Genomic DNA, 57,671 nt, shown 5'->3' with positions numbered 1-57,671 from the left:
GTAGCGGCTTCAATTATTGGAATCGCACTTATTTTACTTATCAACCGCGCAATCCGCTTGAATTTGAAAAAGGTCGTTACGACTGCAAATTCCATAGCAGAAGGAAATTTAAATATTCCTGACTTGGATTATAAGGGGAAAGACGAGATCGGGCAGCTCAGCACGTCCATCTCACATATGAAAAACCAGCTTTCTCGATTGGTCAAAGAAATCCAAGAAGTTTCGGAAAGAGTGACGGGACAAAGTGAAGAATTGACGCAGTCCTCGAATGAAGTGTTGACTGGCACAGAGCAGATTGCGGCTACGATGCAGCAGCTTTCTGCAGGGGCTGACCAGCAGGCAAGCTCTGCCGGTGAATTGACAGAAAGAATGAAAACTTACAGCAGCACAGTCTCGAAAACAAATGATTTAGGGGAAAATGTAACGGCTTCCTCTATGGTGGTTTTAGAGAAAACCAATGAAGGAAGCAGCTTGATGAATGAATCCATAGGTGCCATGAACAAGATTTTTGAAACGGTGGAGGATGTTTCGAAAAAAATGAGCGGCCTTGAAGCACAATCAAGGGAAATATCCACGCTGGTAGAAGTGATTCAAGGAATCGCTGACCAAACCAATCTATTGGCGCTCAACGCGGCCATTGAAGCAGCAAGGGCAGGAGAGCATGGACGAGGCTTCGCAGTGGTAGCTGATGAGGTTAGGAAGCTTGCGGAAGAAGTGACCAACTCTCTTTCAGGCATCGTGTCCAATGTAGAAGGAATCCAGCAGCAATCCTCTCTCATTTCGACCTCGCTTGTGGATAGCTTTGAACAGGTGAAAAAAGGAACGGAAAGCGTTAAAATCACTGGGGAAACATTTGACATGCTGAAGGAATCCATCAATGCCATGGTCGGCCAGATGAATGAAATCGGCGCCAACATGGCACAGATTTCAAGCGAATCCGGTGAAATGAATACGGCTATCGAAAGCATTGCAGCGGTAACAGAGGAATCAGCAGCAGGAATCGAGCAGACAACCGCAACGGTTCAGCAGTCCAACAGCATCATGGAAGAAGTAGCAAAAAGCTCCACTGACTTGGCAAAACTCGCTGACAGTTTGAATAGCCTAGTGAGACAATTCAAAATCTAATGGCGTCATTTCGAATCATGTTATGACTTGAAAAAAAGCAGATCCTGTCACTCGATAGGATCTGCTTTTTTTTCTAATTGGGACTTTTTTTAAAGCTTGTTGATTTAATCATTACGCACTGTCCTCGCATATTGCTTCAATTCACTAATGATCTCTTGCTGCAATGGTTCGTCAGCGAGAAAATGAACTCCATAATAATATGCACCTGCATGGGGTTCTTCCCACACCATTTCCGAAATGATTGTATATTCATGGTCATTTATTGAAAAACGGATGCTGAGCTTGACCTTTTGACTTTGTGACACTGGAATATGAAGAGCAGTTGAGAGTTTCATGCCGCTGGGGCTTAAATCTATCAATTTAGCTCCCCCTTCGGATGAAGAAACGGGACGACCATTGATTTCTATGATCGTAAAATGAGCATCGAGCGGCTTAGGAAACACATAACGGAAGGCTTCTTCCCTTTGGTATCTCATGCCATCCATCCCCTTTAATAATGATTATCGTATTCAAATTATATAACATTGCAGCTAATCAAAAAATAGAATTTTAAAGTGTGTAAAGACCTATGTTAAGGATGGTTTTTTATAAAATATATTGTATATTAATAGGTTTAAAGATACAATATACCTAAGAGAATCATCGCGTGCTGCATAATCATCCACTTTAAAATAAGGGAAAGGGTGATAAAAATGGATTCGCTGCGATTTTTAAATGACAAAGAGCTGGTAGAAGCCTACAAGAAAGCATGCAAATTTTCCTTATCCCATGAATTTATTGAGATTTTGAGAGAAGAACTGCTCGAAAGAAACAGGGGTCCCAGGGATGTACAAAATGAACTGGAGGCTAGTGAAAAATCAATAACGTAGTCCATTTAAGCCCCTTAATTGAATCTTGTAAATTATCGTTCTATTAAAAATAAACTAAATTCTATTATTTTCCTTATTCTATGCTATTCTATCTTAGGCGAATAGGCAGTAAGTAATAGAACGACAGATGAAAAAGGGTTTCAGTGAACCCAGCACCAATTTCCTTCCCATTTATTTGCCGGATCTGAGGGAAAGGTGATGAATGTTGAAGACCATTTTATTGGCGGAGGAATCTAATTTTTTTCGTAATTTTGTGAAGTCTAAATTGGCGAATACGCCATATCGAGTAGCAGCAGAAGCTGTCAATGGCCATACTGCGGTTTTAGAATACCAGCAATGTCAACCAGATATTGTCTTGCTTGACAACACGATGGAATTTTTTAATGGCCTCTATGCATTGAGGCAGATCCTGCACATGAATCCTGAAGCCAAGATCATCATGTGTTCAGCCATCGGAAAGAAGCAATTGATGGATCAAGCAAAAGAATTTGGCGCGAAATACTTTATTGGAAAGCCCCATTTTGAAGGGCTCATTCCATTGTTGAATAGATTGACAGACTAACAGATGCCAGCAGAATCCCAAATTCTGCTGGCATTTTTTTGTGCAGATGGGACAAATGGGGACAGGTCCCGTGTCCCACACTCCGCATTACTTTCATAAAATCCACCGTCGTGTTACTTCACACTATCCCCAATTGGGACGAGGGACCTGTCCCCAAGTCCCAGTTTTTATAAATATTCACAGATGTTTTATATTTATTCAAATTATTCGAAATTTGTTGTATTATGTCCGGTTTTGTACATGAATGTCATGAAAGGGAGTCTGAAATGTCCCTTTTTGTGCATGAAAGGTCCTGAGTCCATTAGACACTTAATGGGACTAAAGTTATAGTGGGAATAACAAAGCATAAGAAGGAAAAAGGAGGGGAAAGCAGATGCAATCAAGTGTGGAAAAAATCATTCATAGTGGGAGTGTGGAACACTATTTTCAGCCAATCTGGCGTATTGCTCATTGGAAGGTCTACGGGTATGAGGGATTATTGAGATTTGGCAGCGGAAACCGGATCAATCCGGAAGAGCTATTTGATGAAGCGCGTTCAGAAGGTCTTCTTTATGAATTTGATACTTTGTCATTTGTAAAAGCAATTGAACAATTTCCATTCATGGACTTCGATCAGCAGCTGCTATTTCTCAATGTTTATCCTTCTACAATCCTACATCCGGATTTTATCGAATTATTGATCAGGCTTATTGAAAAGCATCCGGAATTGCCGGGGCGGGTAGTGCTGGAAATGAACGAAACGATTGAAGAAGAATACGCTTGGAACGACCCGGATCTCCCTCAAAAGCTGGATGTCATCAAGAAATTCGGTTTCCTTATTGCTCTTGACGATGTCGGAAAAGGAGCGGCCACATTTCAAAAGATGATTGATTTTAAACCCACATTTGTCAAACTGGACCGTTATTTTTCAGAAGGCCTTGCTTATTCAAAAGAAAAGCAGGAAACGATTTCTATGCTGTCGCAATACCTGGACCCGCAGATGACATTCATCCTCGAGGGCGTTGAACAGGATGTGGACTTAGCTCAAGCCAAAATGCTGAATGTCCCTATAGTGCAAGGCTATCTCCTTGGTGAACCGCAAAAGCTGGAAACAGGATTAAAGGAAAAGATCTTCATAATATAAACATTAAAATTCGAATTTTGACCGAATACAAAGGTTAAATCCTCGATAAAGGCAAACTCATTGAAAAGTGAGGACGCAAAGCCACGGGCCTAACGTTGGAAAGACAATGGCAGCCGGGCCGCCGAAAGGATGGAACGCACTATAAGTCACAGGAATTTAAATCCCTGTTAATGGCTGTCCCATTCTTTTTTGTACACTTTCTTCCAAGCAGATCAGCACTTTTACCAGAGGCTGATTCCTTGGATGAAGGAGTTTCACAAATGACTGGGGCAGCTTTTTATTTTCAAAAAATAGACAGTAGCGGTGAATAGAAAATCAGAAGCTCTTCCTAAAGAGGAATAATGTCTGTATTCATTCTTCCGTAATCAAAGTAAAGGAGTAGATTCCAGATGAGTCAATCAATTGTATCCAGAGGAAAATGTGTCAACGATGCGGTCGAAATGGGGTTGACGATTTTAGGCGCTGCCCGTGAAGAGGTGTCGATTGAAATCCTTGAAATGGAAACGAAGAAATTTCTCCGTGCAAAGCCGGCTGTCGTCAGAATAACGAAACAAAAGTCCTCCACTAAACCAAAAAAAGAACACAATTGGGAATCAATGATCGATGAACAATTGGATGATACATCCACTTCATTAGAAGAAGTCATTGAAGAACTCTTCAAGGAAGAGAAGGGTCTAAAAGGCATGGTGGAGATTAAAAATGGCCAAATCATCGGACAGCCATCCCCAACACAATTCCCGACCATCAGTACAGGAAAATACATTAAACTTTATAAAAATGGCTTTCTATCTGAAGGAACGACCATCGTAGAGGAAGGCGACCACTTTGAAATCAAGGTGGATAGTGAGGAGACCGAAACGAAATGGCGCATCGAAATGGATTCTGCGCATCTCGCCGTTACCCTCCATGTCGAGCCGGGAGTGAAAATCATCCGCTCTGTAAAAGACTGCCCGCCAGCCCAACATGTATTTTTAGAAGCACAGGAAGTACGAAGCAGCCAAAATACACTGACCTATGAAGCCATTATCAATAAGCTCGAATCCTTAAATGTCATACACGGCTTCCATCATCAGGAAATGATGAAAGCGATAGAAACAGATAAGCCTGGAAGCTTTGTCGTTGCCAAGGGAATTGAATCGATTGAAGGGCAGAATGGCTATCTGGAAGTGATTTCTGCTTTTGAAGATAAAGAGAATGGTCCGAAAAAACGAGCCAATGGGACGGTTGATTTCAGGGAAATCCGCTCGGTTCCAAGCGTCTCACAAGGACAGGTAATCGCCCTTGTACATCCGCCAATCCCCGGCATTCCAGGCAAAACCGTGACCAATAAACCGCTGCCTGCCAAACAGACATTTCCACTTGTCATCCAGACGGGAAAAGGCGTCATGCTCGTTGAAACCGATGGGGTCGGAAAATTGGTGGCTTCTGAATCCGGCCGCCCATATTTAGAAAAATCAGGACAGCTCGTTAAAATCTCTATCATGCAAAAGATGGTCTATTCAGGAGACGTCACGATTGAATCAGGGAATATCCGATTCAACGGAGATGTTGATATCCTTGGGAATGTGGAAAATTCCATGCTTGTTGAAGCTGATGGGGTGATTCAGATCAGTGAAAATGTGAACATGGCTACCATCATTTCAAAAAGTTCCGTCCTTATCAGCCGTAATGTGATTGGAAGCACAATCAGTGCAGGGAAAGACAATATGTACATTTCCGAATTGGTCTATATTTTAGACGCTGTGGAACAAAATGTAGGTAAATTGATCCAATCCATCGATCAGCTCAGAAAAGTTCCAGCCTGGAAGCTTAGCGACTATGAAAAAAATGGACTTCTGCCGCTACTCAAACTCTTGATGGAAAAGAAATTCAGTACACTGAAAGGATTGATCCAGCAATTCCTCGAAATAGCAGAAAAAGGCGACCAATGGATTTCAACGGACTGGAAGGACATGTCGGAAGACTTAAGGATGTGTTTCCTTTCTTCCATCCCGAATAAATGGCACTCGTTTGATGCGCTCCATACACTCCTGCATGACCTTGGCGTCTTGCATGACCAATATAAAATAGCAGATGAGACTGGGAGCGCAGTAGAGCTGCTGTATTCCCTTAACAGCAATATTTTTTCAAGCGGCGATGTGATGGTATTCGGACAGGGCTGCTATAATTCAAAAGTTCATGCGGGAGGCACCGTGAGAATCAACGGCGTTCTGAGAGGCGGAGACGTCTTTGCACGAGAAGGGGTTTTCGTTAAAGAAGCCGGATCTGTTTCCGGAGTCGGGACAAGAATAGTGGTCCCGCAAGGAAAGACCATTTCTATGAATCTGGCAAGGGAAGGGACCGTGATCCAAATCGGAAAGGTCTGTCACAAGTTCAGCCAAGATGTGACGCATTTTTCCGCTTATGTGGATGAAAACGGACGGATTGGCTTTCATTCGACTGGAAGGGAGAGTAAACTGCATGTTCAAATATGAACTGGTCAAAGAGAATGAGGAAATGGGAACGGTCTACTTTAAAGGGGATTTAGATATAGAGGTCGCAGAATTCATTGAGCAGGAATTAATTCCGGAGCTGGGGGAATTCCAAACGATTCATTTAGACTTGGCGGATGTCTCATTTGTCGATTCTACGGGGATCGGCCTCTTGATCCATTTGATAGATTCGCTGAAGAATCAGTATCTTTTGAAGGAAGTATTGATTCAAAACGTACAGGAAGCTGTACAAGACGTCTTTGAAATCATAGGATTCCGGGAAATCATTGGGGAATCGGCTTTCGTCTAACCCTTTTTTTACCAAAAGATATTTTTCTGGAATACTAGTAAAATATATGTAAACGCTTAACGGGAAGAGGGATTGAAATGAACGAGCTGATCAAACATTTCACATCTAAAAAAAGTTCGGAAGAGACAATGGAAGAAAAATATAAAAAACTCCTGCTTCTCTATAAATCCCTTAGCCACATGATTTATAAAGAAGATCCAAAGGATGTTCTGGACTCATTATTCCAAGCTATATCCGATTACCTGGACCTCGATATTTATTTTAACTATATATTCGATGAAGCGACTGGGAAATTGCACCTCATGAATTCATATGGCATCGATGAAAATTCAGTAAAAGAAGCGGAGTGCCTGGAACTGGGGGAATTTGTTTGTGGTACGGTGGCTGAGGAGCAGGAACGCTGCATCGTTCAACATGTGGATGAATCGCTTGATGAAAAAGTTCAATTCATAAAGGGGCTGGGTTTGAAATCCTATGTCTGCCACCCATTGATGGCATATGGAAAATTGATTGGGACCCTTTCATTTGGGTCTTTTCGCCGTTCTACTTTTTCCCCTGAAGAGATTGAGTTCATCTACACCATCTGTAATGGGGTAGCGATCACATTGGATCGGACCTTTTTGATAAGGGATTTGAAGAAAAGCAAGGAAGAGGCAGAGAAAGCAAATCGGATTAAGACAGAATTCCTTTCTATGATGAGCCATGAATTCAGGACCCCGCTGAACTCCATTTTAGGATTCGCGCAGATTCTTGAGGATGATTTGGAGGCCCCATTGAGCAGCATGCAGGAAAAAAGGGTGAAAAGGATCCTGACATCCGGGAGGCAGCTGTTGAAGCTCATCAATGAAATGCTTGATATCGCCAGATACGATGCTCCGCCTGCAAAACGCTTCATGGAGCCTGTCATGATTGTAGCCATGATCCGGAAATGTGTAGACAGGATTAAGCCCGATGCTGAAGCGAAGGGTATTTCCATCACACATGATTTAACAGATGTAATGGAAGAGTCCGTCTGGGGAGTGTCTATCCGCCTTGAACAAGTAGTCGGCAATCTCTTAGTGAATGCAGTCAAATACAACAAATGGGGCGGAAATATTCATATTAAATGCAGACGCCATACGGAAACGGTCGTATTAATAATAAAGGATACAGGAATTGGGATTCCGGCAGATGAATTGGAACATATTTTCACCCCCTTCTACCGGATTCATAATGAAGAGACGAATATCGAAGGAACCGGAATCGGACTGGCCATTGTGAAGAAGCTGATCAATGAAATGGATGGCGAAGCGGGGGTGGAAAGTGTATTGGGAGAAGGGAGCACTTTCTGGATCACTATGAAGCTTGTCCACGATAGAAAGGTAGATGAAAGGTCCGATGAGTATAATCAAAGTCCTGCTGGCAGATGACCATGCTGACGGAATCGAAATCATGGAGCACTTCATGGGAAAGCTGGTTGATTTTTATATTTTAGGTTCCTGCGCCAATGGGGAAGAACTGGTCCATACTGCCCTCGAACTAAATCCTGATTTAATCATTGCAGATATTAATATGCCAATTAAAAATGGAATGGAAGCAATGAAGGAATGCGCTGAGTTCAATCCAGGGCTGAAATTTATTTTTGTAACAGGCTATGATGAGTTTGCGGTCGGAGCATTTCACATGGAAGCCGTTGACTACATCGTCAAACCGCTGGAAAAAAATCGTTTCTATCAAGCACTCGATAAAGCAAAGGAAATCATATTAGCGGAAAGGCAAGTCACTCAAGGAATGGTGGAAAAGCTCGATAGGCTGCCAATCAAAGCCCAGCAAAAGACATATTATATTCCGTTTGCGGATATATACTTTATTGAAAAAAGCGGTGTCAAATGCTTGGTCTATACAAAAGAAAGAGTCTATGAAACATCTGAAATCCTCGGAAATCTTCAGGAAAAGCTAAATAATTCTTTCTTTTTGGCCCATCGCTCATATGTGGTCAATCTAAAGAAAATCTCGCATATTACCCCACAGAAAGAGACATTTGTTGCCTATTTTCATGATTTTGATATGCAAGCGAGCATCTCGAAGCTTAAGATAAACGAATTGAAAGAGTTAATGGAAATTCAAAATTAGGTTTTGAAACAAATTTTTATAGCAAAAAGGAGGGAGTGGCGGATGGAACTATTGAAGGTAGTCATTGCCGATGATGACAAGTCTTCCCGCACGCTTCTCACCCATTTCATTCAACCGATGCCTCATCTTGAATTGGTTGGTGAAGCGGAAAGCAGTGATGAACTAATACTGAAAGTCGTACAGTTGAAGCCGGATATCCTTCTGGCCGATATTGATATGCCTGGTGTAAATGGATTGGAGGCGGTGAAGACGTGCAAGACCATTTTTCCGCATCTTCAAGTGATTTTCACGACTGGCTACGAGGAGTTTGCCGTTGAAGCTTTTCGCATTTCGGCGGTTGACTACGTCGTGAAGCCGATTGAACAAAATCGATTGAACGAAGCGATTGAAAAAGCTGGGAAGAACATCCATCGTCTTCAAACTCATCCAGCCGATATTGAGGAGAAGAAGGCAGACATGCTGTCCGTTAAACAGCAGAATGAGTATTTCTTTTTGAAAATGGACGACATTCTTTTTCTCGAAAAAGAAGGAAGGAAGACGATTATCCATACCCGGAAAGAGCGGATTGAGACGACGGAGCCCCTGCATGAAATGGAGGAGCATCTGCCATCCTATTTCAGCAAGACTCACCGATCCTATATTGTGAACCTCAGCCAAGTGTTCATGATTGAAGCGTCCGGGGAAACATTTTTGGCCCATTTTAAAGATTCGGAGAAAAAAGCCTATATCTCCAAACTGAAAATCCATGAAATACAAGGGATATTAAATCATTAGTGGAATCTCAGTGAATCATGGCCGTTTCAAAAAGAGGAATTTAATAGGACACCAAAGAATTATACAGAAGATTAATTTCCTCAAAAGGAGAATCAGAAATGGCGGACCGATACATAGATCTTGTTTTGCAGTTCCAAAGCAGATTGAAACGTGAATTGACTATTCAAGAAATCGAATTCATCAAATGGATGGTAGCGCAGGAATTCAGGGGTTCTGCCAAGGTAGATGCCTGCTCTATTTAGCGGGCATTTCCATTTTTAAAGGAGTTTTTTAACATGACAACCAAGGAAGTGATCATTTTATTTCTAGCGCTGCTGGTTATTGTTCTATCTTATGCGGTTGCCAGGGTCGGCCAAAAAAGGCGCGATGAATCTTCGGAATTACTTCATTATGAAGAAAAGATGCAGGAAGTTCAGCTTGATCTGCAGGAAACGGTCAGGCAGCAGCAGGGAATGATCCTGAAATTCAAGAAACAGGGGAATGAGTTTGTCCATACCCTCTGCGATGGCGAGCTGTTGAATCGGATGGCTTTCAAATCGTCGGATATCGTCGGGAAGACCTTGCACGAGATTTTGCCCAAGGATGAAGCAGATTTTAAATTCTCCAGCTACGATCGGGCTTGGAATGGCGAAAATACAGAATATGAAGGAAACATTAACGGAATTGAATATGTAGCCGCTTTGAGGCCAGTGATCCGCGATGGAAAGGTCATTGAAGTCATTGGATCCTGTATCGACATTACCGACCGCAAACGTGTTGAAAAGAAGCTGAAGGCAAAAGAGCAGCTGTACCGCACCGTTTTAAGTACGATGTCAGAAGCAATCATCATCATTGACCAAAATGGCTCAATCAGCAGCATGAATCAAAATGCGAGAGATATGCTTTTGGTCAAAGAAGAAAGTTCGATAACAAAGCTCTCGCAACTGAAAATCAAAGTGAAAAAAGAATCAGGGAAGCGGATTTCTATACAGACCCTTCAAACCATGTTAATCAAGCGGCAGCACATGGATTTTGATGGGCTTATTTTAGGAATCAAGCTTGAAGGGGCTAAATTTAAATGGATCTCCATTAATGCAAAGCCTCTGAAACTGGAAGAAGAAAAAACAGCCGCCCTCATTTCCTTTACCGATATCACTTTTCAAAAAGACCAGGAATTGAAGCTTAGAGAAGCATTTGTCACCCAGAGAACCATGATCGACAATTTGAATGTAGGGATATTCATGACTGATGAGCATAGACGCCTTACCCTCTACAATACTCGATTTGCTGAGATGTTCGGGCTAAGGAATTTAAGCGAAAAAGTCGGTAGGCATGGCAGGGAAATTCATTCGCTGTTCTATCAGGACACTGGATATTTAGAAGAAAAGGTCACTAGGATTTTGGATGAAAAGGAACCTGATTCAGCGGAAATCCGGTTATTGAATGCACGCAATTATATAAGAAGGTATGTCCCGATTAAAATTGAAAATGAATTCAGGGGGAACTTGTGGACACTGGAGGACATTACAGAACGTTATGAAATGGAAGGTGCACTTAGGAAAGCAAAGGAGACCGCTGAAAAAGCGAACCTGGCCAAATCTGATTTCTTATCGAAAATGAGCCATGAACTTCGCACCCCTTTGAATGGCATCCTGGGTTTTGCGCAGCTCCTTGAACTAGATGGATCATTGAAAGAGCAGCAGAAATCTTTTGTCAGTGAGATCTTGAGCGGGGGAAGGCACCTGCTGGAATTAATGACGGAAATCCTTGATTTTTCTCGGATTGAAATGGGGGCGATGAAAATGTCTCCTGATTCGGTTAATGTTTCCGTCATCCTGAATGAAGCCATCCGGATGTTCCTTCCACTTGCAGAGTCAAAAGGTATTGATGTATTGCTGAGGCTTGATGAATGCAGCCCAATCAGTGTCATGGCAGATCCAACCCGTTTGAAGCAAGTCTTCATCAATCTAATGGATAACGCTTTGAAATACAATAAAGCAGGCGGGTCTGTAACAGTAACCTGCAAGGTCAAAGAAGAAAATGTGGAGATTCATTTCATCGATTCAGGGATCGGACTGTCCGAATCTGAAATAGAAAAGATCTTCAAACCATTCTATCGAGTAGAAGGAACACTTGTAGAAGGTGTGGGAATTGGCCTTTCGCTCGTGAAGCAGCTTATTAAGATGATGGATGCCAGCATATCGGTTTCCAGTGAAGAGGGCAAGGGAAGCGACTTCTGCGTCAGTTTGAAAGTGGATTCTAAAGAGGCGAACAAGGAGAAGCGTGCGTTAACCCTCCCAGAGGAAGTAATCCGCCATTCTGAAAAGAAAAAAATCCTTTATATCGAAGATCAGGCTTCTAATATTCATTTAGTGGAGGAAATCGTGAAAGTCTATCCATGGATGGAACTCCACACCGCGATGACTGGAGAAGAAGGGATTTCAAAATCCTGGTCCGGTGATATGGACTTGATCTTATTGGACATACACCTGCCCGACTGTACGGGCTTCGACATCATCAAAATCTTAAAATCAAACGATAAAACAAAAGAGATCCCGGTGATAGCCCTAAGCGCCAACGCCTTAAACGCAGACATTGAACGAGCAGCGCAAAGCGGGTTCCACACATACATCGTAAAGCCAATACAGATTCAGCCATTCCTCAAAACCATAACCGAAGTGCTCGGCAAAGACATGGGGACAGGTTCCTTGTCCCGTTCCACTAACTGACCGGCATGGGACGGGGGGACAGGTTTACTGTCCCAAACTTCCGGAAACAAAAAGGAGGGACAAAGAACCTGTCCCTCCGTCCCAAATTATGGTTCTAAGATCCCCATAATCATGTATTTCCAATTTCCTTCGAACTGCGCGTCATCATCCCATTTGATTCGCCCTGGCTTCATTAGAGTGACGAATAGTCCTTCTTTATGCACCTGATCTGGAAGCTCCGCAATGTGGCTTCCTTTTTTTACGCCGTTTTTCACTTCAATATAGCCATCATCTTTGATTCCTGTTTTCACTTTTCGCTTCTCGACGATGCCTTTATTATTCAGCACCCATAAATATTTCACGTCATCGAAATGCACCACACTTTTCACAGGAACCGCATTTGCATTTTCTGCTTCTTTCGTCACGATTTCTGCCTTCACATGGTAGCCTTGCAGCAAATCCTTTTCAGCAGCATCATCAGCTGCAATGACGAAAGGATATCTAGAATCATGGTCAGTTGAAGGGGTAAGTTCCGGCAGCTCCGCCACATCAGCGACGGTCCCGTTCAGCTTTCCAGTAAAGTGCTTGGAAGTGATATGCGCTTTATCGCCATTTTTCACGTCGCTCCGCTGCTCCTCTGTTAATTTGCCTTTCACAACAGAGTTCTTGGAGACAATGGTTACCCCGGGATTATCCAATTCGTGTGAAACATTCGAAACGATCCCGCTGTAAGGGCTGACGACCGTCAAACTCCCTTCCCCGTTCTGCAGCGTCCTCAACTGCTCATCATACATGTCTAGTTGCTGCTGGACTTTTTCCCGTTCCTGCTCTTTCTCAGAAATCGTCTTAGCCAGGTCGTAGTAGGCTTGTAATTTAGCGCCGCCTTGAGAGTCCTGCGCTGAATCGGAATCAGCCCCAAAACTGGAACTTTCAAACGAAGAATCAGAAGGGACTCTGCTCTTCAGCGACTCCAGCTCTGTAATCAATTGATCCATGCTTGCCGCTTCACTGCGCAGCCTATCCTGTTCAGAAGTGATGAGACTGCGTCGTTCTTCTAAATCCAACCCGTCATATTCAAATAGAGGCGTACCAGTTTCAACAGGCTGCCCTTTTTTAACTAAAAACTGTTTAAAACTTTTATTTTTATCGATATAAACTTGATTGGTTTCTGTTGCATCGAGAACGCCTTCGGTGGCAATGGAATTCTCGAGGTCCTTTGCCTTCACTTCAGTCCATTGAGTGAGAAAATTAGTCCTGTCAACCAAGCTGTTCTTTTTATAAATAAGAAAAAGATTCAATCCAATAAAACATACAATGGCCAATATAAGCCATCCGCTCTTTTTAGACATGAGGTTACCGCCTTTTTAGAAAAATGGTTTTAATTCAGGGCTGTTTTCGTAAACATTGTTGTTAAAATCTTAAAGCCGATTTTAACGTGAAGATACCAGTTTTGCGCGTTGAAATGGAGTATCCAGGCTCTTTTCGAGCTAAATTTTCTACATAGATTGCATAAATTATCCTGTTTTAATGCTTAAAGAATCAAATATTGAGAAAAGAGCCTAATTCAAAGAAGGCCAAAGTCGCCGTGATGGCCCAAAAAATCAAATGAATGGAAACGGTCACTAATAATGCAGCGCCGCGCTGCATGGCTGCAAGTTTCCTTAACCCTATAAATTGTATGTACATGCTCCAGACTTTAAAGAGTGTGGCGCAGCCTGAAAAATAAATGATCCAAGCAGGTGCATGTGCGCTCTGGGCAATCGCTCCAAGCGAAACAGGAGAGGAATACCAGTCCAGTCCAAGCAAAGACACACACAGGATATGTATAATCTTCTCAATTAAAATCGGGAGAAATGCAAATGCCTGTACAATAAGTAAATGCTTGAACGGGGCCTCGGTCCATATGTCAAACCAAAGAGACATGATGTACAGATAGATCGCAGCAAACAAAAGCCCCGATACAAGCCTGCCGATCCAAAACAGGAACTTTTCCCATTCAAATTGTGAGTTTGATAGATTATTAATCTCAGCAGAGATTTCATGAGTGCCAAGCCCAAACCAACCGCTTACCGCGAAAATCAGCAAGCTGGAAAGAAACAAGAGCATCACTCTATTATTTAGTCCGTAAACCGTCTCGGCCTGCCCCAGCTGATGAAGCATAGCTCTCGGGTCCCTTAGTCCCCTGAATAATCGAACTTGATAGATCAAAAGATGTCCCTCCAACAAATAAATGTAATGTTTTCATTGTAACGCAAAAAATGTCGTAAATTCCATTAATTTCAACTTTAGTCCCAAGTACCTAATGAAAGTTTACCCCAAGTGACTGTCAACCGAATCCTGTGGATAAGCTGACGGGGTGGAGAGCAAAGTCACGCCCCAGTTTTTTTCGAGAACCACATACTTTTGTTTGATTTTTCAGAATTTTATTGATTTATTTAATTGGAGGTTGTACTATTTTAAGTGAACCAGATATAGTCCAGTTCTTATATCCACCGCAAATACATATAGTTTATTACAGTCAACCAATAAAGTAATAACCTTACACCAAGGTCCAAATTGCAACCGTTATCATAGATGGACCCGCCAACAACTAGTGGTAAACCCATAAAATTAATAGAATTCCAGATATAAACCAACAATTAGAGAGGGTGCGGATGATGAAGATTGGAGTAAGCTCTTACAGTTTATACAAGGCAATGCGAGACGATGGCATGACAATTTTAGAGGCAATGGAATGGATCAAGGAAAATGGAGCGGAACATGTGGAAATCGTGCCTTTGGGATTTGACCTCGTCAAGACTCCATCCCTTATTGAGGACATCCGGAATAAAGCAGAGGAGCTTGACCTTGAAATCTCCAATTACGCCATCGGGGCTAATTTCATCCAGGAATCCATTGAAAAAGTGAATGAAGAAATCAAGCGGGTCAAGCAGCATGTGGATATTGCCAACCAGCTTGGAGCTAGGTTGATGCGCCATGACGCCGCTTCAAGACCGATGGAGGAAACGGGCATCGAGCAGTTTTATGGCGATCTTCCCATCCTTGTCGATGCATGCAGGGAAATAGCCGACTACGCTTCCCAGTATGGAATCACCACAAGCGTTGAAAACCATGGATATTACCTTCAATCCAGCGAAAGGGTCGAGATTCTCGTTAAACTGGTAAACCGGCCAAATTTTAAAACAACGCTTGATGTCGGTAATTTCCTTTGTGTCGACGAAGTGCCAGAAGCTGCAGTGAAAAACAACCTCCCGATATCCTCCATGGTTCATCTTAAAGACTTTTATTACCGGCCGGCTGCAGAAGATCCCGGCGAAGGCTTCTTTAGCACCCGAAATGGCAACTTCTTGAAAGGAGCCATTCTTGGCCAGGGGGACATCAATATTCGAAACGTCTTTCGGCTCATTAAAAACAGTGCTTATAAAGGTTTTTTATCCCTTGAATTTGAAGGGATGGAAGATTGCAAGATTGCGACAAAAATAGGCTTGCAGAATATCAAAAGAATCTGGGAGGAGGTATAAGCTTCAATGAGTCCAATACCATTGAAAATTGGAATCATCGGCGGCGGAGCCATTTCGGAACTTCATCTAAATTCTTACCAAAACAACTCCGCCGCAGAACTGTATGCCATCTGCGACCTCAATGAATCACGGGCAAAACAGAAAGCCGCACAATACAACATCCCCCATCTTTGTACAGACTACAATGTCATGCTTCAGCTCCCAGACTTGGAAGCAGTCGTTATCTGTACCTGGAATAACACCCATGCAGACATCATCATGGCCGCACTTGATGCCGGCAAACACGTATTTGTAGAAAAACCTCTTTGTACAACCATCTCTGACGCACTCGCCATCCAAAGAAAGACCATAGAAACAGGGAAAACACTTCAAGTAGGATTCATCAGAAGATTCGACCCCAATGTTCAAATGCTAAAAACTTTCATCGATCATGGCGACCTTGGCCGCATTTACTACGCTAAGGCGTCTGCACTCAGAAGGCTTGGGAATCCTGGCGGCTGGTTTGCAGACCGTGAAAAATCAGGGGGCGGGCCGCTGATTGATGTAGGAATCCATGTACTCGATCTTTCCTGGTACTTAATGGGTTGTCCACGTCCCATAGCCGTCAGTGCCAATACATATAATAAACTCGGAAATCGATCCAACATCAAAAACCTGGCATTTTATAAAACGGCTGATTACAATCCTAATTTCAATAACGTTGAAGACCTTGCCAATGCGATGATCCGCTTCGAAAACGGAGCGTCCCTATATTTGGATACCAGCTACACACTCCATGCGAAAAGAAATGAAACAAGCGTCGTTCTCTACGGCGAGAGAGGAGGAACCGAAGTACTTCCGGAAACATGGCTGATCATCGAAAAGTACAATACCATCCTTAATGCCCGCCCGCAGACTGATCAGGACGGACTCAATGTGGATGCTGCGTTTCAGGAGCAGACCGATCATTTTGTTGAATGCTGCCTTGAAAATAAGGCTCCAAGAACGACTGTTGAACATGGTGTGGAAATCATGCGCATGATTGATGCAATCTATGAAAGCAGCAGGACCCGGAAAGAAATCAAACTTTCTAAAGGAAGGGGAATGGAATCATGATTCAAAAAAATTTAAAGAAATGTTTTCGCATCTCCGCCACAGGAATCCTAATCGTTTCTCTAGCATCCATGAATTCTCCCTATTCGATAAAAGCCAAGGAAAAACCGGCACAAAACGACTATTTTATTGAAAATGCCGGGTTTGAATCAACTCCCAAAGAGAATGGGGCAATTCTTGGATGGACACAAACATACGGCGATACCGGGTTTTCTATCGATCGTTCTGTTGTAAAAGAAGGAACGCAAAGTTTGAAGATGGCAGACTCTCTTTCTACGAAATCTGCCGGGATAAGAAGCAGCATGGCAAGGGTGACAGGCGGGCAAGTCTATCACTTTGACGCTTCAATCTATTTGCAATCAGGCTCACTCAATATGTATCTGCTTTATTTTGATGAGAATGGAAAAGAAGTAGCCAAATTCAGCAGCGGATACAGTGTTAAATCGGTGGCAGCCAATACATGGCTTTCGGGATCTGTGAGTGGAAAGGCGCCGAAAAACGCGGTTTCGGCAAGACTGGAATTATATTCGGGAGTCGCTTCAGTGACCAATGCATTTGTAGATCAAGTGTCTTTTTCATGGGAAGAGCAGCTGGATCTTACAGTCAGTGACCCAGTCAATTTGGGGGAAGCGGTAAAAGCATCGCTTACTTCATCTGCAGCCATCAGTACTAGAAGTGATGGGCATTCGGAACTTTATTTTGCCACAAATGGCGTCCCAGCGACTTTTTATGCCATTGATGGCGATACGGGTGAACGACTCTTTTCACAGCCTATCCCAGGGGCGGATACCGTATGGGCCATAACAGAAGGCAGTGACGGAAACATTTATTTTGCTGGAACGAACGATGGCATCCTATACAGATATTTACCGGCAGAAAAAAGAATTGAAACTTTGGGTAAAAATCCATCCGATACATGGATTTGGGACCTTGCTGTCAGTAAAGATGGGAAAGTATATGGAGCCACCTATCCGCATGCGAAGGTGTTTGAATACGACATCCAAACAGGGGAATTCAAAGATTTAGGAACATTCAAGGATGGCCAGAAATATGCAAGGGGACTCGGGATTTCAGGCGACTACCTTTACGTTGGGATCGGCTCTACTGCCTATGTATACCGGCTGAACTTAAAAACGGGAGAAAAGGAAGAAGTCCACATTCCGATATCAGGCGGGAACAACACCGTGGCCAATATTGAAGGATACGACGGGAAACTATTCATTCGAGTAGGCGGCTCAACGGTGTACGTATTGGATGAGGAAACGCTGGAACTGGTCAACACAATTAAATACACAGGTGAAATTTCGCCGCCGTCTCCAGACAACGGGGAAGACATGTACTACATCCTGGGTGCCAAGCTCCATCGCTATAATTTAAAAACCAATACGACGGAGGAAGTCAGCGGCATATCTTCTACAGATCATACAACCCGTAAATTCGGATGGGTGGAAAAAGACGGCCATTCAGTGCTGGCGCTTGTGAGCGGTTTTTCAGAATATATGCAGTACGATCCAATGAAAAATGAGGTTGAGTACATCTACCCGGATGTGGAACCGCAAGGGGTGCCGATTCAGTCATTGGCAAAGGCGCCAGACGGAAAGATTTATTTAGGCGGATATCATCGGGGAATGAGTGTCTTTGATCCTCGAGAATCGAAGATCATCCATAATTTGAGCTGGATGCCGCAGCCTGAAGGCATCGGTTTCTTCGACGGAAAAGTATTCTTCGGAACCTATGGAGGGGCGAAAATCTATCAATATGATCCGGCAAAGGCAATGGATTTTGGAAATACTCCTGATAAGAATCCAGGGCTGATCCATGATATTGAAGACTTCCAGGACCGGCCGTTTACTCTCGAATCGAGTGGAAATGATTTATTCATCGGAACCATTCCAGGCTACGGAGAGCTTGGAGGCTCCTTAAGCATCTATCATAAGCAAACCGGTCAATGGGAAGACCATCGAAACGTTGTGGAAAATCAAAGCATCATCGGTTTGGCCTATAAAGATGGATATGTTTATGGCGGCACTTCTGTATGGGGCGGTGGAGGAAGCAATCCCGCTGATGAAAATGCGAAAATCTTCGTATGGGATGTGAAAAACAGCAAGAAAGTGGCTGAATTCACGCCGGATATCCCTGGATTGGATGCTGATCCAAAAATGATCGGCGAATTGTCCGCCGGCCCGGATGGACTTATATGGGGAGCAATCGACGGAACGATTTTCGCCATGGATCCAAAAACATATGAAGTGAAGAAAAGCAAAGTGGTCTATCCGAGTACTTATGCTGCAAGCAAATGGAGGCCGATCTACCTCCGCTGGGGCAAAGATGGTCTGCTTTATACGACACTCGGCAGGAACATAACTGTCGTAAACCCTGGCACATTATCCACCATGCTCATTAAACAGAATGCCGATTTGATGGATATCGAAAACGATGGAAGCCTTTATTATGCTTCAGGTGCAGACTTAATGAAATTAGAAGTGCATCCTGGCGAAACAAGCTTCAACTCTGTGAGAGAAGAAGCGGAAGAATACAGAAGCCGCAATATGCTGGATCAGCCGCTTTATAAACAGCTTTTGGAGGACTTAAAGCAAGCAGATCATCAGCTGGAAAAAGGCAATGGGCCGAATGCAATTGAGTTCCTGGAAAAAGCGAAGGAACAGATTAATAAAGACAGCTTAAGTAAATTTATTTCCTTGGATGCCAAGAACGTGTTGACAGCAAGCCTTGATTCTTTGATAAGGCAGCCTAAATGATTATATCCACGAGGAGGCAGGAACTCAGCCTCCTCTATCTTACTAAAGGGGCGATGAAATTGAAGCTACAGACGATTGAACAATTAGAAGAATGGATGACAAAGCCATCCCAAGCGCTTGTTGAGGATATGAAAAAAATAGAGGGAGATATCCTTATTCTTGGGGTAGGCGGAAAAATGGGACCGACTCTCGCTAAAATGGCCAAACGTGCCATCAATCAAGCGGGAGTGGAGAAAAAAGTGATAGGGGTATCCCGATTCTCAAATGGATCCCTCCGTGAAGAACTTGAATCATCAGGTGTTGAAACGATTGCGGCAGATTTATTGAACGAGGAAGACCTTCAAAATCTCCCCAATGCCAAAAATATCATTTATATGGCCGGAACGAAATTCGGCACGAAGGATAATGAACATTTTACTTGGGCTATGAATGCTTATCTGCCTGGCCGGGTAGCTGAAAAATTCAAAAAATCCAATATAGTATCCTTTTCCACCGGGAATGTCTATCCATTGACCTCTGTCAACAAAGGCGAATGTTCAGAAGATCATCCTGTGCAGCCAGTCGGCGAGTACGCTCAGTCCTGTTTAGGAAGGGAACGGATTTTCACTTATTTTTCACATAAACATCAGACGCCTGTTTTATTGTTCCGCTTGAACTATGCCATTGATATGAGATACGGAGTGCTATTGGAAATCGCTAAACAAGTCAATGCCGGCACACCAATAGACCTGTCTATGGGACAGGTGAACGTGATATGGCAAGGCGACGCTAATGAATATGCCATCCGTTCCCTGCTGCACTGCAGTTCTCCGCCGAAGACGTTGAACATAACAGGTCCTGAAAAAGTATCGGTTCGCTGGATCGCACAGCAATTTGGTGAAAGATTGAATAAGCCTGTCCAATTTATCAATGAAGAGAAGGACACCGCTCTTTTGAACAATGCCTCCAAAGCACACCAGCTTTTTGGGTACCCCCGTGTGACTCTTGCTTCCATGATTGACTGGACAGCCGATTGGATTTCCGAGGGAGGCGCTATGTACAATAAGCCGACCCATTTCCAAGAGAGGGAAGGAGTCTTTTAAAACATGCTGAGTGAAAATGTAAAAAAACTGCTGTTCAGCGGAACGGTGATACCTGCCCACCCGTTGGCATTGAACGAAAATAGGGAGCTGGATGAAGCCAGGCAGCGCGCTTTGACCCAATACTATATGGATGCCGGTGCAGGTGGAGTGGCGGTAGGCGTCCACACTACTCAATTTGAAATAAGGGACCCAAAGTTTCATTTATATGAAAAAGTGCTGAATCTGGCCATTGAAGAAATAGAAAAAAGAAATTTGCAGCGTCCATTCATTAAAGTCGCCGGTATTGCAGGACCGACGCAGCAGGCTGTAAAAGAGACGCACTTTGCCAAAAATGCAGGATATGACCTCGGGTTGTTGAGCATGGGAGGATTGAATGATTATTCAGAAGCCGAATTGTTAAATAGAACGAAACGAATTGCCGAAATCATACCTGTCTTCGGATTTTATTTGCAGCCTTCAGTTGGAGGGCGGGTATTGTCCTTTGAATTTTGGAAGACATTTGCGGAAATTGATAATGTGTTTGCTATTAAAATGGCGCCTTTCAACCGCTACCAGACCTTAGATGTCGTCCGTGCCGTATGCGAGTCGACTCGCTCTGATCAAATCGCTTTGTATACAGGGAACGATGATAATATCATCAACGATTTATTGACTGTCTATCGTTTTCAGTCCAATGGAAAAACCATTGAAAAGGCTATTGTTGGCGGTCTTTTGGGCCACTGGGCTGTCTGGACCAAAACAGCAGTGGAATATTTTGAACGGATAAAAGCAGTAAGGGGACAGGAAGCAATTCCAGCTCATTTTCTGACTCTTGCACAAGAAGTGACAGATGCCAATGCCGCATTTTTTGATTCCGCCAACCGCTTCAAAGGCTGCATTGCCGGCATCAATAAGGTATTAGCAATGCAGGGTCTTCTTCAAGGAGAGTGGTGCCTGCTTCCGGAAGAGCGACTGAGTGACGGCCAGTTGGAGGAAATACAGCGGGTCTACCGGGACTACCCTCATTTGCAGGATGATTCCTTTGTGTCTCAAAACCTATCAAATTGGCTTAATAAGAATGAAAAACAATCGATATAGGCTGTTTTCGTAAACATTATTATTAAAATCTTAATGCTGATTTTAACGTGAAAATACCTGTTTTGCGCGGTGAAATAGAGTATTCAGGCTCCTTTTTCAGCTGAATTTCCTGCATTGATTGCACAAGTTATCCTATTTTAATGGCTAAAGCAACAAACTTTGAGAAAACAGCCTCGATATAAGAAAGTGCGGGAGGGAAATGAATGAAAATTGGAATCATTGGCAGCGATTCCTCCCATGTAATTGCTTTTACTAGGGAAATATTGAACTGCGGATCCAATATAGGACATAAAATCGCGGCGGTCTATCCTTATTATTCACCACAGATCGCCAGCAGCATGAAGCAGCATCACATCATAATGGAGCGATTCCTTAAAGAGTTTCCTATTCCGATAGCTGATTCATTGGAAGAATTGAATGATCGCTGTGATGCTTACCTCCTGTTATCCATGTTTTCTCCTGATCGGAAAAAGATATGGGAACAACTGAAGGGATTTGGCAAACCGGTTTTTATTGATAAGCCGCTATCCCTTTCAACCGAAGAGGCGCATCAGTATTTTATGGATAGCAAAGAAGGAAGAACCCCTTTGATGAGCAGTTCAGCTCTAAGGTACGCAAACTTTATCCAGCGATTCCAAAATGAGTATTCGCCTGATGAAATTGTCGAATTAGAGTTGGAGGGGCCGCTCGATTTCGCACCGCATTATCCGGGCTATTTTTGGTATGGAATCCATCTTGTAGAGATGATGCAAGGCATTATGAAGACATTGCCGGTGAGCATATCTGTAAAAAAGAGTGGGCAGGGAGAGCTTGTAGAATGTATCATGGTAGACGGGAAAAAAGCTGTGATAAAAGGGATTCAAGAGGGCAAATCTGTTTATCGGATTACTGCCAAAACGAAAAATGAGGCTTTTCCTGTGATATGGGAAAGCGACCCGCAGGAATCCATGTACAGTGGGCTTATACAAGAGATCCTATCTTTCTTTAAAACGGGCAGAAATCCCATTCCGATTGAAGAAACCTTGTCGATCATCCATGTAATTGAAAGAATAAATCGCTGCAGAGACAATAGCCAGCGGGCCTTGTAAGTTATAAAAATTGGCTTTCTTAACGTTCAAATGTCAGCTGATTTCTAGAAGTTGAATGGACGCAAGACGCATTCTCCCACGGAAAGCAAAGTCTTGAAAGGAAATCCACAGCGGTGTTTAAGAGGGCTTAAACCTATAAAACGACATTTTCCGGGAAATAATTGTCTAAACGTGGCGATTTAAATTTTCATAATTTTTAATCAATTGTATTGACATGATGAAAGCGCTTCCGTAATATTATTTACAAGTACCAGATATGAACCAGTTGAGGGGGAGAAAGATGAAAGCAAAAAAGATCGTCAGTTTTTTATTGATGTTGGTGTTGATGTTTGCTATGGCAGCATGCAGCAATGACGAAAAAGCATCATCAGATGGGAAGGACAAGAAGTTCTCCGGTGAATTGACTGTATGGATCCATCCATACGTATCAAAGGATCTTAAGGATAAGCAGACAAAAGTATTCGAGCAGATGGCAGCTTCTTTTAACAAAGAGTACCCGGATGTAAAAGTGAAGTTCCAAGAGATCCCATGGGCAAATCGTGAGCAGAAGATCTTGACGGCGCTTGCTGCAAACCAAGGGCCAGATGTATTCTACCTCATCCCGGATATGATGGGTCAATTTGCCGATAAAGGAGTGCTTGCCCCAATCACTGATCTTCTGGGCAAAGATTTCGATAAAGAGGATTTCCCGCAAAGCTCCCTGGACGCAGTTTCTTATAAAGGTGAACTATACGGATTGCCGATTCTTCACGAAGTTCGTGCAAATGTCTATAACACTAAAATCATGGAAGAAATCGGTGCAAGCAAAGACGATGTCCCTACTACTTGGGAAGAGTTTGATGCATTAGCTGAAAAAGCAGTGGCAAAAGGCTACTATGCAAGAGGATTTGAAGGCGGAAACACATTGAACGCCACCCTCTACCCAGTCCTATGGCAAGCAGGGGGAGATGTTTTGGATAAGGATGGAAACGTTATCCTGAACAACGATGCAGGGGTAAAAGCTTTTGAAACAATCAATGATTGGTACAAAAAAGGCTGGATCCCGAAAGACTCTGTCAATACATTGGATCACTTCGCTAACTTCCTTGAAGGAAAGTCATTGTCTTCCGGTGCAACAGGCCTGACGCTAAGCACTTTGAAGCAAAAAGGATTTAAAGACTACGTCCTAGGACCTCCGTTGAAAGGAGAAGTACAATCAACATTTGGTACAACTGGCATGTTCGTTGTCGCTTCCAACAGCGATAAAAAAGAAGCGGCTGCTAAACTCGTAGAATATATGACAAATACAGAAAACTCAAAAGCATTCAATGAGTTGACTCAATATATTCCACCGCGTAAATCAGCAGCAGGAATCTATGATAACAATCCAGAAATGAAACAAATGGTAGATTGGCTCAAATATACAAAACCAGGCGTCATTTCTCCTGTAGCCCGCGATATTCTGCCTAAGATCCAAGCAGAAATGCAGGCAATGATGGAAGGAAAGAAAACGCCTAAAGAAGCGGCTGACGCTGCTGCAGAAGCAGTAAAGGCTGAATTGGCAAAACAATAGAATGTGAGCGGGGGGAGGAATATTACATTTCTCCTCCCTCTATTGCTAAATCCTATGAAACGGGCAATCTCATAGCAGGACGGCGTGGCGTGCAAAACATTAAATACAGATACGGATAACAGCAAAAAAGAACCCTTAGAGAAGGAGGGGGAATCTTGGAAAGCGCAGGATTGAATACGGCAACTGAAGCACAAGTGGTCTATAAAATTTCCAGAAAAGAAAAGATGAAGCGCCATTGGAACAAATATGCGCTGGTGTATATATTCCTTGTTCCGATCTTAATACACTTTTCCATTTTTCAGTTATTCCCGATTTTGTTCAGTTTCTACCTGACATTTACGAATTGGCCGGTGATTGGCGAGCCGGAGTTCATCGGGCTGAAAAACTGGCTGGGCCTGCTGCATGATCCACTTGCATGGAAGGCCATAGGGAATACGATTATGTTTTCAATCTATTATATTGTCCCTACGATGGCAGTCGGTTTGATTTTGGCTTTGCTGATCAATAGCGGAAAGAAAGGCACAGGCTTTTTTAAAGCAGTCTTCTTCCTGCCTGTTGTCACTTCATTCGTCGTCGTTTCAGGCATATGGGCATGGATCTTCAAAGGGACGGATGATGGGTTCGTTAATATGCTGCTGCATGCAATTGGCATAGAACCGCAGCTTTTCCTGTCAGATTCAGACCAGGCGCTTATTGTGCTTGCTGGACTTTCCATATTCAAAGTTTGTGGAAGTACGATGATTTACTATTACGCTGGCCTGCAATCAATGCCGCATGAATTGTACGAAGCGGCAAAGATCGATGGGGCGGGACCGTGGAAGACGTTTTGGAAAATCACTTTTCCACTCTTGCTTCCAATCCATTTTTACGTAGCAATCGTGACGACCATTGGATCATTCCAAATCTTCGACTCGGCATTCCTTTTGACATCTGGGGGCCCGAGCAATTCAACGATTACGATTGTTTATTACTTATACCAGGAAGGTTTTACATCGCTCCGATTGGGCTATGCAAGTGTCCTGGCCTATGTTCTATTCTTCATCATCTTCGTTATTTCATTGATTCAGAAAAAATATATGGGGAAAGAAGTGAGCTACAAATGAGGAGGGAGAGGCCATGTTAAAAATGATGAATCGTTCACAACTGCTTTATATCCCTCTCATTCTATTAGGACTGGTGTTCATCATCCCGTTCGGCATTATGATCATCGGATCTTTGTTAAATATGACGCTGCCGATCGGCAACCCCTTTACATGGGTGGTCCATGAGAAATTTTCTTTTGCGAATTTTGGCTATATCTTCAAAAATGCGCCTTATTTGAAGTGGATCATTAATTCATTGATCATCACGATCATACCGGTTTTCAGCAACATGTTCTTTTCAGCTATCCTCGGCTATATTTTTGCCCGGAAACAATTCTTCGGACGCGAAGTGATCTTTTGGATAATGATGGCGGTCATCATGATACCAAGTCAGCTGTTGATCATCCCGCGCTATATCATGTTCAGTGATTTAGGATGGATCAATACGTACTTGCCATTGATTGTTCCGGAAATCTGGGGAATCATGGGCGTCTTCTTTGTGAGGCAGTACATGATGACCATGCCGAAGGATTTAGAGGAGGCAGCATACATCGACGGCGCCGGGGACTTTACCGTATTTTTCAAGGTCTATTTGCCACTGGCAAAGCCGGTTATCGCAACGGTAGGAACATTTGCCTTCATCGGGAATTGGAATGACCTCCTTACTCCATTGATTTTTACAACAAGTGATGAGATGTATCCAGTTACAGTGGGGCTTGCTTCATTGCTTACAAAAGAAGGCAACTTTGGCGTAGAGATGGCCGGTTCGGTGCTTTCTTTCATTCCCACATTTTTAATATTCATTTTCTTCCAAAGGTATTTTGTCAAAGGAATCACTTTGACTGGCATAAAATAAGAAGCTTCGTCAGAAAGGATCTGCAAACATGAGTGGAAAGATTAATAGAGAAGAATTCAAAGCAAAACTAAATCATTTAGTCTCCAGCATGAGGAAGAAAATCATTGAGGGGGATATCAATGTAGGAGACTATCTTCCTTCTGAATTAATATTGGCCGAACAGTACGGGCTTAGTAAGAACTCCGTTAGAAAAGGACTGGAGGAGCTTGTCAGCGAGGGGCTGATTGTCAAGAAGTCACGCATCGGCAATCAAGTGGCGTCGACCCGGCCTTTTGACCAGGTGATCTTAAGGGTTGGGTACTACCCGTCACTAATCAAAGATGCTCAATTGAAAGAATTGATTAAACGTTTTGAAGCAGAAAACCCAGCAATAAAAGTGCAAACGATTGCTTTGCCATACGAGCATTATAGACATACCGTACAGGACTTTTTCCAAAACGATATGATTGACGTCGTCACGATAAACTATAAGGATTTCTGTGATTTTAACCATTATCAATCCAGTGTATTTGAAGAAATCGCAGAGGATCCTAACATCTATTCCTTTTTGCAAAAGCCTTTCTCCGCTGCTGGAAAGAAAAAAACGCAGTATGTTAAGCCGTTTGTCTTTTCACCGATTGTCCTCTGCTACAATAAGGAACATTTTGATCAAAAAGGAATGGCTTATCCGGATAGCGGTTGGAAATGGGATGATGCGCTGGAAGCTGCCTCACAGCTAATGAAGGAAAACCAGGAAGATGGAAGGTGCGGGTTGTACTTTCATCCCCTTTCCTTAAATAGATGGCCGATTCTCCTTCTTCAGAACAGGGTGGAATTCACAAGAAACTCAAATGGAGAACCTGTTTTTCCAGGCAAGGAATTTCTCGAAAGTGTAAATTTGCTCCGGGCATTATTTGACGAACAGCAAATCATGCACACATTTTTGTCCGATAGCGATCGGGATGCTGAAAAACTGTTTTTGGAGCAAAAAGCATCGATGATCATGGCGTCCTATTTCAGCTTGAATGAAATCAAAAATCACAAGATCCAATATGACATAGCGCCGCTCCCATATTTAAAAGATCCGAGCACGCTTCTATTGATTATTGGCTTGGCAATCAATAAATTTTCCTCCAAAAAAGAGGCTGCAGCCAAATTTGTCGATTATCTCTCAGGGGAAGATGCGCAGGAAATCATTCGGACGAACACGTTGAGCATCCCGGCTATGAAGAAAGCTGCAGAGCGCCAGGATGAAACAGAAGTCTATAAACCGCTGCGATATCAACTTTTCAGAGAAATCATCCCAACGTATAAGCTGTATACCGATATAGGATTGACTGCAAAAGAATTTGGTGAGGTACGGAACGAATTAAGAATTTACTTGTCTGATTTAATGGATGATAAAATTTTTCAGCAGAGGCTGCAGGCAAAGCTGACAATCCAATCGTCCATTCCAAAATAATGTACGGGGGTGATGTAGTGAAAAGTGTTGTTGCGAGAAATCGAGCAGTTGAAGTGGTAGAAGAAATGAAGCCGGAAGTGAAGCCATCCTATGTCTTAGTCAAAACTTCCTTTTCTGTCATAAGCCCTGGAACGGAAATTTCCATCATCAATAAAAGCAAGGATCATCAAATCAACTTAGGATACAGTGCCTCCGGGATCGTAGAGAGCTGCGGGGATGGAGTCGAAGGGATCAAAGAAGGAGATCTTGTTGCCTGCTACGGGGCACCGTATGTGAAACATGCAGAATACTTGCTTGTCCCAAAGACCTTATGCTGCAAAGTTCCGCCGAATGTCACTGCAAAAGAAGCTGCTTTCGGAGGCATCGGAGCCATTGCCATCCATGCGCTTAGAGTAGGAAAACTCGAATTTGGAGAAAGCGCCGTAATAGCAGGACTTGGAATACTCGGGCAAATGATTGCACTCATTGCAAATGCGGCAGCATATCGTGTATTTGCTTTTGATTTATCAGCTGCCAGAACAGAAATGTTAACGAATGAACCATACATCCACTGCCATTCAGATATCGAACAAATGGAAAAGGACTTGTTTGAGAACACCAATTTCCGCGGGGCAGATTCCGTTTTCCTATGCGCAGGCGGTCATAAATCACCACTCACATCCCAAAGCCTGAAGTGGGTGCGTGACAAAGGAAAAGTGGTCATTGTAGGAGACATTGAACCGGATTTTCCGCGTCAGGATATGTTTGCTAAGGAAGCGGAAATCCTGATCTCCCGCGCAGGTGGACCAGGAAGGTATGACCCCGTATACGAATGTCGGGCCATTGACTACCCTTATGGATTTGTCAGGTGGACGGAAGGGAGAAATATCGGTGAATTCTTGAGGCTTGTCAATGAACACAAAATCGATCTTTCTCCTTATGTAAATGAAGTCATTAGCAGTGAGGATGTCGGGGAGGCATTTGAACAGCTGAGGAACAAAGAAACTTCTGTACTGACAAAAGTGATTCGGTATGCCTGAAGATTATTTTTAAGGTGCTGCAGCGAGAAGAAGAGAAAGATGGAGGTTCCCCTTGAAGTTTTGGGTAAACCTCCATCAGCAGGTGTGGAACGGGAAAAACGTTCAATGCAAGAGAATCTTACCTGATGGGCAAGGGAGGAGCTACATATGTTAAAGGTCGGTGTAATCGGAGTCGGAAGCATCTCTCAATATCATATTCAGCCTTACAAAGATCATCCGGAAGTCGAACTCGTTGCTTTTTGTGACCTGAATGAGCAAAGGCTGAAGAAAAAGGGCGAGGAATATGGTGTCAGCCAGCTTTATACTGATTATAAAGAATTGCTGAAGAACAAAGATATTGATGCAGTGAGCATTTGTACGTGGAATGAAACGCATGCTGAAATCGGGATCAGCGCATTGGAAGCCGGCAAGCATGTCCTGGTGGAGAAGCCGCTCTGCACAAATGTAGAGGAGGCTCATGCTTTTGAAAAGGCAGCGCGTGAGTCCGGAAAGACCGCGCAGGTTGGTTTTGTCAGGAGACACGGAAGCAACACGAAAATTCTTAAAAAGTTTCTTGATAACGGAGATCTTGGCGAACTGTATTATGCCAAAGCTTCTGTGTTGAGACGTTTAGGGAATCCCGGGGGCTGGTTTTCGGATAAAAAAAGGTCTGGAGGCGGGCCGCTGATCGACCTCGGCGTCCATTTGATTGACCTTTGCTGGTATCTGATGGGCAAGCCAAAACCAGTGTCCGTGACAGGGAACACTTATCACTCCCTTGGGAACCGGAATAACATCCAAAACTTAAGCTTTTACAAAGCCGCCGATTTTGATCCTGCGAGGAATGATGTCGAGGACTTGGCAAATGCATTGATTCGATTTGAAAACGGTGCATCTTTATTTATCGATGTGAGTTTCACTCTGCATACAAAAGAAAATGAGGTATCTGTCAAAGTGTTCGGTGATAAAGGAGGAGCGGAGATTGAACCGGAATTCTCTATTGTTGCTGAAAAATACGATACCATTCTGAATATTGACCCGCAAGTCGACCATAGTGAATTTAATTTTGTTGAAGCCTTTAATAATGAAGTGGACCATTTTATTCAATGCTGCCTTGGTAGGTCAGAGGTCATTGCGCCAATCAGCGATGGAGTCGAAGTTATGAAAATGATTTCTGCCATCTATGAATCTGCTGAACTGGGAAGAGAAGTCAATTTATAAATGGACATCTAATCAAAGCACCAAAGTCAGAGAAAAGAGCAATTAAAAAAGCTTAATAGAAAGAGAGGATTCGAAATGAAAGTCATCCTCCATAATAGAAAGAGATTTAAGAATTCACAAGCAGAATCAATTGTTGAAATCACAAATACAGATGATCTCAATGTGTTTCTTCTGGATACCAGGGGCTTTAACGGAACAGTAGCTGTTGACGGCCATAATGAAGGGGTTCAAAAACTATTAATAGAAGCTGATGAAGTCTATTTGCCTTCAACGATGGTCAAACAGTACGGGGAGTTCCTCAATGAAGAGAAATGCTTCCTCTATTTCGAGATGGAGGTGCATCCCCCTTCTGCAAGATTCATTGAATTATTGAATGCGGAAAATCAAAATCGCCGCGGGGTTTTCCGGATGAAACGGTCAAGTGATTCAGGACTGAATAAAGAAGCAATGCTCAGTGACGTATTTGTTTTCTCCAAATTGTTTGGAGAAGTATCCTCTGTATTTTTGAAAAAATCCGTGCGGGAAAGACATTGTTACCTTATTTCTTGCGTGACCTTTCAAAAGGATGTCATGGCACATTTTGAATATCTGGCATCTGATGCAAGTGAAGATAGTCTTGAAATGGAATGGTCTGGCCAGGGGGCCAACCTGGATTACTCCTCTGATAAAAGCGAGCCGGACTATTTGATTGACGTTGTGAGTCTACAGGAGAAATCTTATTCATTGAAAAGCCAAATAGCCCAGGAGTATTTGTCATTTAGCAGTGAAGAGAGATGGAGCGGGGAGGAAGTGAAATGATAAAAGTAGGCATGATGAGCTTTGCCCATATGCATGCTTTCAGCTATGCAGAATGTATCGAAAAAATCCCCAATGCTGAACTGGCCGCCATTTATGATGATGACCCAGGAAGGGGGGAAGAGGCTGCGAATCGTTTTGACGTGCCATTTGTTGAAGATGCTCAGGCATTTTTGGAGTTGCCTTTGGATGCCGTCATCATTTGCAGCGAAAATGCCAGGCATAAAGAGATGACAATTATGGCAGCCAAAGCCAAAAAACACATTCTTTGTGAGAAGCCCCTTGCTCTGACTGTTGATGAGGCAGAAGAAATGATCGAAGTCTGTAAAGAGGAAGGCGTCCTATTGCAGACAGCATTTCCGGTCAGATTCAGCCAATCCATGCAGAAGCTGAAGCGAATGATCGATCACGGAGAATTAGGCGAGATCATTGCCATGCGTTCCGTGAATCGTGGTCAAAACCCGGGAGGTTGGTTCGTGGACCCGAAATTGGCCGGAGGTGGAGCGGTCTTTGACCATACGGTTCATATGATTGATATCATGCGCTGGTTTTTAGGGAAGGAAATAAAAGAAATATATGCGACCGTCGAACATTACTTTTCAGAGCAGGAAATTGATGACGCGGGGCTCTTGACCATTGAATTTGAAGATGGCACCATTGCGAGCCATGACACGAGCTGGTCGAGGTTTTCAAAATTCCCTGCGTGGGGAGATGCAGCAATCGAAGTGATCGGAACAAAAAAATCAGTAAAAGCGGATGCCTTTGGCGAGAAACTTTTTCATTATAAAAATGAAGCAAAATCACTTCAATATTCATTTTTAGGAAATGACATTGACCAAGGATTGGTGGAAGATTTTCTTCAAAGTGTGTCAAATGGAACGGAGCCGTCCATCACCGGGTTTGATGGATTAAAAGCCGTGGAGGCGGCGCTTGCTGCCTATCAATCTGCCAGAGAATCGAAGCCGGTTTTACTAAGGGAGTTTTCTTAATGAGTGTTGTTAAAATTGAAAAATCCTCTTTTATTACCGTAAGCAAAAAAGTATGGGAAAAGAGCCGTTATTAATGAAGGAAAGAGCCTAGAAGAGGGAGCCCTTTCCTTCTTTTATTAGTAACGGTTTGTACCAGAAGGGATTTAAGGCGATGAACAAACAATATGATGTAGTCATTGTTGGTGGAGGTCCGGCAGGGATAAATGCTGCCATTGCTGCAGGAAGAATGAATGTGACGGTGCTCTTGGTCGAACGCTATGGATTCCTTGGCGGGATGTCGACAGCTGCCATGGTTTATCCTTGGATGACGTTTCATGACTATAAAGGAAGACAGGTCATCAAAGGAATCGCTGAGGAAATTGTAGGACGGCTCCAGGAGCAGGGTGCTTCACCGGGGCATTTGCGGGATACGATTGGATTTGTCCGCACTGTCACTCCTTATAAACAAGAAGAATACAAGCTGCTTGCTTTGGAAATGGCCAAGGAAGCAGGTGTGGATATTCTGCTGCACAGTTTTGTGGATGAAGTGAAGGTGAGCGGGAACAGCATCGAAAGCATTGTTCTATCTACTAAATCAGGGAGAATGACGATTGAAGGAAAGACATTTATTGATTGTACCGGAGACGGGGACCTCTGTCATTTAGCGGGTGCAAAGATGCAAGTCGGACGAGTGGATGACGGCCTCACTCAACCTATGACCATGAAATTCAGAATGAACGGCGTTGACTTGGATGCGGTTAAAAAATATATGATCGATCATCCTGATGAATTTTATTCGAAGTCATTGATTGAGGAAATCAAGTCGGGTGTCCACCCTTTAACAGTTGTCCAAGGCTTTTATCCGCAATGGAAAAAAGCAGGGCTTCCGATCAATCGGGATCATGTCTTGTTTTTTACTGGCCCCGGGGAAGATGAAGTGCTGATTAATTGTTCCAGGGTGCAAGGGTATGATGGGACGAAGGCAGAGGACCTGACGAAAGCAGAGTTTGAAGGAAGAAAGCAAGTGTTTATGCTGGCGGAATTTTTCAAAGAGTATGTTCCCGGATTCGAAAAAGCGGGGATAGCTTCTATTGCTCCTCAAATCGGAGTGAGGGAAACACGGAGGATACTGGGAGAATACGTTCTGACGGCAGAGGACGTGACAAACGGAACAAAATTCGAAGACAGGATCGCCATGAGTGCCTATCCAATCGATATCCATGACCCGAAGAAAGATTACGTAACGTTTGCGGAGGTTGGAGGCGATGGAACATTCGATATCCCGTACCGCTGCCTGCTGCCCAAGGAAATTGAAAACGTACTGGCTGCGGGACGCTGCATTTCAACCACCCATGAAGCATTTGCCACAACGAGGCTGACCCCAAGTGCGATGGCAACGGGACAGGCTGCCGGTACTGCTGCTTCCATCGCAGTAAAAGAGGGAGTCCGGCCAAAGGATATAAATATATCTTCTTTGCAAAAAATCTTAAAGGACAATGATGTAATTTTAGATTAAGAAGACTATTTTCGTAAAGGTTGTTGTTAAAATCTTACTGCCGATTGTAACGTGAAATTATCTGTGTGGCACGTTGCAATATAGAAACCAGGCTCTTTTCTAGCTAAACAAGCTAATTGTTTGCAAAAACTATCCTTTTTTCATTTAAAAAGCAACAAACTTTAAGAAAAGAGTCTTTCGTAAAGATTGTTATTAAAATAAAAATGCAGATTTTAACGTAAAAATAGTTAGTTTGTGTGTTCAAATGTTAATCCAAGCTCTTTTCACTATTTGAGCTATTTTGAGATTGGAATATCGCAGGAGAATTCCTACTTTATTAGCTAAAGCAACAAAGTTTGAGAAAAGAGCCTAGATTAAGAGGGAGGGGTCTTAATGGTAGATGTACTCATTGCCGGCGGCGGGCTTGGCGGCTGTGCCGCTGCACTTGCAGCATGTTCCCAAGGCTGCCGGGTGCTGATGACGGAAGAAACTGATTGGATAGGTGGTCAAGTTACTTCCCAAGCAGTTCCTTTGGATGAACACCCTTGGATTGAGGAAACAGGATGTACACAAACCTATCGATTATACCGCAGGAAAATACGGGACTATTATTTCCGCAGCATGCCGTTATCTTTATCCGTTGACAATCTTGCGAAAACGTTCAATCCAGGAAATGCACTTGTAAGCAATATAGCGCATGATCCAAGGGTTTCTTTGCAAGTTCTATACGAAATGCTTTCACCTTATCTACTGACTGGAAAGCTGGAAATCCTGCTGAACACAGTTGTCAAAAGGGTTAAAAAAAGGGGAAAGAGAATCGAGGCTGCAACCCTTCGAACAGCAGGGGGAGCAGCAGAGATTCATGTTAAGTGTGGATTGTTTTTAGATGCCACAGAAACAGGAGAACTTCTTCCTCTCTCAGAAACAGAGTATGTTACGGGGGCTGAGTCAAAAAAAGAGACGGGTGAACCGCATGCAGGAGAAGAGGCTGATCCCCATAATATACAAGCGTTTACGCATGTGCTGGCAATGGAGTATCGAGAAGGGGAAGATCATACGATAAAAGAACCTGAAATGTATTCATTTTGGAAATCTTTTCATCCTGATATTTGGCCAAATCCGTTGTTGAGTTTCACTGCACCACACCCCATAACACTTGAAAATCGAGAGTACTCCCTGTTCGGTGAAGACGGAAAGTTTTCTCTATGGAACTATCGAAGGATTTTTGACAATAAGCAATTCAATCTGGGAGATGCAGGGGATGTCGCTTTATTGAATTGGCCCCAAAATGATTACTTTTTGGGGAATGTGTATGACGTGGCTAATGATGAGAAAAAAAAGCACTTATTCGGCGCCAAACAGTTAAGCCTATCCTTGTTTTATTGGCTGCAGACCGAAGCGCCGAATCCATCCGGGGGGACCGGTTTTCCTGGTCTCAAGCTTAGAGGAGATGTCATGGGAACACGCGATGGCTTTGCAAAGGCTCCGTATATTAGAGAATCCAGAAGGCTTAAAGCCGAGTATACCATCAGGGAGCAGGATGTTTCTCCGGAATTTAACAGCGGATATGGAAAGGGGTATGAAGATTCAATTGGGGTGGGGTCATACAGCATCGATCTCCATCCAAGCATGTCAGGGAAGACCTATATCGATATACCGGCACTTCCTTTTCAAATCCCGCTTGGTGCATTGATTCCAAGAGAAACGGAAAATCTGCTTCCATGCTGTAAAAACATTGGCACCACGCATATAACCAACGGATGCTACCGGCTGCACCCAGTTGAGTGGAACATCGGAGAAGCCTGCGGCCATCTGGCTGCCTACTGTATTCAGCGTAAAGTGAATCCAAAAACTGTGCGCGAAAACAAAAGCCACTTGCAGAAGTATCAAGAAACACTGCGAACCAGCGGCATTCAGCTCCACTGGTGAAGTCTACTTAAGGTGTCACCACTCGAAACCTGTCGAATATTCTTGGGGGACGGTAGCGACAGGCAATAAAGAACCAATGAAAAAACCGCATTTCTCATTAGGGGAAATGCGGTTCTGTATCTGTTACATAAGGTATGGCAATACGGATACCCCGGCTCCAAGTCCGATGGTAGCGATGCCTATTAATACATATCTGACGGTTCTACGTTTCTTTTTCAATAGATACGCTTCTTCAGGCGTCAAAAATCTTCCCATTTTAACTCCTCCTTGGTTCGATAACTGGCTGACTTAGTCCTGTGACCTTAGCCCCTTTAGTTTTGCGCCGCCATCTTTCAATGGCTTAGCCGTTTCGTCCTTCTAAGGACAATATACCAGATATTTCGACAAGAGTAATAGTTCTATAGTCTTATTTATTTGAATTATGCATAAAAGAATATTTTGCGCCAAAGTAACATGGGGCTGAAGCTGGACCAAGAAAAGCGCAAGCGCCTCGGTCAGCCCCGACCAGCATAAGACGGAGCTCGAAGGAAATCCTGATTTCTATAAAGGTACGGCTTATGACTCGAGGGGCTAGGCGCTGGAGCTGTACGTCACCCGATCCTTCTGGAAATCCCCATCCACTTGCTAAGCACTTCGTAACGGGTCAGTCTGACACTGGATTTCCCGTCCCCTTTTCAGCTAGAATAGTAGAAATCAATCCCGGCTGTCGCCACTGAACACCCTGTCGACAGGGGAACTAAAGAGGTGCTATTCAAAAATGAATGTTTTAATTGCGTGCGATACATTTAAAGGTTCTTTATCATCATATGAAGTTGGAAAAGCGGCTGAGACCGCCATAAAAAAAGTGATTCCAGAAGCGAAGACCGTCATTTCACCTATGGCAGACGGAGGAGAAGGGACAATCGAAGCCCTCCTTCAAAGCACAAATGGCCATGAAGTGGAAGTAGACGTCCATGACCCGCTGATGCGGCCAATCAAAGTGAAATATGCCGTCATCCATCAAGACGACCGTGATGTCGCCTATATCGAATGTGCAAGGAGCAGCGGCTTGTCCCTGCTTCCTAAACAGCTGCAAAATCCATTCAACACTAATACATATGGACTCGGCGAACAAATCAAAGATGCCATCAAGCGCGGTTATCGGGATATTGTCGTTTCCCTGGGCGGGAGTGCAACAAACGACGGGGGCCTTGGAATGATGCAAGCGCTTGGCTGGCATCTATACGATGTATCCGGCACTTTGATGGGGATGCGGGGCAACCCGATAATGCAAGCCGTCCGTCTTTCTGATGAAGACGTCATCCCTGAACTGAAGGACTGCCTAATCACCGCTGCTAGCGATGTCACCTGTCCTTTTTATGGGGAGAGGGGAGCAGCCTATGTATTCGCCAAGCAAAAAGGGGCATCCGATGTAGAAATCGGGGAACTCGACCTGGCGATGAGAAAACTAGCGAATCTATTTGAAAAGACCTACGGAAAGGATGTCCAGAACATCCCTGGTTCAGGGGCAGCCGGGGGGCTTGGCGGCGCTATCTCCGCACCATTAAACGGTACAATAAAATTCGGCGTCGACCAAGTCATCGAACTCACCAGTCTGGAAAGCAAGATTAAAGAAGCAGATCTCATCATTACGGGTGAAGGAAGCATAGATTATCAATCCTTGATGGGTAAAGTGCCCCTTGGTGTCGGAAAGATTGCCAAAAAACACAATAAAAAAGTGATTGCCATTGCCGGCAGGATTGATTCTGAATTGACCCTGCACAATCATTTTCTCGACGGCATCTTCTCCATTCAAACCGAATGCCGAACTATTGAGGAAGCGCTTGACCCGGCAATTACGAAGCAGCAGGTGGAAACAACCGTAGAGCAGCTTATTAGATTATTAAGATGAAAAATCATATTGTTGGACAAATAACCGAAAAGACCTAGTAAACTTTTACCATCTCTAGTAAAATAGTTAAGGAATAATGTTACTGGAGTGGATAAAATTGTTAAAATTCCGTCATGCTTTATCGGGTGCAATCCTGTTTTTGGCTGTTTTTGCAGCGAATAAAGCATATGCAGTTGAAGGGACGTATTCTTTTGAAGTCGAAAAAGAAACCCCTGTTGTAATGAATGTCGCTGGTGAAAAAATATCTGCGGGAGTTTTGCTTCCGAACGTAGAATATTCTGCTGCCAAGGATGGGGAAAAGCTCCTCGTGCCTTTTTCTAACCTGGTAGAGGGTCTGCCGTTGAATGAGTCCGTAAATGTTCTAGAAACGACTGAGCCCAGCCAATCGAGTTTGAATCCGGATATGGTTATTACAAGTCGGCAGATTGTCGTCTTTGACAATGTGCAAGCTGAACATGCTATCGGCATTCTTAACCGCAATATTCGGTATGCTGCATCTGAAAGCAGCGACCCTAAATGGCTTAAAATCAATTTTGCTGGACGGGAAGGATATATTTTAAAGAGTTTCACAGAAAAAGATGAAGGTATCCCTGTTTTGATGTATCATCATATTTTAAAAGATTCTGAGAATGTCAATTTTCACGATAATATGACTGTTTCTTATGATGAGTTCCAAAAGCAGATGGACTACTTGCAGGCTAAAGGATTTAGAACAATTGATTTGCCTACGTTAGAGCAATATTTGAAGTATAATCAAAATCTGCCGGGCAAAGTGGTGGTTTTGACTTTTGATGATGGTCTAGTCTCCACCATCCATTATGCCTATCCTATATTGCAGGAAAAGCACTTTATAGCAACAGATTTTGTCATTGGATGCAGGCTTTATCAGCATAGTCTTCCATTCAATCCAGAATCCCTGCAGTACATGGGATTTAATGATATCGTGCAATATAAAGATGTGTTTTCCTATGAATCTCATACATATGCCATGCATTTAAGGGATAAAGATACATTTACACCTTATATGCAAATGTATTCGGAAGAAGAAGTCGAAGGTGACCTGCTTCACTGGAATGAATTCACAGGGTTAAAATCTACTTATCTTGCCTATCCATGGGGTCAGTTTAATAAAACAGCAGAGACTGCTGCAGCGAAAGCGGGGATCCATATGGCGTTCACAACTGAAACAGGGAATGTGAAAATAGGAGATCCGATGCTGATGCTAAAAAGGCAGGGAGTTTCCCGCTATCACAATATGGATGTGTTTACTGAAAAAGTAGAAAATAACTAAAAAAAACGGCTAATTATGAAAGCATAATTAGCCGTTTTTTTTATTTAAAGATAAGAAAGTATAAAAATTTGGAGTGGTATTTTGTCCAGCTCCAGCGCCTAGCTCCTCGAGTCATAAGCCGTACCTCTACGGAAATCAGGATTTCCTTCGAGTTCCGTCTTATGCTGTTCGGGGCTACCAAGGCGCTTCCGCTTTTCTATTTGCTCATCAATGATAATAAATAAATTAAAATGACAGATATGATGGCAGTACCTAAGATATGAAAAAAGAAATCAATCAAATTTTCCTTAAATTCCCCTGTGTTATTTCTTCTTTTCTTCTGGTAGGTGCGAAGTTCCCGATTACGCGTCGCTCTTCCTTCCATAAAAAACCTCCAGTGGATAATATTATCTATATTATAGAATAAAAATTCAGATAATAGCTATTAAAAACCGAAAAAAGTCGACAATTCTGCTTTTTCATCATAAAAAAGAACAGTCCCTCTTAAAGGAACCGTCCTTTTAGCTAAATAACGTATGGAATAATTGCACCAAGAAGTAAAAGGATAATAAAAAGTGGCACGAAGATCCAATTGCTTGAAATCTCCTTTTTTCCCTGAAGCACCAGGGTATCTGCCGATTTCTTCATTGCACTTCCTCCGTTTCGGTAACTGGCGAGCATAGCCCTTTCAGCGTTAGCCCCTATAGTTTTGCGTCATTGCCTTTCAGCAACTTTGCCATTTTTCGACATCGAACTACAGGGACTATAATAATAAAAACAGAGAGTGAACGAAAGGGTAAATATACCTATATTTTACTGAATTATGTACAAAATTTAGTTAGTTTGGTCTTTGTGGTTTGGATGACTTCTGGCATAGGCGGATTTGTTATCTCCAGAGTAATAAAAAAAGACCCCTGCAAAAGGGGCCATCCACTGACATATTCTAATCCCTGCTGTTCAAAATCCCAAAAATGCGAAGGATGCTTAGCAGCAGATTGATGAAATCAAGATACAGGTTCAATGCCATCAATGGCACATCTTCGGGGCTGATACTGTAATGCTTCATACGGTTGAAATCAAATAATACATATCCGCTAAAAACGAGCACTCCAATAAAGGAATAAACCAGCATCGCAGTTGAACTCAATGGCCAGAAGATATTAAACAAACCGAGCACGACCAGCGCAAGCAATGCTGCGAATAAGAATCCTCCAAGAAACGAAAGGTCGCGTTTTGTCTTAGAAGCATAGATAGCCAATCCGCCAAATACGACCACTGTTGTACCGACTGCCTGCAAGACCAGGTTAGCGCCCATTGTCGCCAAGTAGTATGCGATGATCGGATATGTCGTCACACCTGAAATGAATGTGAATACATAAAGGAATGTGTAGGAGATTGCCTTCTTGCGTCTTAGGAAGAACGCGACAAGAAGCATTCCGACTTCCACAATAGCCAGCGGCATGAACAATGCAGGCGGTACGAATACGCCGGCGCAGAGCCCGAGTGTGGCAAACGCCAAGGAAATGGCAAAAGCTCTTAAAACGGATGGTAAAACCGATTTTGAATGAACAAACTCAGTATTTGAATACATAATTATCACCTCAATAATAATACGGGCTATCGCCCGAAAAGATTCAGCAAATACAGTAATTTTTATCTATCATATCATCATTATAGACATAATCAAGAACCACAGTCTGAAAAAAGAAAAAAACTGCTCCATAATGATATGGGCAGTTTATTAGAAGAAGAGCTGTTTAAGCATATAAATCATTGATTTGATAAAAGGATTTCTCTTTTTTTCTGGAACTCTTATCAACTGGAGCAAAAAACTTTTTAATGAATCATTACTTTCCACATACTTCATGATCTCAGCCGTTTCAGCGTCCTGATAGTTTTCACGAAGCACCATCGGATCCATGGCCCGTTCTTCCTCTCCAGTTAGGAGATAGGCGAAATGGTTGTTTGGAATATAAAGGCCCTCTTTGATATGTATAAGCATTTCATAGGTGAGTCCCCTTTCGCCCGTTTCATATCTTGAGTAGCTTGTCTGGGTCAAATTTAAACGTGCAGCAGCTTCGATTTGGCTGATTTGTAAAACGCGTTCCCTATATTCTCTTAACCTGATATGAAATGACATGGCATCACCGTTTTTCTTCCACGATATCTCTTTTTAAATAAGAAAAAAGGGATTATGCCATAACGGTATAATAAAAAACATTCCGAATAGGATTAGGAAAAAATACCTAATTTTCACTTACATTTTTCTGAAAAGTTTGGTATTATTTACCTGTAAAATCAGAAAAATCTGAGAAATCAACGTCTAGGAGGGAATAATGGCTCATTATGAATTTGCAATTACTCAAATATCGGGAAAAGAATCAACGAAAGAAAATACAAATTGGAAATTGATTTTTAAAGAGAATCATAGCGGCCAAAATATCAGAGTACTTTCTTTTCGGGATATCTCGAATGTTCTTCAAAATTCGTCCGTTCGTTCCTTAAATAAAATTCCCCAGGAGGACCCAGGCGCCTCTTACCTGCAAATCCCGCTCCACAATGAACTTCAGATGGTATTTTATATCAAACACAAGGACCTTTGGACAAAAGTAAAAGCCACATTTTCCCTAGAAAAATCCAAACTGCGGATTGAACCTGTTTCCAATGTGCTTTTTTTGAACAAAGCGATTGTCGATCAGCTCCTTAATTGTTTTGCGCTGGAACGTGGTAATACCATCACTTTTTGGTATGAGCCGAAAAAGGGAGGAAGTGCATCAAGGGTTAAGCCAATATCGGTAATCGACTAATAGAATAAAATGAATTCCATATGAATATTGTGATATGGAATTTACTTCCATTACGAAAGAGGAAATTGCATGAAAACAATTGAAGTTTCAGTAGTCATTCCAACCTTCAACCGCCCAATCCAGCTATGCGAGTTGCTCGAAAGCTTGCATAGGCAAACATTTCAATCTTTTGAAGTGATCATTGTCAATGACAATGGAGCATCGGTAGATTTTGTGAATGGCCTCTATCCTGAATTGGAGATTACGGTTATTAACCCTCCCGGGAAACTCCAACATGTCCGTGCTCGCATTGCAGGAGTCCATGCTGCAAAAGGAACCTATATTATGCTGTGTGACGATGATGATTTGCTTTTGCCAGGGCATATGGAACGGATGATGCAAGAGATACAATCGGCTGACCTAGTATATTCCGACGTGGAAATTTTTCATTATTTATTACATAAGGACCGACGGGAAGCAACCGGAAAGCACCTGTTTGCGTACAGCAATGAAATTAAAGATATGCAGAAATTTTCCACATATGTTCCGTCAGGGAGCCTCTATCGAAAATCGCTTCATGAAGAAATCGGATATTTCGATCCTGATATGCACAACTATTGGGACTGGGATTTTTATCTTAGGACGTCCCGTCAGCATAAGATCAAGCGGGTCCCGGAAGCGAGTGTGCTATATGCGTTTGGGAACAATGACAACAACTCGAGTAATTTGGAATCGATGAGACTGTACTTAGATCGATTATGCATCAAGCATCAGCTTGGCTATCTTCCAACGAATAATTTTTGGCTGCTGCTGGATGATCCTGCTACGGTAAATCGGAAGTCGGATTCCAATAGAACGTGGAATGGAATCATTGAACCTTCCAGATTGGCTATTAATGGAGATATATTCTCTGTAATCAATTGAAAATTATTCCATAAACTACCATCCTCCATTAGGTGGTTAATATGATTTACTAATATAGTAAAGAAATATTAACCAAACAATTTTACGGAGGGCTGTCATGAAAAAATTTATAGTTTTCGTGTCATTTGTGGTTCTTTTTTCGATTGTTGGCCCGCTTCATGGTCAAGCATTGACTGACATAGAGAATCACTGGGCGAAAAACGAGATTCAGAGTTTAGAAGAACAAGGAATTATCAATGGATATAACGACGGAACATTCAGAGCCTATACGAATGTGACAAGAGGTCAATTCGCTGCTTTTCTCGTAAGGGCTCTCAATTTGCCGGAAGGAACATCTTCATTTGTGGATGTGACAAAAGGGAACACATTATATAAGGAAATTACTGCTGCAAAGAAGGCAGGAATTCTAAAAGGTACGCAAGATGGGAAAGCTCTTGCAGGGGAGGAAGTTACCCGTGCTGATGTAGCAGTCATGGTCGACCGTGCACTTCAATACAAAGGAAGCTATACGAAGGAATCTGCTCTTTCCTTCAAAGATGCCGGCTCCATTCCAAAATATGCTTTTGAGGCTTTTAAACATACAGTCTATTACGGAATCGTGAAGGGGACTGATGAAAATAAGCTGGAGCATTCTAAAATTGCCAATCGTGGAGAATCTGCCGTATTTATTTATCGCCTCCTTGATATTGTAGGGGCATCTGATCCGGTTCCTCCGAATGATAATGGCGTACCTGGTGAATCGGTTAATATTTCATCATCAGAAGTGGGTGTTCAGCTTGGGGATGGAAATACTGTCCGCTTGAAAATGAATAATTCTGGTGTTCCACTTAAATACATCAATAAGAGGATCATCACCCATATCAGATCAAAGGATTACCAGTACAACTACTATATGGGGAACTCATCAAACCCGTTAGGAAAGGTGAAATTGACCTTTCGACGCATCGACAATGGCGATACATTTGTCTTTGCGCGATTCGATCATTTTGGAAACAATGACTACACTGCTTCCATCATCATGCCATTTGAAAATATGAACAGTTATTCGGTTCAAAAGTATTCTGATTATGGCGACGTTGTCCATACGCACGATGATACAGTTGGCGATGATCCAACGACAACGCCGATCGGACTCGTCAACCTAACCAATAGCAGCAATCAAATTCAACAACTGATGTTGAGCAAAAATTACACATCTTTCGTAAGAGAAAAACAATATGCGAATGGCCAAAAATCGACTCTTCGTGAACTGGCTGGCGAGTGGGAAAGCTATCATATCAGTCAGGATGAAACAAGCCATTCAATAGAAGTCAAATTGAATATGAAAGTGAAAAGCAAAGCGGTTTCTGAAAGCTGGGCACTCTTGTCCAATCAGAAATTATTCCAAAAGCAGGAGTACATTGATTATTGGTTCAAGCGCAGCATAGATGAATATTTGTCCATCAATAAATGGCTCACTGCAGATGGTACGTATTCTAAACTACCGTGGTCTATTGAACCGGGTTATAAACTGGGATATGGCCGAAACCTGGGACACATGCAAGGCGGCATTTATCTTAAAGCGTACAAAGGATCGGGGGAACCATATTTCTACGATCTAGTAATGGATTCCATCGCGGACCTTGACGTTTTTTCAAATGGAGCTCTTACAGCGGGGCAAGTGCCTATTTTCAAAACAGAATATACGAGCACATGGCTGAAAAACGCTTACGGCACCACTGCACCATATATCGATACGCGACATAACGAAAACACAGCTCTATTTTTGAAAGATTCAGGAGACATATTCAACATCCCTCAGCTCAAAGAGGCGAACCTAAAATATGCCGGCTTCCTGATCAAGCAAGAGGAAATCGGAAATATTATCCCAGTGACCAAAACGACCCATTTAATTGCTGACTACTATGCACCGGGCGGCAAAACAACGCACGTTTCACTTAACCATTCACTTGGAGAAATGCGCTTCCTGCTGGAAACATATCTGCAGACAGGCGACGATTCCTATTACAAAACCGCTCGCCAAATAAAAGGAGCCATCGAATATCTCTATCCGAGATGGGTAAGGGATAACGGCGACCTTTGGTATCAGGTCAACGGCCAAATGCAGTTCACCGGCGGAGACTATGATACACTCACACTAGTAGACTTATTATTGAGCCAGCAGCTATTCGAAGACATGAAGATTCCAAGAAGCTCAATCTTCGATCAAATGATCACAACCAAAACGAAATACCTCGTGGGCATCAAATACCCATTGAAGGGTAACATCGTACAAATGCTTCGCGACCAAGGCTTCGGAGACTTAGTCAAGGACTACGGAAATGTCTCTACAGCTGAATCTCTAGAAAAGGATACTTTGGATTTACTGGCAGAATAACAAACATATGCAAAGGCATCATCCTCGTGAAGGAAGAGGGTGGTGTCTTTTTTTGTCGTTTAGCAGAATAAGTAGGGGCGGAAATCGCACAATGGCAGAGGGCAGACAAGAGTTGGAGGGAAGTAAGTAAGGTTTATCCGATGGAAGTGGCTGAATGGACAAATATTTGGTGGAGAGAGCAGAGATTGTCCGGTTGCGTGGGCCGAAGAGGCAAAATGATGCGGAAAGTGCTTCGAAATGTTCACTTAGAGGTGCTGGGATGCAAAAATGACCGGTAAGAGCGGGGCGATGGTGCCTATTGATAGGGAAATCAAGGTGAATTTGCTATCTTCTAGAGGCTTATGCGCCGGAATGGGTGGTCTATGCGCCATCTCCCATGCTCTATGAGCGAAAATCTGATCGCTATGCGCGAGCGCAAGGGTTCTATGCGCCACAAGCTCCTGTTTATGCGCCAGTGGCCATTTCGCCACCACAGGAGGTGAATAAACTTCATGGGATGTGGAAATGCACGGTAAGAGCGGGGCGATGGTACATATTGATAAGCAAATCAAGGTGTTTTTGCATTCTTCTCAAGGTTTATGCGCCGAAATAGGTGGTCTATGCGCCAACTCCCATGCTCTATGCGCGAAAATGTGGCTGCTATGCGCGAATCAAAGGGTCCTATGCGCCGCTAGCCCCTGCTTATGCGCGATTGGGCATTTCTGCACTAATTGAAGTGTATTAAGCGACATCATCAGACAAAAGCCGGGTCGTGACAGGCACCGGCGTGTCGTCATACACCAAGAACAAGCTATTATCCACAGGGACTTCGACGCAATTTTACAAAATATGAAAATATTAAAAGGGATTTACATAGTTGATATAGAAGATTAACAATTGTGCATTAAAATGGAAACGATTACAAATTCGAGGAGGAAGATCATGTTCGGAAAATCCAGTAAGAAATTAGCAAGTCTAGGTCTCGTTTCAGCATTGAGCCTTGGGGCGTTCGCTGCTCCATTCAGCACACAGTACGTGCATGCAGAAACAGCTAACATCAAAATTCAACTGCTAGGAATCAATGACCTCCATGGGAAAATCAATAATACATACGAGGAAGACATCGATGGGGACGGGGAAAAAGAAACAATTGGTTCAGTCGATTACTTGGCTGCACATCTTAAAAAGCGAAAGGCAGAAAACCCGAACACTGTCCTGGTAAACGCAGGGGATAACATAGGAGCAAGTCCATTGATCTCTGCAGCCCTTCATGATGAGCCAACTATCAACATTCTAGAAGCAATGGGACTTGGCGTCGGTACACTAGGAAACCATGAATTTGACGAAGGTATCGATGAATTGAAGCGTATCGTCAATGGCGGTGAACGTGCGGATGGAAATGGGACAAAAGGATACGATGGTGCTGACTTCCCGGTAATTGCCGCGAATGCCTATGACACATCAACGAATCAGCTCATATTTGATCCATATTACATTAAGGAAATCGCCGGAACAAAAATCGGGTTTATCGGCGTTGTAACGCAGGAAACTCCGGATATCATCATCAAATCCGGCAATGAAAACCTGAAGATTACAGATGAAGCTGAAGCAATCAACAAGTATGCGAAAGAATTGGAAGCAAAAGGCGTCAACGCCATCGTTGTCCTTGCCCACAATCCTACGAATGAAGAGGGCGACAGCTTAGCATTTGATGCAGCTAAAATCGCTGAAAAAGTGGACGATAATGTAGATGTCATTTTTGCCGGCCATAATCATAAAAGAATCAACCGTACAGTTGACGGGAAATTGATTGTTGAAGCTTATGAATATGGAAAAGCATTCACAGATGTAGATATTGAAATCGATCCGACAACGAATGATATCGTTAAAAAGACAGGGGAAATCGTTTATAACGATCATGAAAGCGTAACGCCAGATCCTGATATCAAAGCGATGATCGCTGAATATCAAGCAAAATCTGATGAAATCGGTAATGTGGTTGTCGGTGAAACAAAAGATGCGCTCCCTGGCGGCTATGCTGAAAGAGGTCCTGTTGGGGATAATCCACTCGGCAACTTGATTGCAGACGGAATGAAAGCATCTATGAATGCTGACATCGCGATGATGAACGGCGGAGGTATCCGTGAAGATCTAAATAAAGGACCTGTAACATATGCGGAATTATTCAACATCCAGCCTTTCGGAAATTACCTTGTCAAAATCAGCCTGTCTGGTAAAGAAGTTAAAGAACTATTAAACAATCAAATTTCAGAACAGTATGGGCCAGACTTCTCTGTTGCAGGCATCTCATATAAGTGGGACCGTTCAACACAGAACGTTACAGATGTTCTTCTTCCTGATGGACAGCCGATAGACGAATCAAAAGAATACAGTGTTGTTTTGAACAACTTTATGTTTGGTGATCCAAACAATAAGATTGCAGATTACTTCCAAGGTGAGCCGGAAGTTGGCAAGGTAGACTTGGATGCTACTCAGGATTTCATTAAATCCTTCAAGGATCCTATCGAATATAAAGCGGAAAGCAGAATTCAAGAAGTTTCTAGTGTCTTCAAAGATGTTCCAAAAGATAAATGGTCAAACCCATTTGTAACAGATTTATTCTATAGCGGTGTATCCAAAGGAACGTCCGCAGGCGTATTCTCCCCTGACCGCGAAATGACAAGAGCGCAGTTTGCTTCTATGGTATCCCGTACATTGAAGCTGAAAGCAAGCAAACCAGCTCCATTCAGTGACTTGAATGATGTGTCAAAAGCAGTTCAAGATGAGATTTCAGCAGCATATGAAGCGGGTATCACAAAAGGAACATCTGCTTCACGCTTCAGCCCTAATGAAAGCATTACGCGTGCAGAAATGGTGACTATGCTCATCCGTGCTTATGATGACAAGTATGGAAAAACTCCTGCTGTCATGAGCAACGACCACTTCACTGATTTAACCGATCTTCCGGAAGAGCAGGCAAGTGCTGTCAATTTGGCATATGAGCTGGGAATCATTGATGGTGTAAGCGAAAAGACATTCGAACCGAAAGACGATTCAACTAGATCTGAAGCGGCAAAAGTATTCTCTTTGTTCCTTCACCAAAAATAAATTATGAAAAAATCCCCCTTCATTTAAGTGTAGGGGGATTTTACTTTATAAAGGGGGAATTCATGTACAATGCTGCTGTTTATATATAGTCAAGATAAAACAGGAGTAAAAAGTGTCCAATTGCAACCGCTCGAGGAATTGCCGAGTGAAAACAGTGACAAAAGCGATTTAAATGCGCCCGTTTAAGGAATTACCAAGAAAAATTGGGAGCAAAAGGGGCTGAAGTGGACCATTTTAAAAAATCATAGACAAAATGGTCATAATGCCGAGAAGGCCGCCATCTATTCTAAATAAAAAACTGTAGTCAAACCGAGCAATATGGTCTTGTCCCTGTCAAGTAGACAACATAAAAAAACTAAGCAACAAGCGCGTGTCGATATTCAATCGGCGCGCGTTTTTTAAGTTTCTTTTGTCTTCGTTTGTAGTTGTAGTGATAGATGTAATCTTCCAGAGCTTGTTCTAGTTCTTCTCTAGACGTACACTTGTTTACATATAATTTCTCTGTTTTGAGGTGGGAGAAAAACGATTCTACACAGGCATTATCTAAACAGTTTCCCTTACGAGAATGGCTGCCCTTAATCCCAAATGCATCTAATCGGTTGTTATACAGCTTTGACGTATACTGGAAGCCTTGGTCTGAATGTAAAACAGCTCCATTTACGTCTCTTTTCTTTGTCCATTTATCTACTGTTTTTAAGACAAGTTCTAGATTGTTTCTCTTGGATAACTCCCAACTTACTATCTCATTATTGAAAAGATCCTGGATAACAGATAAATAATAAAATTCTTCACCGACAGATATAAAAGTAATATCTGTGACCATCTTCTGTTGGGGTCCAATAGCCTTGAAGTTCCTCTTCAATCGGTTAGGAAAGATGATTGAAGGACTCTGACCATGACGTTTTCTCTTTTTCCGAATGATTGATTGTATCCCCATTTCGGTCATTAGCCTATAGACTTTCTTATGGTTGATGAGATACCCTATTTCATTTAATTCATCCGTTATACGCTCTCGTCCAAATTCGGGATTGATAAAATGAATGCCCATAATGTGTTCCCGGATGTCTTGTTCCTTCTCAGCCTTTTCTACCCGGGAGATCTTGGTATTCCTCCATTTGTAATAACTCGCTGGCAAGATGTAAGCAATCTCTAACAGCCAAGAGACTGGATAACGGCACCTCATTTCTTCAATTAATTCATATTTCATTCTTCTGGGAATGTCATGTCCTCCTTTACCAGATTTGGATACTGCTTTTTTAAATATTCAACCTGCGCTTTTAAATAATCTCGTTCCTCTTCAACCGACTTAAATTTAGTTCTAGGTCTACCTTTTAGAGGATTTGACACACCCTTTCTTTCATCAAAAGGAACCCCTTGTTTCCATTTCCTGACCCATACTTTAAGCTGACTACAATTACGGATCCCCAACTCTTCGGCCAATACTTTATAGCTCTTTGAACCATTCACATATTTCATAACAGCCTTAAGTTTGAACTCATCTGAATAGTTATTAAACGTTTGTCCCTTCTTCGCCATAGAAAAATCCCCTCCAAGTAGCACTCTTTCCTTCATGGTAACATGTAGGTTTTTTTGAATGTCTACTTAAAGGGGACTATATCAAATACTCGAGTTAGCCTACAGTTTTTTATTTCTTAATATTTTATAGATGTTCCATTGCTTTTTTCATTAATGCACTTCTGCGGAAAGATTTTTCATTTTCATATTGTTCCTTGAATTCCTTCGCATGGGAGGTGCTGTATCCATGTTTTTTTAAGTCATTTTTAAGCGCCCCATATACTACATTGAAAACCTCATCAGTTTTAGCCTCAAGATCGGCTGCCGCCCCATTGTACTTAGAATAAAAATATCCAAAAGAAATAGATTCACCGTTTTCTTTTTTCGTTTGATATTCAGAAAATGCAAGTGTCAGCATAGATTTCACTTTATCATTGGCCTGAGCTTCTAAATTACTGAACACAGGTCGATATTTATCTTTGATTGAAGCTACTGTGACCGTATTAGAATCTTGGGAGTCAATATTGCTTCCATTAGTTTTGTCATCATTTTTAGATGTTGATGTTGATGTTGAGGTGTTTGTGCTTGTCTTGCCATTTGTAGAAGCAGTTGTGGATGATGTTTTTTGGACGGTGGTGCTGCCGATGTTATTTTTATCACCACTCTTGCCGGAAACTGTTGTGCCTGTTGATCCGTCAGTTGAATTGTCCTTTGTATCGTTAGTTCCGCTTGCAGTCTTATCGGAACTATCAGACCCTGAACCTGTGGCATCAGTACTGGAATCAGAGTCATCAGGCAAATCGATTTTGTAGTCGGAGTTTGTGATTTTTTCTACTTTTTCATCCGCCACATCATATTTTTTAACTTTCAAAAAGTAATAGACAGTTCCTCCACCCGCCAGAACTAATAGCAGGACCACGATCGAAGCAATTTTTAAGAATTTTTTCATTTGATAGAGAATCTCCCTTCAGATTCATTGAGGTATAATTTATAGAAATTCTATCATAAAATACCAAAAAGGGAACTGTTATATAATGCAAAATTCTTACCTATTTCACAAAAATATGAAGTATTTCCTATATTTAATTGATTGATAGCTTCCTATTAGGTATAATAGCCACATATATAATTGCTATATTATGTAAATAAAATCAGTTTATTCGGCTAGAAATAATTACATAGAGGAGAAGTGAAAATGAAAAAATACCCTTTTAGCAAGAAAACGATGAAGGCAATGCTTGCGGCTACACTAGTATTTTCGCCTGTTGTGGCTAGTGGAGTTGCTTATCAACCAACTGTGGCGAGTGCAGCAGAATATAGTTCAGTTGATAGCTTAACTACTGCGTTAAATACGTCGTATGATAAATTAAGTGATTCGGAAAAAGCTGAGTTGATTTCTGCAAGAAGTCAAATTGAAGCACTTAAAGGTTCAACTGATTGGGATGGGTATATTGATTCCATATTAGTTAATCCAGATGGAGCAAATTATGCTGTAAAAAAACAATTAGTATCTGATTTGCTGGATGTAATGTTAGCAGTTACTACTGTACAAGGTCTCAACGATGCGATTGATCAATTTAGTACAAATAACAGTTCTACAATTGATGATGCACTTGGACAAGATATTACTGTTCAGGAACTTCTAAATTATATCGGCGACGTTGAAATTAATTTTGTAAATACAATCAAAGATAGTGGTAAAACTGTTGACCAATTTACAGAAAGTGATTTGTTTAACGCATTTACGTATGCGTTAGTACACACTACTTCAGGGCATGAGGATTTAGTAGTAGCACTTACTGGTACAATTAATTTCTCAAATACTACTGACGTAATGTCAGAAATTGTAAATGGGCTAACGAATAAGCATGCTGCTCTTGCATCTTTCTATAAAGTTGTTCAAAGTATTGTACCAGCAACTAACCCAGGAGGCGGTGGCGGCGGCGTCATCATTCCTAATCCTGAACCAACAACACCTCCAGGACAAGTAGACCTCCCAACAGGTACTACTACTACTGAAAAGGAAACCGGCTCTAACGGCCAAGTCTCTGTTGTGGTTTCAATTCCTGCATTAAAAGTCAGCGAGATCGTTAATTTGATCACGAAAGATAAGGCGGTCATCCCTATCAAAGTGGAAAATGCAGGACCGGGTGAAGCCGTAAAAGCCAAGCTGCCTGCAACGTTATTCTCCGAAGCGGCCAAAAAGAACAGCAATGCTGCTGTCTTGGTATCCGGAAATGGTGCACAGTATGTTCTTCCGGTAAGTCAAGTCAACACTGGAAACATTGCTTCTCAATTAGGGGTTTCTGCTGATAAAGTAGATGTTTCTGTTACCATTAATCCAGTGAATCCTGCATACGTAAAAGGTGCGGTGGATAAGAATAATTTAAAAGTTATTTCTAATATTGTTGATTTCTCTATTGTTGCGACTTCAGGTGATAAATCTACAACAATCGATAGATTTTCAGACTACGTGTCCCGTACAATTGATTTGAGTTCTGATATTGTTCCAAACCACACTGTCGGAGTGGTTGTGAATGCAGATGGTACAGTTGCTCCTGTTCCAACAGTCTTCACTGAGGTAGACGGCAAGAAAGTAGCCGTTCTGAAAAGAAACACAAACTCTGTCTACACAATCGTTGAAAACGATAAAACCTTCACAGATGTAAACAACGGTAAGAACTGGGCAGAAGATAACATTGAAAAATTAGCTTCTAAATACATCATCAATGGAAAAACGACGACTACATTTGCTCCAAATGAGTATATGACTCGTGGAGAATTTGCTGCATTGATTTCAAGAAGCTTAAGTCTTACTCCATCAAATGAAGCTGCTGTTAAATTCAGTGATGTTTCATCAACTCAAGCAATCAATAAACATGGAGAAATCGCTGCTGCAGTAGAAGCTGGCATTATTAAAGGTAAGAAAGATGGCAAGTTCCATCCATCTGAAAAGATCACTCGTGCTGAAGCGGCTATCATGATTGACCGCGCAATCAATTTTGTCCACCCGGCGGATGAGTCAGTGGATTCCAGCAAAAAAGTGAGCAGCTTTAAAGATTACAAAAAAATTGGTGCTACTTCTCGCGAAAGTGTAGAACACGTCCTGCAAGCAGGAATCATGTCCGGCTACTCAAATGGGAATTTTGCTCCATCTGATCTAACGAAACGTGATCAAATGGCTAAGATTTTGGATACACTTCTACAACATATCAAATTCATAAACTAATAAATTCAATAAAAGGACTGTGCGCCAGGGCAGAAAAAACTACCTTGGCGGCACAGTCTTTTTTAATTTGCGAAATATGTAATTTTTTCCACAAAGACATTCGACATAAGAAAGAGAATCGCATTAAATATACTAATATACTATTAAAATTCCTTTCGTTCCCTCGATTCCAAATAATCAACAAAAACATATAACTTAAAAATTATTTTTGAATAATGTTTAAGGGGATGGGAAAAAAGCTAATAAATTGTAAATAGACTATAAGTTTGATAGAATGGAAAATTTTTTTGTGGTAGAATGTAGAAAATTGGCGAAAGGGGAGAAAGCGGTGAAACGGCTTTTTCTACTGTCAGTTTTTGCTGTTGCAGGTTTTTGCGCTGCTGCCGCTCCAGCAGGGGCGCAGACGTTTGTGGATGTTGGCGACAGCCACCGGGCTAAAATGGAAATTAATTATTTAGCAACGGGGCAGATTGTCAACGGAAGCCTGGATGGACATTTCTATCCAGATAAACAAGTGACAAGAGCAGAAGCAGCAGCAATGATTGGCAGGACATTACAATTCAATGGTAAACAAGTCTCCACGGATTTTAGCGATGTAGGAATACAGAACTTTGCCTCAGGATATATCCAGGAAGCTGCCAGACACAGCATCATTACCGGATATAAGGATGGTTCTTTTAAACCGGACCAGCCAGTGGCAAGGGGAGAAATGGCCATTATGATCAGCCGGGCATTCGGTTATGGCGCTTCTACTATCAATAGTGCTGCTAAAGCATTAATGGATAAAGGGATTGCGCAAGGAGTGGCCGACGGAACGTTTGGAACCACTAATTCAATCAAACGCTCTGATTTCTCAGTGTTTTTGGCAAGAAGCATCAATTCCGAATTAAGGCTGAATGGAAGTATGCCTGAATTCACTCAGACGGATACAGTCAATGCAGATTCCCTCAACATGCGGTCTGGTCCATCCACTTTGTACGATGTAAAGAGCGCTATACCTTTTAAGGGAGAAGTCAAAATCGGCTATAAAGTTGGAAAGTGGGCTTTCATTCAATATGATGGAAAAACAGGCTTTGTACATACGGACTTTCTTGCGAGTTCTGTAGGGGGAAGCAGCTCTCAGATAGCTGGGAAAACCATCGTTATCGATCCGGGGCACGGAGGAACAGATCCAGGAGCATCAGGCTATGGACTGCTGGAAAAAACCGTGACCCAAGATACTGCGCTGCGGGTACAAAATTATTTTAAACAAACTCCGTTTAATATCCTTTTGACACAAGAAAAGGATCCTGTTGGATATAAGACAGAACTAAGCGATAGGGTTGCATTTGCAAGGAATCATAATGCGGATATCTTTGTCAGCATCCACTGCAACTCATTCAATGGAACAGCTGACGGTACAGAAACATATTACTATGCAGCGTATCAAAACCCGCATGTAGATGAAAGCAAGGCGCTGGCTACTTATGTTCAGAAACGTATGCTTGACGCATTGGACCTTAAAGATAGAGGCATCGACAACGGAGATTTCCATGTTATCCGTGAAAATACAATGCCTGCTATTTTGACTGAACTTGCCTTTATCGATAATAAATCCGATAATGCGAAACTTGCATCCAGCTACTGGAGACAAGAAGCAGCTAAAGCAATCTATTTAGGTATTCTGGATTACTACTATAATTACAAAAAAATAGATGATGTACTGCCGCTGTATAATCTATTGCAAGCGCAGCCTTCAACTAAATGGTATTAATATAGTATACTGTAACAATTGGGAGTCTTATTTATAAGGCTCCTTTTTCTAAATGTGGAAAAGGTGGATGTTAATGAAAACAGTTAGAATTATACTCGGCGCCCTTCTTTTATTCAGTATATTACCCCAAATCACTCACGCTCAAACACTGAAGAAAAATTATATAGTCCATTTTAATAAAATGGAAGACAGAAAGATTCTGGAGAAATTTAATATCAATCCAAAAGAAAAATTTAAGATGATTCCTGCTGCCGCGGTGTCACTTACAGAGAGGCAGGCTGCCACTCTTGAAAAATCAAACTCTATTAAATCGATAGTACCTGAAGTCACTTATAAAATGTCCTCCCAAACAACTCCTTGGGCTTTTGGGAAAATGAATATCACTAATCAAGTGCGGACCATCTATACTGGAAAAGGTGTTAAAGTAGTCGTCATTGATACCGGAGTGGATTCCTCACATCCTGATTTAAGGGTTGCCGGTGGAACATGCGTCCTTAACAGCTGTCCAAATGGCTTTCAGGACGACAATGGGCATGGAACGCATGTGGCTGGAATCATTGCAGCTCAAAACAACTCAGTAGGAATTGTCGGCGTTGCTCCTGATGTCGAGCTTTATAGTGTAAAGGCATTGGATACATTCGGAGCAGGTACTACGACAACGATTGTAAAAGGTCTGGAGTGGGCCATTGAACAACATGCAGATATTGTAAACCTTAGTTTTACAACGAAGTCTGATGATCCTACACTAAGGGAAATGGTTCAAAAAGCTTCTGATGCAGGAATCCTATTAGTGGGTGCAGCTGGCAACTCAGGTACAGCAACTGGGACTGGGGATAATGTTCTTTATCCAGCAAAGTATGATAATGTAATTGCCGTCTCAGCATTAGACAGCCAATCTAAGAGAATAGTAGAATCCTCTACTGGTGCAGAAGTAGAAGTTGCTGCACCAGGGAATAATATCATCAGCACTGTACCTCTTGAAATCGATACATTCGATGGAAATAAAGACGGATACATGCCGATGACAGGTACATCTATGGCGTCGCCGTATGTGGCAGGGCTCCTCGCATTATATAAGGAACGATATCCTAACTACTCCCGTGACCAGCTCAGAAGTATCCTTGATCAAAATGCCCAGGATATTGGAATGACTGGAAGGGATGCTTTTTATGGATATGGTTTAGCATTATTTGGAGATAAATCTGTACTAGAACTCCCTTCATCAGCACAAGTGATTTCTCACGAAGATGGAAAAGTGGCTTTTGCATTTCATAAAAGCACTGGAACAAAACCAGTAGATATTTATAGAGATGGACAGACAATTGCATTTAACATTTTGAATGAAAATTGGGATGACTATGTGGAAAAAGGCACCTACCAATATCAATTCGTTTTCCACAATGAAGACGGGTCCACAACAAAGCAGTCTTTATCAGTCTCAATGGACCAGCCGGCATTTGATGACCTGGATACAGCAGATTGGTATGCACCGCACATGATCTATTTGTATCACGAGTCCATTTTGAATGGATTGGACAGCCATACCATCCTCCCTTCGAAAAAGATCACACGCGGGGAAGCAGTTGCAATGATCGGAAGGGCAAAGGGGTATAATGGAAATAAAGGAGCAACTGAATTTTCGGATGTCGGAAGCGGCTATTTTGCCAGCGGCTATATCCAATCAGCCTATGAACACCATATCCTTAACGGGTTCCCTGACGGAACATTCAAACCAAACCAATATGTAACCAGAGCGGAAATGGCGATTTTAATAGCAAATGCGTATGGATTGGCCAATGAAACTCTAGTTTCCTATGCAGATGTGAATGATAATGTGACAGGTGAAGCGGCGATTTTTAAAATTGCCAACGCACATATTACAGAAGGCTATCCTGATGGCAGTTTCAAGCCGCATGAGGAAATGTCGAGAGCCAAATTCTCTGTATTCATGGCTCGCGCAGAAAATAAAGAATTTATTACAAAATAAGAAAATAATCTTTGAGAGCATCGAGAGGGTAACGGCCTTTCGGTGCTTTTTGCTGTTTTAATATAGAAAGAGAGTGGTGGTTTACATTAATTGGATAGTAGGACGGCAGAGATGGAAAGTGGCGAGCTGGAGAAGGATAGGGCGGGGGTGAAAATTTAAAGTTGCTGCATAAAAAGTCAAACTGCCGCGGTTAAAGTCGAAAGTGCGGAGCTTATTACAAAATTAACAGGTGAAGCCTATTAAAATATGTCGATTGCAGCCAACTAATTCAGAAGGATATGAATTTAATAGGGAAAAATCCTCTTAACAGCAGAAATTTCATCCGAATTCCAGGAGATATTTACCATATTTTAAAACACCCAACTTACAATTTATTGCACAAAACAACAAAATTAAACCTATGTCATCAAATTGTAATGAAACCGTAACGTAAATTGTCTAAAAAATTTGATAAAATCTTACTAGAAATAGCAAACGTTGCAGAAATTACACGAGGTGGAAAAATGAAAAAACTCTGGAAACTATTACTCCCGGCATTGTTATTGTTGTTGATCCCTTTTCAAAGTGCAGAGGCAGCTTCAGGAAACGAAGTTGTTGATTACTCTAAGAAATTCATAGGCGTTCCATACAGCTTCGGTGGTACAAGTCCTTCAGGGTTTGATTGTTCAGGCTACCTATCCTACGTGTACAGCCATTTCGGAATCTCATTACCGAGAATGTCCAGCCAGCAGGCAACAGTAGGAACAACCGTTTCAAAGGCTGAACTTCAGCCAGGCGACATGGTATTTTTCGCAGATACATATAAAGCAGGAGTATCCCACGCCGGTATATACATAGGAAACAATAGCTTTATCAGTGCAACATCAAGCAGCGGCGTCAAAATTGATTCAATGAGCAATGTTTATTGGAGTCCAAAGTTCGCTTACGGCAAGCGTCTTTCACAAGTAGCCAATGGACTATTCAGCGATCTTCCAACAAGCCATCCGGCTTATGAAGCTGTTGAACTACTAAACAGCAAGAATATCATAAACGGCTTTGACAACGGCGAGTTCAAACCAGATGGGTTGGTCACACGTGGACAAGCATCTGCTATCGTAAACAGAATCCTAAAGGTTTCAACTAGCTCTACAAAATCCTTCCCTGATGTAGGAACTGGTTCTACTTTCGCAAAAGATATTGCAGCCATGAAAGAAACTGGCATCATTCAAGGATTCCCTGATGGATCATTCCGTCCTGGCGACAGCTTGACAAGAGCTCAAATGGCAGTAATCTTAGATAGAGCATTCAAGACAGAAAATAAAGTCGGTGTAACAAAAGCAAGCAATGTTTACTTGGATGTAGCTCCAACGAGCTGGGCAGCCGATGCCATTTCCGCTCTATACTATCTTGATAAAACAACAATGTTCAAAACAGATTATTTCCGTGCAGGATTCAATGCAACAAGAGCTGAGTTCTCCGCAGCGGTTTATAACTCTAAATTCTAATACATACAAAAAGGGGTCCTTCTTTTAAAGAGAAGGACCCCTTTTTGTATTGAAGAGTGGATTTTTAAGCGTTGGTGCACAGTTAGTCCATATTTGGTCCAGTGACTGCTACGTACACACTTAGAATGAAGCAGAATATAGAGCAAAATGGCATTTAGAAGGGCAAAGGGAGTGAAATAGCCGATTAATCAGGCTGGATTTCCTATCTGGTCTTGCTCTTTGCGCGAAAATTGCCTGGCTATGCGCGACACTTGATGGCGTATGCGCCAAAAATAGCTCTTATGTGAAGTTAGTATAAAAAGTGGACACAGGTAGTGGCGTCATGTTTAAATCTATACAACTATAAAAAGGGCGTGTATAAACGTGGCGAAAGATCAGA

Annotated in this window: 47 protein-coding genes and 3 riboswitches (1 of these 50 running past the window's edge); of the genes, 37 read left to right on the top strand and 10 right to left on the bottom strand. The window is 42.4% G+C overall.

From position 1 onward, the window contains the following. Positions 1–1,125, top strand: the 3' portion of a protein-coding gene (locus tag DFR59_RS15585) for a methyl-accepting chemotaxis protein (protein WP_114746597.1). It extends 579 nt beyond the left edge of the window; 1,125 of the gene's 1,704 nt are visible here — the last part of the coding sequence; its start codon lies beyond the left edge, outside the window; it ends in the stop codon at positions 1,123–1,125. 104 nt (positions 1,126–1,229) lie between these two features. On the opposite strand, the gene DFR59_RS15580 is transcribed toward DFR59_RS15585, so the two are convergent. Next, complete coding sequence (locus tag DFR59_RS15580; RefSeq protein WP_158538411.1) at positions 1,230–1,601, bottom strand: PilZ domain-containing protein; 372 nt, start codon at positions 1,599–1,601, stop codon at positions 1,230–1,232. A 216-nt stretch (positions 1,602–1,817) separates the two neighbouring features. Between DFR59_RS15580 and sda the strand changes: the two genes are divergently transcribed. The 10 genes from sda (at position 1,818) to DFR59_RS15535 (ending at position 12,054) form a co-directional block, all read left to right on the top strand. Further along, complete coding sequence (sda, locus tag DFR59_RS15575; RefSeq protein WP_245948499.1) at positions 1,818–1,994, top strand: sporulation histidine kinase inhibitor Sda; 177 nt, start codon at positions 1,818–1,820, stop codon at positions 1,992–1,994. A gap of 202 nt (positions 1,995–2,196) precedes the next feature. Beyond that, complete coding sequence (locus DFR59_RS15570) at positions 2,197–2,556, top strand: response regulator (protein ID WP_114746595.1); 360 nt, start codon at positions 2,197–2,199, stop codon at positions 2,554–2,556. 373 nt (positions 2,557–2,929) lie between these two features. After that, on the top strand, positions 2,930–3,679 hold the full coding sequence (locus tag DFR59_RS15565) for an EAL domain-containing protein (protein ID WP_114746594.1): 750 nt from the start codon (positions 2,930–2,932) through the stop codon (positions 3,677–3,679). A 40-nt stretch (positions 3,680–3,719) separates the two neighbouring features. Beyond that, positions 3,720–3,805, top strand: a riboswitch (cyclic di-GMP riboswitch). 263 nt (positions 3,806–4,068) lie between these two features. Beyond that, the gene (locus tag DFR59_RS15560) at positions 4,069–6,153 is read left to right on the top strand and encodes a FapA family protein (RefSeq protein WP_114746593.1); all 2,085 of its coding nucleotides are present in this window, start codon (positions 4,069–4,071) and stop codon (positions 6,151–6,153) included. Next, positions 6,140–6,460, top strand: a complete 321-nt coding sequence (locus DFR59_RS15555) for an STAS domain-containing protein (RefSeq protein ID WP_114746592.1) — start codon at positions 6,140–6,142, stop codon at positions 6,458–6,460. Before DFR59_RS15560 ends, DFR59_RS15555 begins: the two co-directional genes overlap by 14 nt. 77 nt (positions 6,461–6,537) lie before the next feature. Further along, a complete protein-coding gene (locus DFR59_RS15550; RefSeq protein ID WP_114746591.1) occupies positions 6,538–7,869 on the top strand; it encodes a GAF domain-containing sensor histidine kinase in 1,332 nt (443 codons plus the stop codon). Next, positions 7,838–8,572 (top strand): LytR/AlgR family response regulator transcription factor, encoded by a 735-nt coding sequence (locus tag DFR59_RS15545; RefSeq protein ID WP_114746590.1) that lies wholly within the window; start codon positions 7,838–7,840, stop codon positions 8,570–8,572. The genes DFR59_RS15550 and DFR59_RS15545 overlap by 32 nt, the downstream gene beginning before the upstream one ends. 42 nt (positions 8,573–8,614) lie before the next feature. Further along, positions 8,615–9,346 (top strand): LytR/AlgR family response regulator transcription factor, encoded by a 732-nt coding sequence (locus tag DFR59_RS15540; protein ID WP_114746589.1) that lies wholly within the window; start codon positions 8,615–8,617, stop codon positions 9,344–9,346. A 98-nt stretch (positions 9,347–9,444) separates the two neighbouring features. Further along, positions 9,445–9,588 (top strand): hypothetical protein, encoded by a 144-nt coding sequence (locus DFR59_RS20120; RefSeq protein ID WP_158538410.1) that lies wholly within the window; start codon positions 9,445–9,447, stop codon positions 9,586–9,588. 33 nt (positions 9,589–9,621) lie between these two features. Further along, entirely contained in the window at positions 9,622–12,054 is a 2,433-nt protein-coding gene (locus DFR59_RS15535) for an ATP-binding protein (RefSeq protein ID WP_114746588.1), read from the top strand. Between the two features lie 86 nt (positions 12,055–12,140). Here DFR59_RS15535 and DFR59_RS15530 read toward each other — a convergent pair whose 3' ends face one another. Together DFR59_RS15530 and DFR59_RS15525 are read right to left on the bottom strand one after the other, a co-directional pair. Further along, positions 12,141–13,382, bottom strand: coding sequence for an efflux RND transporter periplasmic adaptor subunit (locus tag DFR59_RS15530; RefSeq protein WP_114746587.1), 1,242 nt, complete (start codon positions 13,380–13,382; stop codon positions 12,141–12,143). A gap of 190 nt (positions 13,383–13,572) precedes the next feature. Continuing rightward, a complete protein-coding gene (locus DFR59_RS15525) occupies positions 13,573–14,241 on the bottom strand; it encodes a hypothetical protein (protein ID WP_114746586.1) in 669 nt (222 codons plus the stop codon). A gap of 446 nt (positions 14,242–14,687) precedes the next feature. On the opposite strand from DFR59_RS15525, the gene DFR59_RS15520 reads away from it, so the two are divergent. The 16 genes from DFR59_RS15520 (at position 14,688) to DFR59_RS15445 (ending at position 34,989) form a co-directional block, all read left to right on the top strand. After that, positions 14,688–15,554: a sugar phosphate isomerase/epimerase family protein gene (locus DFR59_RS15520; protein WP_342768320.1), complete on the top strand. Its 867-nt coding sequence runs from the start codon at positions 14,688–14,690 to the stop codon at positions 15,552–15,554. 6 nt (positions 15,555–15,560) lie between these two features. After that, on the top strand, positions 15,561–16,649 hold the full coding sequence (locus tag DFR59_RS15515) for a Gfo/Idh/MocA family protein (protein ID WP_114746585.1): 1,089 nt from the start codon (positions 15,561–15,563) through the stop codon (positions 16,647–16,649). Beyond that, complete coding sequence (locus DFR59_RS15510; protein ID WP_114746584.1) at positions 16,646–19,405, top strand: FIMAH domain-containing protein; 2,760 nt, start codon at positions 16,646–16,648, stop codon at positions 19,403–19,405. Before DFR59_RS15515 ends, DFR59_RS15510 begins: the two co-directional genes overlap by 4 nt. A 95-nt stretch (positions 19,406–19,500) precedes the next feature. Then, positions 19,501–20,487, top strand: coding sequence for an NAD-dependent epimerase/dehydratase family protein (locus tag DFR59_RS15505; protein ID WP_425454716.1), 987 nt, complete (start codon positions 19,501–19,503; stop codon positions 20,485–20,487). Positions 20,488–20,490: 3 nt separating this feature from the next. Next, complete coding sequence (locus tag DFR59_RS15500; RefSeq protein WP_211318569.1) at positions 20,491–21,564, top strand: dihydrodipicolinate synthase family protein; 1,074 nt, start codon at positions 20,491–20,493, stop codon at positions 21,562–21,564. A gap of 203 nt (positions 21,565–21,767) precedes the next feature. After that, positions 21,768–22,652 (top strand): Rossmann-fold NAD(P)-binding domain-containing protein, encoded by an 885-nt coding sequence (locus DFR59_RS15495; protein ID WP_114746583.1) that lies wholly within the window; start codon positions 21,768–21,770, stop codon positions 22,650–22,652. A gap of 280 nt (positions 22,653–22,932) precedes the next feature. Next, positions 22,933–24,204, top strand: a complete 1,272-nt coding sequence (locus DFR59_RS15490) for a sugar ABC transporter substrate-binding protein (RefSeq protein WP_114746582.1) — start codon at positions 22,933–22,935, stop codon at positions 24,202–24,204. Positions 24,205–24,428: 224 nt separating this feature from the next. After that, a complete protein-coding gene (locus tag DFR59_RS15485; protein WP_114746622.1) occupies positions 24,429–25,307 on the top strand; it encodes a carbohydrate ABC transporter permease in 879 nt (292 codons plus the stop codon). A 13-nt stretch (positions 25,308–25,320) separates the two neighbouring features. After that, a complete protein-coding gene (locus DFR59_RS15480; RefSeq protein ID WP_114746581.1) occupies positions 25,321–26,142 on the top strand; it encodes a carbohydrate ABC transporter permease in 822 nt (273 codons plus the stop codon). Positions 26,143–26,170: 28 nt separating this feature from the next. After that, entirely contained in the window at positions 26,171–27,583 is a 1,413-nt protein-coding gene (locus DFR59_RS15475; protein ID WP_114746580.1) for an extracellular solute-binding protein, read from the top strand. Positions 27,584–27,600: 17 nt separating this feature from the next. Next, entirely contained in the window at positions 27,601–28,602 is a 1,002-nt protein-coding gene (locus DFR59_RS15470; RefSeq protein WP_114746579.1) for a zinc-dependent alcohol dehydrogenase, read from the top strand. A gap of 147 nt (positions 28,603–28,749) precedes the next feature. After that, a complete protein-coding gene (locus DFR59_RS15465; protein WP_114746578.1) occupies positions 28,750–29,802 on the top strand; it encodes a Gfo/Idh/MocA family protein in 1,053 nt (350 codons plus the stop codon). A 75-nt stretch (positions 29,803–29,877) separates the two neighbouring features. Beyond that, entirely contained in the window at positions 29,878–30,600 is a 723-nt protein-coding gene (locus tag DFR59_RS15460) for a hypothetical protein (RefSeq protein WP_114746577.1), read from the top strand. Then, entirely contained in the window at positions 30,600–31,586 is a 987-nt protein-coding gene (locus tag DFR59_RS15455) for a Gfo/Idh/MocA family protein (protein ID WP_114746621.1), read from the top strand. The genes DFR59_RS15460 and DFR59_RS15455 overlap by 1 nt, the downstream gene beginning before the upstream one ends. Before the next feature lie 151 nt (positions 31,587–31,737). Then, positions 31,738–33,081 carry an FAD-dependent oxidoreductase gene (locus DFR59_RS15450; RefSeq protein WP_114746576.1) on the top strand — a complete coding sequence of 448 codons (1,344 nt, stop codon included), beginning with the start codon at positions 31,738–31,740 and terminating at the stop codon, positions 33,079–33,081. A gap of 372 nt (positions 33,082–33,453) precedes the next feature. Further along, complete coding sequence (locus DFR59_RS15445; RefSeq protein ID WP_114746575.1) at positions 33,454–34,989, top strand: FAD-dependent oxidoreductase; 1,536 nt, start codon at positions 33,454–33,456, stop codon at positions 34,987–34,989. Positions 34,990–35,112: 123 nt separating this feature from the next. Here the strand turns inward: DFR59_RS15445 and DFR59_RS20530 are convergent, their stop codons facing one another. Next, the gene (locus DFR59_RS20530) at positions 35,113–35,244 is read right to left on the bottom strand and encodes a hypothetical protein (protein WP_281269367.1); all 132 of its coding nucleotides are present in this window, start codon (positions 35,242–35,244) and stop codon (positions 35,113–35,115) included. A gap of 16 nt (positions 35,245–35,260) precedes the next feature. Further along, positions 35,261–35,345, bottom strand: a riboswitch (cyclic di-GMP riboswitch). Between the two features lie 401 nt (positions 35,346–35,746). On the opposite strand from DFR59_RS20530, the gene DFR59_RS15440 reads away from it, so the two are divergent. Both DFR59_RS15440 and DFR59_RS15435 read left to right on the top strand, forming a co-directional pair. Then, positions 35,747–36,880, top strand: a complete 1,134-nt coding sequence (locus DFR59_RS15440; protein ID WP_114746574.1) for a glycerate kinase family protein — start codon at positions 35,747–35,749, stop codon at positions 36,878–36,880. Positions 36,881–36,977: 97 nt separating this feature from the next. After that, positions 36,978–38,171 (top strand): polysaccharide deacetylase family protein, encoded by a 1,194-nt coding sequence (locus DFR59_RS15435; RefSeq protein WP_158538409.1) that lies wholly within the window; start codon positions 36,978–36,980, stop codon positions 38,169–38,171. A 196-nt stretch (positions 38,172–38,367) separates the two neighbouring features. On the opposite strand, the gene DFR59_RS20115 is transcribed toward DFR59_RS15435, so the two are convergent. From DFR59_RS20115 to DFR59_RS15425, 3 genes are all read right to left on the bottom strand, one after another. Beyond that, on the bottom strand, positions 38,368–38,535 hold the full coding sequence (locus tag DFR59_RS20115) for a hypothetical protein (RefSeq protein ID WP_158538408.1): 168 nt from the start codon (positions 38,533–38,535) through the stop codon (positions 38,368–38,370). A gap of 277 nt (positions 38,536–38,812) precedes the next feature. Further along, positions 38,813–38,898, bottom strand: a riboswitch (cyclic di-GMP riboswitch). A gap of 195 nt (positions 38,899–39,093) precedes the next feature. Continuing rightward, a complete protein-coding gene (locus tag DFR59_RS15430; RefSeq protein WP_114746572.1) occupies positions 39,094–39,741 on the bottom strand; it encodes a Bax inhibitor-1/YccA family protein in 648 nt (215 codons plus the stop codon). Between the two features lie 150 nt (positions 39,742–39,891). Beyond that, a complete protein-coding gene (locus DFR59_RS15425; protein ID WP_114746571.1) occupies positions 39,892–40,290 on the bottom strand; it encodes a helix-turn-helix domain-containing protein in 399 nt (132 codons plus the stop codon). A 196-nt stretch (positions 40,291–40,486) separates the two neighbouring features. Between DFR59_RS15425 and DFR59_RS15420 the strand changes: the two genes are divergently transcribed. The 4 genes from DFR59_RS15420 to DFR59_RS15405 all read left to right on the top strand — a co-directional run bounded on the left by DFR59_RS15420 (position 40,487) and on the right by DFR59_RS15405 (position 47,324). After that, a complete protein-coding gene (locus DFR59_RS15420) occupies positions 40,487–40,957 on the top strand; it encodes a hypothetical protein (protein ID WP_114746570.1) in 471 nt (156 codons plus the stop codon). 69 nt (positions 40,958–41,026) lie between these two features. After that, positions 41,027–41,860, top strand: coding sequence for a glycosyltransferase family 2 protein (locus DFR59_RS15415; RefSeq protein WP_114746569.1), 834 nt, complete (start codon positions 41,027–41,029; stop codon positions 41,858–41,860). Between the two features lie 97 nt (positions 41,861–41,957). Beyond that, positions 41,958–44,237, top strand: a complete 2,280-nt coding sequence (locus DFR59_RS15410; RefSeq protein WP_114746568.1) for an S-layer homology domain-containing protein — start codon at positions 41,958–41,960, stop codon at positions 44,235–44,237. A 921-nt stretch (positions 44,238–45,158) separates the two neighbouring features. Then, positions 45,159–47,324, top strand: coding sequence for a 5'-nucleotidase C-terminal domain-containing protein (locus DFR59_RS15405; protein ID WP_114746567.1), 2,166 nt, complete (start codon positions 45,159–45,161; stop codon positions 47,322–47,324). A gap of 355 nt (positions 47,325–47,679) precedes the next feature. Here the strand turns inward: DFR59_RS15405 and DFR59_RS15400 are convergent, their stop codons facing one another. The 3 genes from DFR59_RS15400 to DFR59_RS15390 form a co-directional block, all read right to left on the bottom strand. After that, on the bottom strand, positions 47,680–48,531 hold the full coding sequence (locus tag DFR59_RS15400; RefSeq protein ID WP_114746566.1) for an IS3 family transposase: 852 nt from the start codon (positions 48,529–48,531) through the stop codon (positions 47,680–47,682). Then, the gene (locus DFR59_RS15395) at positions 48,528–48,860 is read right to left on the bottom strand and encodes a transposase (protein WP_114746565.1); all 333 of its coding nucleotides are present in this window, start codon (positions 48,858–48,860) and stop codon (positions 48,528–48,530) included. The genes DFR59_RS15400 and DFR59_RS15395 overlap by 4 nt, the downstream gene beginning before the upstream one ends. Positions 48,861–48,984: 124 nt before the next feature. Further along, positions 48,985–49,788, bottom strand: a complete 804-nt coding sequence (locus DFR59_RS15390; RefSeq protein ID WP_114746564.1) for a hypothetical protein — start codon at positions 49,786–49,788, stop codon at positions 48,985–48,987. A 246-nt stretch (positions 49,789–50,034) separates the two neighbouring features. On the opposite strand from DFR59_RS15390, the gene DFR59_RS15385 reads away from it, so the two are divergent. The 4 genes from DFR59_RS15385 (at position 50,035) to DFR59_RS15370 (ending at position 57,292) form a co-directional block, all read left to right on the top strand. Next, positions 50,035–52,068 (top strand): S-layer homology domain-containing protein, encoded by a 2,034-nt coding sequence (locus DFR59_RS15385; RefSeq protein ID WP_114746563.1) that lies wholly within the window; start codon positions 50,035–50,037, stop codon positions 52,066–52,068. Positions 52,069–52,396: 328 nt separating this feature from the next. Next, on the top strand, positions 52,397–53,821 hold the full coding sequence (locus DFR59_RS15380; RefSeq protein ID WP_158538407.1) for an N-acetylmuramoyl-L-alanine amidase: 1,425 nt from the start codon (positions 52,397–52,399) through the stop codon (positions 53,819–53,821). Positions 53,822–53,894: 73 nt separating this feature from the next. Further along, complete coding sequence (locus DFR59_RS15375) at positions 53,895–55,808, top strand: S8 family peptidase (RefSeq protein WP_158538406.1); 1,914 nt, start codon at positions 53,895–53,897, stop codon at positions 55,806–55,808. A 503-nt stretch (positions 55,809–56,311) separates the two neighbouring features. Beyond that, positions 56,312–57,292 carry a C40 family peptidase gene (locus DFR59_RS15370; RefSeq protein WP_114746560.1) on the top strand — a complete coding sequence of 327 codons (981 nt, stop codon included), beginning with the start codon at positions 56,312–56,314 and terminating at the stop codon, positions 57,290–57,292. Positions 57,293–57,671 lie beyond the last annotated feature (379 nt).

Source organism: Falsibacillus pallidus (genome assembly GCF_003350505.1).
In the GTDB taxonomy this organism is placed as follows: domain Bacteria; phylum Bacillota; class Bacilli; order Bacillales; family DSM-25281; genus Falsibacillus; species Falsibacillus pallidus.
Note: the sequence above shows the minus strand (reverse complement) of the source record. Positions and strands in the feature narration are given on the sequence as shown.

Bases quoted from the DNA above. Each gene is read 5' to 3' on its own strand.
- DFR59_RS15450 (WP_114746576.1), top strand. From the start codon at position 31,738: ATGAACAAACAATATGATGTAGTCATTGTTGGTGGAGGTCCGGCAGGG.
- DFR59_RS15400 (WP_114746566.1), bottom strand. From the start codon at position 48,531: ATGAAATATGAATTAATTGAAGAAATGAGGTGCCGTTATCCAGTCTCT.
- DFR59_RS15565 (WP_114746594.1), top strand. From the start codon at position 2,930: ATGCAATCAAGTGTGGAAAAAATCATTCATAGTGGGAGTGTGGAACAC.
- DFR59_RS15550 (WP_114746591.1), top strand. From the start codon at position 6,538: ATGAACGAGCTGATCAAACATTTCACATCTAAAAAAAGTTCGGAAGAG.
- DFR59_RS15560 (WP_114746593.1), top strand. From the start codon at position 4,069: ATGAGTCAATCAATTGTATCCAGAGGAAAATGTGTCAACGATGCGGTC.
- DFR59_RS15545 (WP_114746590.1), top strand. From the start codon at position 7,838: ATGAGTATAATCAAAGTCCTGCTGGCAGATGACCATGCTGACGGAATC.
- DFR59_RS15475 (WP_114746580.1), top strand. From the start codon at position 26,171: ATGAGTGGAAAGATTAATAGAGAAGAATTCAAAGCAAAACTAAATCAT.
- DFR59_RS15405 (WP_114746567.1), top strand. From the start codon at position 45,159: ATGTTCGGAAAATCCAGTAAGAAATTAGCAAGTCTAGGTCTCGTTTCA.
- sda (WP_245948499.1), top strand. From the start codon at position 1,818: ATGGATTCGCTGCGATTTTTAAATGACAAAGAGCTGGTAGAAGCCTAC.
- DFR59_RS15580 (WP_158538411.1), bottom strand. From the start codon at position 1,601: ATGAGATACCAAAGGGAAGAAGCCTTCCGTTATGTGTTTCCTAAGCCG.
- DFR59_RS15440 (WP_114746574.1), top strand. From the start codon at position 35,747: ATGAATGTTTTAATTGCGTGCGATACATTTAAAGGTTCTTTATCATCA.
- DFR59_RS15375 (WP_158538406.1), top strand. From the start codon at position 53,895: ATGAAAACAGTTAGAATTATACTCGGCGCCCTTCTTTTATTCAGTATA.
- DFR59_RS15515 (WP_114746585.1), top strand. From the start codon at position 15,561: ATGAGTCCAATACCATTGAAAATTGGAATCATCGGCGGCGGAGCCATT.
- DFR59_RS15445 (WP_114746575.1), top strand. From the start codon at position 33,454: ATGGTAGATGTACTCATTGCCGGCGGCGGGCTTGGCGGCTGTGCCGCT.
- DFR59_RS15535 (WP_114746588.1), top strand. From the start codon at position 9,622: ATGACAACCAAGGAAGTGATCATTTTATTTCTAGCGCTGCTGGTTATT.
- DFR59_RS15570 (WP_114746595.1), top strand. From the start codon at position 2,197: ATGTTGAAGACCATTTTATTGGCGGAGGAATCTAATTTTTTTCGTAAT.
- DFR59_RS15485 (WP_114746622.1), top strand. From the start codon at position 24,429: ATGAAGCGCCATTGGAACAAATATGCGCTGGTGTATATATTCCTTGTT.
- DFR59_RS15420 (WP_114746570.1), top strand. From the start codon at position 40,487: ATGGCTCATTATGAATTTGCAATTACTCAAATATCGGGAAAAGAATCA.
- DFR59_RS15410 (WP_114746568.1), top strand. From the start codon at position 41,958: ATGAAAAAATTTATAGTTTTCGTGTCATTTGTGGTTCTTTTTTCGATT.
- DFR59_RS15465 (WP_114746578.1), top strand. From the start codon at position 28,750: ATGTTAAAGGTCGGTGTAATCGGAGTCGGAAGCATCTCTCAATATCAT.
- DFR59_RS15505 (WP_425454716.1), top strand. From the start codon at position 19,501: ATGACAAAGCCATCCCAAGCGCTTGTTGAGGATATGAAAAAAATAGAG.
- DFR59_RS15510 (WP_114746584.1), top strand. From the start codon at position 16,646: ATGATTCAAAAAAATTTAAAGAAATGTTTTCGCATCTCCGCCACAGGA.
- DFR59_RS15460 (WP_114746577.1), top strand. From the start codon at position 29,878: ATGAAAGTCATCCTCCATAATAGAAAGAGATTTAAGAATTCACAAGCA.
- DFR59_RS15490 (WP_114746582.1), top strand. From the start codon at position 22,933: ATGAAAGCAAAAAAGATCGTCAGTTTTTTATTGATGTTGGTGTTGATG.
- DFR59_RS15390 (WP_114746564.1), bottom strand. From the start codon at position 49,788: ATGAAAAAATTCTTAAAAATTGCTTCGATCGTGGTCCTGCTATTAGTT.
- DFR59_RS15495 (WP_114746583.1), top strand. From the start codon at position 21,768: ATGAAAATTGGAATCATTGGCAGCGATTCCTCCCATGTAATTGCTTTT.
- DFR59_RS20115 (WP_158538408.1), bottom strand. From the start codon at position 38,535: ATGGAAGGAAGAGCGACGCGTAATCGGGAACTTCGCACCTACCAGAAG.
- DFR59_RS15385 (WP_114746563.1), top strand. From the start codon at position 50,035: ATGAAAAAATACCCTTTTAGCAAGAAAACGATGAAGGCAATGCTTGCG.
- DFR59_RS15395 (WP_114746565.1), bottom strand. From the start codon at position 48,860: ATGGCGAAGAAGGGACAAACGTTTAATAACTATTCAGATGAGTTCAAA.
- DFR59_RS15370 (WP_114746560.1), top strand. From the start codon at position 56,312: ATGAAAAAACTCTGGAAACTATTACTCCCGGCATTGTTATTGTTGTTG.
- DFR59_RS20530 (WP_281269367.1), bottom strand. From the start codon at position 35,244: ATGGGAAGATTTTTGACGCCTGAAGAAGCGTATCTATTGAAAAAGAAA.
- DFR59_RS15415 (WP_114746569.1), top strand. From the start codon at position 41,027: ATGAAAACAATTGAAGTTTCAGTAGTCATTCCAACCTTCAACCGCCCA.
- DFR59_RS15500 (WP_211318569.1), top strand. From the start codon at position 20,491: ATGCTGAGTGAAAATGTAAAAAAACTGCTGTTCAGCGGAACGGTGATA.
- DFR59_RS15480 (WP_114746581.1), top strand. From the start codon at position 25,321: ATGTTAAAAATGATGAATCGTTCACAACTGCTTTATATCCCTCTCATT.
- DFR59_RS15520 (WP_342768320.1), top strand. From the start codon at position 14,688: ATGATGAAGATTGGAGTAAGCTCTTACAGTTTATACAAGGCAATGCGA.
- DFR59_RS15425 (WP_114746571.1), bottom strand. From the start codon at position 40,290: ATGTCATTTCATATCAGGTTAAGAGAATATAGGGAACGCGTTTTACAA.
- DFR59_RS15540 (WP_114746589.1), top strand. From the start codon at position 8,615: ATGGAACTATTGAAGGTAGTCATTGCCGATGATGACAAGTCTTCCCGC.
- DFR59_RS20120 (WP_158538410.1), top strand. From the start codon at position 9,445: ATGGCGGACCGATACATAGATCTTGTTTTGCAGTTCCAAAGCAGATTG.
- DFR59_RS15555 (WP_114746592.1), top strand. From the start codon at position 6,140: ATGTTCAAATATGAACTGGTCAAAGAGAATGAGGAAATGGGAACGGTC.
- DFR59_RS15530 (WP_114746587.1), bottom strand. From the start codon at position 13,382: ATGTCTAAAAAGAGCGGATGGCTTATATTGGCCATTGTATGTTTTATT.
- DFR59_RS15430 (WP_114746572.1), bottom strand. From the start codon at position 39,741: ATGTATTCAAATACTGAGTTTGTTCATTCAAAATCGGTTTTACCATCC.